This is a genomic window from Micromonospora sp. NPDC005220, from assembly GCF_040607895.1.
Classification (GTDB): Bacteria; Actinomycetota; Actinomycetes; order Mycobacteriales; family Micromonosporaceae; genus Micromonospora.
The window spans coordinates 1-45,394 of record NZ_JBEXHP010000046.1; the positions used below are offsets into that span (position 1 = coordinate 1).

At 70.1% G+C, this 45,394-nt stretch carries 44 protein-coding genes; 28 read left to right on the plus strand and 16 right to left on the minus strand.

All coding sequences use genetic code 11. The annotated features are described in order from the left end of the window. Positions 1–12 precede the first annotated feature (12 nt). The gene (locus tag ABZU52_RS18330; RefSeq protein ID WP_354972202.1) at positions 13–990 is read right to left on the minus strand and encodes an aldo/keto reductase; all 978 of its coding nucleotides are present in this window, start codon (positions 988–990) and stop codon (positions 13–15) included. Positions 991–1,141: 151 nt separating this feature from the next. Here ABZU52_RS18330 and ABZU52_RS18335 point away from each other — a divergent pair, with 151 nt between their 5' ends. Both ABZU52_RS18335 and ABZU52_RS18340 read left to right on the plus strand, forming a co-directional pair. Next, positions 1,142–1,486, plus strand: coding sequence for a metalloregulator ArsR/SmtB family transcription factor (locus ABZU52_RS18335; protein ID WP_354972203.1), 345 nt, complete (start codon positions 1,142–1,144; stop codon positions 1,484–1,486). Further along, positions 1,483–1,965 carry an SRPBCC family protein gene (locus ABZU52_RS18340; protein WP_354972204.1) on the plus strand — a complete coding sequence of 161 codons (483 nt, stop codon included), beginning with the start codon at positions 1,483–1,485 and terminating at the stop codon, positions 1,963–1,965. The genes ABZU52_RS18335 and ABZU52_RS18340 overlap by 4 nt, the downstream gene beginning before the upstream one ends. Positions 1,966–2,028: 63 nt before the next feature. Here the strand turns inward: ABZU52_RS18340 and ABZU52_RS18345 are convergent, their stop codons facing one another. Then, positions 2,029–2,973: a DJ-1/PfpI family protein gene (locus tag ABZU52_RS18345; protein WP_354972205.1), complete on the minus strand. Its 945-nt coding sequence runs from the start codon at positions 2,971–2,973 to the stop codon at positions 2,029–2,031. Positions 2,974–3,026: 53 nt separating this feature from the next. Here ABZU52_RS18345 and ABZU52_RS18350 point away from each other — a divergent pair, with 53 nt between their 5' ends. The 6 genes from ABZU52_RS18350 to ABZU52_RS18375 all read left to right on the plus strand — a co-directional run bounded on the left by ABZU52_RS18350 (position 3,027) and on the right by ABZU52_RS18375 (position 11,369). Further along, positions 3,027–3,599: a DJ-1/PfpI family protein gene (locus ABZU52_RS18350; protein WP_354972206.1), complete on the plus strand. Its 573-nt coding sequence runs from the start codon at positions 3,027–3,029 to the stop codon at positions 3,597–3,599. A gap of 163 nt (positions 3,600–3,762) precedes the next feature. After that, positions 3,763–6,432, plus strand: a complete 2,670-nt coding sequence (locus tag ABZU52_RS18355; protein ID WP_354972207.1) for a carboxylate--amine ligase/circularly permuted type 2 ATP-grasp protein — start codon at positions 3,763–3,765, stop codon at positions 6,430–6,432. Between the two features lie 98 nt (positions 6,433–6,530). After that, positions 6,531–8,309 (plus strand): N-acetylglutaminylglutamine amidotransferase, encoded by a 1,779-nt coding sequence (locus tag ABZU52_RS18360; protein WP_354972208.1) that lies wholly within the window; start codon positions 6,531–6,533, stop codon positions 8,307–8,309. Then, entirely contained in the window at positions 8,310–10,157 is a 1,848-nt protein-coding gene (locus ABZU52_RS18365; RefSeq protein ID WP_354972209.1) for a prolyl oligopeptidase family serine peptidase, read from the plus strand. Positions 10,158–10,174: 17 nt separating this feature from the next. Continuing rightward, positions 10,175–10,741, plus strand: a complete 567-nt coding sequence (locus ABZU52_RS18370) for a hypothetical protein (protein ID WP_354972210.1) — start codon at positions 10,175–10,177, stop codon at positions 10,739–10,741. Between the two features lie 73 nt (positions 10,742–10,814). After that, complete coding sequence (locus ABZU52_RS18375; RefSeq protein ID WP_354972211.1) at positions 10,815–11,369, plus strand: dihydrofolate reductase family protein; 555 nt, start codon at positions 10,815–10,817, stop codon at positions 11,367–11,369. Between the two features lie 8 nt (positions 11,370–11,377). Here the strand turns inward: ABZU52_RS18375 and ABZU52_RS18380 are convergent, their stop codons facing one another. Next, positions 11,378–14,416: a BTAD domain-containing putative transcriptional regulator gene (locus tag ABZU52_RS18380; protein ID WP_354972212.1), complete on the minus strand. Its 3,039-nt coding sequence runs from the start codon at positions 14,414–14,416 to the stop codon at positions 11,378–11,380. A gap of 59 nt (positions 14,417–14,475) precedes the next feature. Here ABZU52_RS18380 and ABZU52_RS18385 point away from each other — a divergent pair, with 59 nt between their 5' ends. Further along, on the plus strand, positions 14,476–15,243 hold the full coding sequence (locus ABZU52_RS18385; RefSeq protein WP_354972213.1) for an alpha/beta fold hydrolase: 768 nt from the start codon (positions 14,476–14,478) through the stop codon (positions 15,241–15,243). Between the two features lie 58 nt (positions 15,244–15,301). Here ABZU52_RS18385 and ABZU52_RS18390 read toward each other — a convergent pair whose 3' ends face one another. After that, positions 15,302–15,490 (minus strand): hypothetical protein, encoded by a 189-nt coding sequence (locus ABZU52_RS18390; protein ID WP_354972214.1) that lies wholly within the window; start codon positions 15,488–15,490, stop codon positions 15,302–15,304. Positions 15,491–15,625: 135 nt separating this feature from the next. After that, positions 15,626–16,078: a hypothetical protein gene (locus ABZU52_RS18395; RefSeq protein ID WP_354972215.1), complete on the minus strand. Its 453-nt coding sequence runs from the start codon at positions 16,076–16,078 to the stop codon at positions 15,626–15,628. Between the two features lie 160 nt (positions 16,079–16,238). Between ABZU52_RS18395 and ABZU52_RS18400 the strand changes: the two genes are divergently transcribed. The 9 genes from ABZU52_RS18400 (at position 16,239) to ABZU52_RS18440 (ending at position 29,641) form a co-directional block, all read left to right on the plus strand. After that, a complete protein-coding gene (locus ABZU52_RS18400) occupies positions 16,239–18,092 on the plus strand; it encodes an adenylyl cyclase (protein WP_354972216.1) in 1,854 nt (617 codons plus the stop codon). Between the two features lie 277 nt (positions 18,093–18,369). Continuing rightward, a complete protein-coding gene (locus ABZU52_RS18405; protein ID WP_354972217.1) occupies positions 18,370–18,747 on the plus strand; it encodes a putative sulfate exporter family transporter in 378 nt (125 codons plus the stop codon). A gap of 223 nt (positions 18,748–18,970) precedes the next feature. After that, positions 18,971–20,011, plus strand: coding sequence for a GDP-mannose 4,6-dehydratase (locus ABZU52_RS18410; RefSeq protein WP_354972218.1), 1,041 nt, complete (start codon positions 18,971–18,973; stop codon positions 20,009–20,011). Positions 20,012–20,135: 124 nt separating this feature from the next. Next, positions 20,136–22,514, plus strand: coding sequence for a discoidin domain-containing protein (locus ABZU52_RS18415; RefSeq protein WP_354972219.1), 2,379 nt, complete (start codon positions 20,136–20,138; stop codon positions 22,512–22,514). A 1,220-nt stretch (positions 22,515–23,734) separates the two neighbouring features. After that, a complete protein-coding gene (locus ABZU52_RS18420; protein ID WP_354972220.1) occupies positions 23,735–24,418 on the plus strand; it encodes a hypothetical protein in 684 nt (227 codons plus the stop codon). A 566-nt stretch (positions 24,419–24,984) separates the two neighbouring features. Beyond that, complete coding sequence (locus ABZU52_RS18425; protein WP_354972221.1) at positions 24,985–26,376, plus strand: hypothetical protein; 1,392 nt, start codon at positions 24,985–24,987, stop codon at positions 26,374–26,376. Next, on the plus strand, positions 26,373–26,948 hold the full coding sequence (locus tag ABZU52_RS18430) for a hypothetical protein (protein WP_354972222.1): 576 nt from the start codon (positions 26,373–26,375) through the stop codon (positions 26,946–26,948). The genes ABZU52_RS18425 and ABZU52_RS18430 overlap by 4 nt, the downstream gene beginning before the upstream one ends. Then, complete coding sequence (locus ABZU52_RS18435; RefSeq protein WP_354972223.1) at positions 26,945–28,873, plus strand: AAA family ATPase; 1,929 nt, start codon at positions 26,945–26,947, stop codon at positions 28,871–28,873. The genes ABZU52_RS18430 and ABZU52_RS18435 overlap by 4 nt, the downstream gene beginning before the upstream one ends. A 288-nt stretch (positions 28,874–29,161) precedes the next feature. Beyond that, on the plus strand, positions 29,162–29,641 hold the full coding sequence (locus ABZU52_RS18440) for an HDIG domain-containing metalloprotein (RefSeq protein WP_354972243.1): 480 nt from the start codon (positions 29,162–29,164) through the stop codon (positions 29,639–29,641). Here the strand turns inward: ABZU52_RS18440 and ABZU52_RS18445 are convergent. After that, entirely contained in the window at positions 29,629–30,099 is a 471-nt protein-coding gene (locus ABZU52_RS18445) for an NUDIX domain-containing protein (RefSeq protein WP_354972224.1), read from the minus strand. The two genes, ABZU52_RS18440 and ABZU52_RS18445, sit on opposite strands and share 13 nt — an antisense overlap. Positions 30,100–30,125: 26 nt before the next feature. After that, the gene (locus ABZU52_RS18450; protein ID WP_354972225.1) at positions 30,126–30,875 is read right to left on the minus strand and encodes a helix-turn-helix transcriptional regulator; all 750 of its coding nucleotides are present in this window, start codon (positions 30,873–30,875) and stop codon (positions 30,126–30,128) included. A gap of 204 nt (positions 30,876–31,079) precedes the next feature. Between ABZU52_RS18450 and ABZU52_RS18455 the strand changes: the two genes are divergently transcribed. After that, complete coding sequence (locus ABZU52_RS18455; RefSeq protein ID WP_354972226.1) at positions 31,080–31,241, plus strand: hypothetical protein; 162 nt, start codon at positions 31,080–31,082, stop codon at positions 31,239–31,241. Next, on the plus strand, positions 31,228–32,472 hold the full coding sequence (locus tag ABZU52_RS18460) for a helix-turn-helix domain-containing protein (protein WP_354972227.1): 1,245 nt from the start codon (positions 31,228–31,230) through the stop codon (positions 32,470–32,472). The genes ABZU52_RS18455 and ABZU52_RS18460 overlap by 14 nt, the downstream gene beginning before the upstream one ends. 135 nt (positions 32,473–32,607) lie before the next feature. Here the strand turns inward: ABZU52_RS18460 and ABZU52_RS18465 are convergent, their stop codons facing one another. The 3 genes from ABZU52_RS18465 to ABZU52_RS18475 form a co-directional block, all read right to left on the minus strand. Continuing rightward, on the minus strand, positions 32,608–32,829 hold the full coding sequence (locus tag ABZU52_RS18465; protein WP_354972228.1) for a hypothetical protein: 222 nt from the start codon (positions 32,827–32,829) through the stop codon (positions 32,608–32,610). Between the two features lie 102 nt (positions 32,830–32,931). Further along, the gene (locus ABZU52_RS18470; RefSeq protein ID WP_354972229.1) at positions 32,932–33,381 is read right to left on the minus strand and encodes a hypothetical protein; all 450 of its coding nucleotides are present in this window, start codon (positions 33,379–33,381) and stop codon (positions 32,932–32,934) included. 54 nt (positions 33,382–33,435) lie between these two features. Continuing rightward, a complete protein-coding gene (locus tag ABZU52_RS18475) occupies positions 33,436–34,302 on the minus strand; it encodes a metallophosphoesterase (RefSeq protein WP_354972230.1) in 867 nt (288 codons plus the stop codon). 140 nt (positions 34,303–34,442) lie between these two features. On the opposite strand from ABZU52_RS18475, the gene ABZU52_RS18480 reads away from it, so the two are divergent. Next, entirely contained in the window at positions 34,443–35,294 is an 852-nt protein-coding gene (locus ABZU52_RS18480; RefSeq protein ID WP_354972231.1) for an alpha/beta hydrolase, read from the plus strand. 79 nt (positions 35,295–35,373) lie between these two features. Here ABZU52_RS18480 and ABZU52_RS18485 read toward each other — a convergent pair whose 3' ends face one another. Genes ABZU52_RS18485 through ABZU52_RS18505 form a run of 5 tightly spaced genes read right to left on the minus strand, consistent with a single transcriptional unit; the run spans position 35,374 to position 39,771 of the window. Next, positions 35,374–36,390 (minus strand): methyltransferase, encoded by a 1,017-nt coding sequence (locus ABZU52_RS18485; RefSeq protein ID WP_354972232.1) that lies wholly within the window; start codon positions 36,388–36,390, stop codon positions 35,374–35,376. A 42-nt stretch (positions 36,391–36,432) separates the two neighbouring features. Further along, on the minus strand, positions 36,433–37,062 hold the full coding sequence (locus ABZU52_RS18490; protein ID WP_354972233.1) for a hypothetical protein: 630 nt from the start codon (positions 37,060–37,062) through the stop codon (positions 36,433–36,435). After that, on the minus strand, positions 37,059–38,465 hold the full coding sequence (locus ABZU52_RS18495; RefSeq protein ID WP_354972234.1) for a selenium-binding family protein: 1,407 nt from the start codon (positions 38,463–38,465) through the stop codon (positions 37,059–37,061). Before ABZU52_RS18495 ends, ABZU52_RS18490 begins: the two co-directional genes overlap by 4 nt. A 14-nt stretch (positions 38,466–38,479) precedes the next feature. Then, positions 38,480–39,154: an ABC transporter ATP-binding protein gene (locus ABZU52_RS18500; protein ID WP_354972235.1), complete on the minus strand. Its 675-nt coding sequence runs from the start codon at positions 39,152–39,154 to the stop codon at positions 38,480–38,482. Beyond that, positions 39,127–39,771 (minus strand): ABC transporter permease subunit, encoded by a 645-nt coding sequence (locus ABZU52_RS18505; protein WP_354972244.1) that lies wholly within the window; start codon positions 39,769–39,771, stop codon positions 39,127–39,129. The genes ABZU52_RS18500 and ABZU52_RS18505 overlap by 28 nt, the downstream gene beginning before the upstream one ends. On the opposite strand from ABZU52_RS18505, the gene ABZU52_RS18510 reads away from it, so the two are divergent. Continuing rightward, complete coding sequence (locus ABZU52_RS18510; RefSeq protein WP_354972236.1) at positions 39,728–39,901, plus strand: hypothetical protein; 174 nt, start codon at positions 39,728–39,730, stop codon at positions 39,899–39,901. The two genes, ABZU52_RS18505 and ABZU52_RS18510, sit on opposite strands and share 44 nt — an antisense overlap. A 32-nt stretch (positions 39,902–39,933) precedes the next feature. On the opposite strand, the gene ABZU52_RS18515 is transcribed toward ABZU52_RS18510, so the two are convergent. After that, positions 39,934–40,338, minus strand: a complete 405-nt coding sequence (locus tag ABZU52_RS18515) for a hypothetical protein (RefSeq protein WP_354972237.1) — start codon at positions 40,336–40,338, stop codon at positions 39,934–39,936. A gap of 334 nt (positions 40,339–40,672) precedes the next feature. On the opposite strand from ABZU52_RS18515, the gene ABZU52_RS18520 reads away from it, so the two are divergent. The 6 genes from ABZU52_RS18520 to ABZU52_RS18545 are packed head-to-tail and all read left to right on the plus strand — an operon-like array spanning position 40,673 to position 45,232. Next, the gene (locus tag ABZU52_RS18520; protein ID WP_030335444.1) at positions 40,673–40,975 is read left to right on the plus strand and encodes an urease subunit gamma; all 303 of its coding nucleotides are present in this window, start codon (positions 40,673–40,675) and stop codon (positions 40,973–40,975) included. Next, positions 40,972–41,319, plus strand: a complete 348-nt coding sequence (locus tag ABZU52_RS18525) for an urease subunit beta (protein WP_354972238.1) — start codon at positions 40,972–40,974, stop codon at positions 41,317–41,319. The genes ABZU52_RS18520 and ABZU52_RS18525 overlap by 4 nt, the downstream gene beginning before the upstream one ends. Further along, entirely contained in the window at positions 41,316–43,019 is a 1,704-nt protein-coding gene (locus ABZU52_RS18530) for an urease subunit alpha (RefSeq protein ID WP_354972239.1), read from the plus strand. Before ABZU52_RS18525 ends, ABZU52_RS18530 begins: the two co-directional genes overlap by 4 nt. After that, positions 43,019–43,741, plus strand: coding sequence for an urease accessory UreF family protein (locus ABZU52_RS18535; RefSeq protein WP_354972240.1), 723 nt, complete (start codon positions 43,019–43,021; stop codon positions 43,739–43,741). The genes ABZU52_RS18530 and ABZU52_RS18535 overlap by 1 nt, the downstream gene beginning before the upstream one ends. Continuing rightward, positions 43,731–44,516, plus strand: a complete 786-nt coding sequence (ureG, locus tag ABZU52_RS18540; RefSeq protein ID WP_354972241.1) for an urease accessory protein UreG — start codon at positions 43,731–43,733, stop codon at positions 44,514–44,516. The genes ABZU52_RS18535 and ureG overlap by 11 nt, the downstream gene beginning before the upstream one ends. Next, complete coding sequence (locus ABZU52_RS18545; protein ID WP_354972242.1) at positions 44,516–45,232, plus strand: urease accessory protein UreD; 717 nt, start codon at positions 44,516–44,518, stop codon at positions 45,230–45,232. Before ureG ends, ABZU52_RS18545 begins: the two co-directional genes overlap by 1 nt. Positions 45,233–45,394: the final 162 nt, after the last annotated feature.

Consider the following 45,394-nt stretch of genomic DNA (forward strand, 5'->3'; position numbering starts at 1 on the left):
GCCGCCGGACGCTCAGTAGCGGCCACCCTCGGGCGCCGGCAGCGCGTCCAAGTCGGCCAGGTCCTCGGCGCTGAGTCGCACGTCAGCGGCCGCGCAGTTGTCCACCAGGTACTTCGGGGTCTTGGTGCCAGGGATCGGGATCACCTGGTCGCCCTGGGCGACCACCCAGGCGAGGGCGACCTGCGCGGGGCTGACGCCCGCCCGGTCGGCGATCTCCCGGACCCGGGCGACGATGGCCAGGTTGGCGCGTAGCGCGTCCTGCTGGAAGCGCGGCAGGCCGCGCCGGAAGTCGTCGGCGGGCAGGTCGTCGAACGAGGTGAACCGGCCGGCGAGGAAACCGCGACCGAGCGGGGAGAACGGCAGGAAGGCGATGCCCTGCTCGGCGCAGTACGGCAGCACCTCGGTCAACGGGTCGCGCGTCCACAGTGACAGCTCGGACTGCACCGATGCCACCGGGTGCACCGCCTGGGCCCGCACGATCTGCGTGACCGTCACCTCGGACAGCCCGATCTGCCGGGCCTTGCCCGCCGCCACGACCTCGGCCATCGCGCCCCAGGACTCCTCGATCGGGACCTCCGGGTCGACCCGGTGCAGCTGGTAGAGGTCGACGTGGTCGGTGCCGAGCCGGCGCAGGCTCTCGTCGATCGCCGCGCGGATGTGTTCCGGGCGGCCGTTGTTGCCGATTTTCGGCGAGTTGCCGGGGCCGCCGGTGGGGGAGGTGGCCACCAGGCCGACCTTCGTCGCCAGCACGGCCCGCTCCCGGTGACCGCCGGCCAGCGCCCGCCCGACCAGTTCCTCGTTGGTGTACGGCCCGTACACGTCCGACGTGTCGATCAGCGTCGCGCCCAGGTCCAGTGCCTGGTGGATGACCGAGATCGAGGTGTCGTCGTCGCGGGGGCCGGTGATGTCGTAGCCGTGGCTCATGCCCATGCAGCCGAGGCCGATGACGCCGACCTCGGGACCGGTGCTGCCCAGCGTGGTGGTTCGCATGCGCCCCACGCTACGACCGGACGGGCAGACCCGCACACGCCGAGCCGGGCACGGATGTTCCCGGGCAGGTGACGACAGCGACCCCGACCCGAACGCCGGGCAAACACTTAGGACTTGACCTAAGTGTTTGCCCGGTGGCACAGTTAGGCACATGGCTAAGCATGTGGGGGGCGACGCGCTCGACGGCGTGCTCCACGCGCTGTCCGACCCCACCCGCCGCCAGGTCGTGGAGCGCCTCGCGCGGGGGCCGGCCACGACCAGTGAGCTGGCTCGTCCGTTCGACATGGCGCTGCCGTCGTTCACCCAGCACCTGCACGTCCTTGAGCGCTCCGGCCTGGTGACATCGGAGAAGCGGGGCCGGGTGCGCACCTACCGGCTCGCACCCCAGTCGCTCGAACGCCTCGACACCTGGCTCGCCGCGCAACGCGCACGGTGGAGCCGACGCCTCGACCAACTCGACTCGGTTCTCTACGACCTGAAGGAGCAACAGCGATGACCGCCTACACCGTCAACCCCGAACTCGACCTCGTCCTGGAACGCCGCGTCGACGTGGCCCCCGAACTGGTCTGGCGAGCCTGGACAACGCCCGAGCTGCTGATGCGGTGGTTCAGCCCGAAACCCTGGTCGACCGTCGCCTGCGAGATCGACCTGCGGCCCGGCGGCCGGTTCGACACCACCATGCGCTCGCCCGAGGGTCAGGAGTTCCCGAGCAGCGGCTGCATCCTGGTGGCCGACGAGGGCTCGACGCTGGTCTTCACCTCCGCGATGGGCGCCGGGTTCCGCCCGCTCGTCACCGAGGACGGCTTCCCGTTCACCGCGGTGATCCGGATCGAGCCGGACGGCGCCGGCACGAAGTACACCGCCATCGCGATCCACGCCGACGCGTCGGCGAAGAAGTCGCACGAGGAGATGGGCTTCCACGAGGGCTGGGGCGCGGCGCTGGACCAGCTCGTCGACCTCGCCAGGACCCTCTGAGATCTCGCCAGAGCCCGCTGACCAGAGGGTGGATCAATCCCGCCGAGGCCACCGTCGGAGGGGTCAGGGGGTGAAGGCCCGCCGGTACGCGGTGGGGGTGGTGGCGAAGGCCCGCTGGAAATGCGCACGCAGGTTGGTCGCCGTGCCCAGGCCGGTCCGCCGTGCGACCTCGTCGACGGTGATTCCGCCGTTTTCGAGCAGGGCGCAGGCGGCGCGCAGCCGTTGCTGGATCAGCCAGGCTCGTGGGCTCATCCGGAACCGGTTCTGAAAGCTGCGGTGCAGCGTACGGCTGGACATCACACCCTGCCGGGCAAGGTCCGCGACGGTGATCGGACGATGCAGGTTGCTGCTCGCCCAAGCGGTGACCGCGGCCAACTCGTCGCCCTCACCTCCGACGCCGACCGGGATGAACTGGGCCTGGCCGCCGGCTCGGTGCAGTGGTGTGACCATGTGACGGGCCCGCTGGATGGCGACATCCTGCCCGTGGTCGCGGCCGACCAGGTAGAGGCACAGATCGAGGCCGGCGGCGAGTCCAGCGCTGGTGAGCACCTCACCCTCGTCGATGTAGAGCGCATTCGCGTCCACCAGCACCCGGGGGTGCTCATTCGCGAGCGCGTCGGCGTGCGCCCAGTGGGTGGTCGCGCGGCGGCCGTCGAGCAGACCGGCCTGGGCCAGCGCGAAGGCGCCGGTGCAGATCGACGCGATGCGGGCGCCTCGACGGTGGGCCAGCCGCAGCGCTTGGAGGGCGCGCGTCGGTGCCGGGCCGCGGCGGAATCCGGGCACGATCACCGTGTCGGCGTCGTCGAGGGCGTCAAGGGTCGCGGCGACGGTCAGCTCCAGGCCGGCGGTGGTGGTGGAGACCGGACCACCGTCGAGTGCGCACACCGTCGTCGCGTACCGGCCGTGGCCCTCGTGGCCGAAGACCTGCGTCGCGATGGTCAGGTCGAAGGCGACGACCCTGGGTAGGGCGAGGACGGCGACCCGATGCGTGGCGGAACTCTTACGCATGATGGCAAGGATGCCACTCGCCGCCGTCCGGTCGGCGGGCGATCCTGGGCGGTATGCGAATCGAGATCGTGGTGTTCGACGGCTTCGACGAACTGGACGTCTTCGGGCCGTTCGAGGTGCTGTCGATGGCCGGGTTCGACGTGCGGCTGGTCGCCGTCGAACGGCCGGGGATGGTCACCAGCATGCGGGGTGTCCAACTCCAGGCCCCCGAGGTGCTGGGTCAGGCCGACGGCGTGATCGTCCCCGGTGGAGGGTGGTTGAACCGGGCCACCGAGGGTGCCTGGGCCCAGGCGCAACGCGGCGTGCTCCCGGGCAGGCTGGCCGCGCTGGCGCCATCGGCACGTTGGATGGCGTCGGTGTGCACCGGTGCGCTGCTACTCGCAACCGCCGGTCTGCTGAGTGGCCGACGGGCGACCACCAACCGCAACGCGTACGACGAGTTGCGCGCGCATGACGTCACCGTTCTCGACGAGCGGGTGGTCGACGACGGCGACCGGGTCACCGCCGGCGCGCTCTCGGCCGGGCTCGATCTGGGCCTGTGGCTCACCGAACGCGAACTCGGCGCCGCCACCGCCAACCGGGTCGCCACGACCATCGAGTACCGGCCGCAGACCCTGACCCGCTAGCGGGCGCGGCCGGTCCGCGACCCCACCCGCTGGTTGATCACCCGCCCTGAGCAGCCCGGACAGAACGGGCGCGTCACCTTAACGCGCCGGAAACACCCCCGGTACCAACCCTGGGAACGCTCGTCGGACAGTCGACACCACCGACACGCGAACCGGGGTGACCATGGCCGACAACACCACGAACGCGCCCACGTACGACGGGCCGGTGGGCCGGTCCGGCAACGGCCGGACACTGCCCACGCCGCGCACCACCACGGCCCTGTCGCTGAACGACGGCGACCCGGCTGACCTGGCCACGATCGGTGTGGAGGAGGAGTTCCACGTCGTCGACCTGCACACCCGGGAGCTGGTGCCCCGCGCCGGCGAGTTGCTCGACCGGTTGCCGGCGGCCTCGTTCACCGCCGAGCTGCACCGCAGCGTGGTGGAGACCAACACCGCCGTCTGCCGCACCCTGGACGAGATCCGCGCCGAGCTGACCGGGCTGCGGCAGGCTGCCGTCCAGGTCGCCGACCGGGCCGGGCTGGGCATCGTGGCCGCCGGTACGGTCCCGCTGCGCGCCGACGGCGACCCCAGCGTCACACCCACCTCCCGCTACCGGCGGATGCTCGCCGAGTACCAGCTGCTCGCCCGGGAGCAGCTGATCTGCGGAGCGCAGGTGCACGTCGGCGTCTCCGACCGGGACCTGGCGGTGGCGGTCACCCGTCGGGTCCAGCCGTGGCTGCCGGTGCTGCTCGCGCTCTCCACCAGCTCGCCGTACTGGATGGGCCAGGACAGCGGCTATGCCAGCGTCCGGTCGCTGGTCTGGCAGCGCTGGCCCACCGCTGGCGACCCGGGCGAGGTGACCAGCGCCGCCGACCACGAGGCCCTGGTCGCCGAGCTGATCTCCTCCGAGACCATCACCGACCCCGCCATGATCTATTTCGACGTCCGGCCGTCGGCGCATGTGCCCACCGTGGAGCTGCGGATCACCGACGCCAACGCCGACGTGGAGACCATCGTCCTGCTCACCGGCCTGTTCCGGGCGCTCGTCCGGCGGGAGGTCGCCGCCCTGCGCGCCGGGGTGGAGCGCACCGCCGTACGGCCACCGGTGCTGCGCGCCGCCGTGTGGCGGGCGGCCCGCTCCGGGCTGGAAGGTGACCTGCTCGACCTGCCCCGGTCGGCCCGACCGGTGCCGGCCGCCCAGACGGTCCGCCGCCTGGTGACCGACCTGCGCCCGCAGCTGGAGGCGACCGGGGACTGGGAGCAGGTCAGCGAGCTGACCCGGTACGCGCTGGAACGCGGCAGCTCCGCGGCGCGACAGCGGCGGGCGTACCAGCGGCGTGGCCGGTTGGCCGACGTGGTCGACCTGCTGCTCGACGAGACCCGGGGCCGGGTCCGGGGGCCGCTGCCGGGGTTGTCGACACCGCCGGCGCTGCCCACCTACGCCGACGCCGGCGACGAGGTCTTCGGACCGGCCGGGCCGCAACCGGCGTACGCCCCGATGCTCGCGGCCCTGCGCCAGCTCGGCGCCGGCGTCCTCCGGCAACGCGAGCACGACCGGGACGAGGAGCAGCGGGCCCGGGGGGTGACGTTCAGCGTGGCCGGCGAGGCGAGCACCCGACTCTTCCCGGTGGACCTGGTGCCCCGGGTGGTGCCCGCCGCCGACTGGCGGACCCTGCGGACCGGCCTGGTGCAACGCGCCCGCGCCCTCGACGCGTTCCTGCGCGACGTCTACGCCGACCGGGCCGTGGTGGCCGACGGCGTGGTGCCGGCGTGGGTGGTGGAGTCCTCACCCGGGCTGCGCCCGACCGGGGCGCTGATGGGCCGGCGGGGCACCCGCGCCCAGGTGTCCGGCACCGACCTCGTCCGGGACCCGGACGGTGGCTGGTACGTGCTGGAGGACAACCTTCGGGTGCCCTCCGGGATCGGCTACGCGGTGCAGAACCGCCGGCTCACCCGGGCGGTGCTGCCGGAGCTGCCGGTGCCGCAGGATCTGCTGCCGGCCGACGAGACGCCGGCGATGCTGTACCGGGCGCTGCTCGCCGCCGCGCCGGCCGCGGCCGACGACCCCGCCGTGGTGGTGCTCAGCAGCGGCAGGGGTGATCCGGCGTGGTTCGAGCACCGGCTGCTCGCCGACGAGATGGGGGTGCCGCTGACCGAGACCAGCGACCTGCTGGTGGAGGAGGGCCGGGTCCGGCTGGTCCGGGAGGGCTGCCGCCGCGAGGTGGACGTGATCTACCTGCGGATGGACGAGGAGGCGCTGCTGCACGCGCCGGGCGCGGACGGGGTGCCGTTGGGATGGCCGCTGCTCGCCGCGGTGCACGCCGGGCGGCTCACGCTGGCCAACGCACTGGGCAACGGTGTCGCCGACGACAAGGCGCTGTACGCGTACGTGCCCCGGCTGATCGAGTACTACCTGGGCGAGAAGCCGCTGCTGGGGGATGTGCCGACGTACCTGTGTGGGTTGCCCGAGCAGCGGGCCGAGGTGCTGGGCCGGCTCGACGAGCTGGTGCTCAAGCCGGTCGACGGGTACGGCGGTGACCGGGTGGTGATCGGCCCTCGGGCCGAGGCGGAGGAGTTGGACGCCGTCCGGGAGCAGATCCTCGCGGCCCCGCACCGGTGGATCGCCCAGGAGATGATCGCGCTGACCACCCACCCGGTCTTCGACGGTACGGCGCTCGCTCCCCGCCACGTCGACCTGCGGGCGTTCGTGTTCCTCGGTGACACCGCCGAGGTGGCGCCGGTGGCGCTGACCCGGGTGGCCCCGGCCGGCAGCATGATCGTCAACTCGTCGCGAGGTGGCGGGTCGAAGGACACCTGGCTGCTCGGTGGAGCCGACGAACCGCCGGCGTAACCCACGCTTGACCCACCCGTCATCGGGACGCAACCCGGCCCGCCAAGCCTGGACCGGTCAGCGGCCCCAGCGGGTCCAGCCGATGAGAGGTGCGTGCGATGTGCGGTATCGGAGGCGAGTTCCGCCTCGACGGAGCACCACCGGACGTGGCCGCCGTCGAGCGGATGCTTCCCGCCCTGGCCTCCCGGGGCCCGGACGGCGAGGGCCGGTGGCAGCACGGGCCGGTGGCCCTGGTGCACCGCCGGTTGCGCATCATCGACCTGTCCGACGCGGGCGCCCAGCCGATGGTCGACAGCGAGCTGGGCCTGGCCATGGTCTTCAACGGCTGCATCTACAACTACCGGGAGCTGCGCGACGAGCTGACCGCCGCCGGTTACTCCTTCCGATCCACCTCGGACACGGAAGTGATCCTCAAGGCGTACCACCGGTGGGGGACGGCCTGCGTCGAGCGGTTCTACGGGATGTTCGCGTTCGCCCTGGTCGAGCTGGCCACGCACACGGTGGTGCTGGCCCGGGATCGGCTCGGCATCAAGCCGCTCTACCTGGCCGAGGGGCCGGGCCGGGTGCGCTTCGCCTCGACCCTGCCGGCGTTGCTCGCCGCCGGTGACGTGAACACCGACCTGGACCCGGTGGCGCTGCACCACTACATGAGTTTCCACTCCGTGGTGCCACCGCCGCGCACGATCCTCGCCGGGGTCCGCAAGCTGCCACCGGCCACCGTGCGGGTGATCACCACGGACGGCCGCAGCACCGACACCACGTACTGGCGGCCGGAGTTCAACCGGGCCGCCGCCCCGGCCATGTCCGCCGAGGAGTGGCAGGAACGGCTCATGGCGGCGTTGCGCACCGCCGTACGCCGACGGATGGTCGCCGACGTGCCGGTCGGCGTGCTGCTCTCCGGCGGTCTGGACTCCAGCCTGATTGTCGCCCTGCTCGCCGAGCAGGGTCAGACCGGTCTGGCCACCTTCAGCATCGGCTTCGAGGCGGCGGCGGGGGAGAGCGGCGACGAGTTCCACTACTCCGACCTGATGGCCCGCCACTTCGACACCGACCACCAGCAGATCCGCATCGGCGCGGAGCGGTTCGTCCCGGCCGTGCACCAGGCCATCGCGGCCATGAGCGAGCCGATGGTCAGCCACGACTGCGTCGCGTTCCACCTGCTCTCCGAGGAGGTCTCGCAGCGCATCACTGTGGTGCAGTCCGGGCAGGGCGCCGACGAGATCCTGGCCGGCTACGACTGGTACCCGCCGTTGGCCAACGTGGCCCGCGCGGACGCCGTCGAGGCGTACGCCCGGGTGTTCTTCGATCGTCGCCACGACGCGCTCGGCGGGCACCTGGCGCCCGAGTGGATGCTCGACCACGACGCGAGCCTGGAGTTCGTCGCCGCGCACTTCGGCGCGCCCGGCGCGGACACCGCGCTGGACGCGGCGCTGCGCCTGGACAGCCTGGTGATGCTGGTGGACGACCCGGTCAAGCGGGTCGACAACATGACGATGGCCTGGGGGCTGGAGGCCCGGGTGCCGTTCCTCGACCACGAGGTGGTCGAGCTGGCCGCCGCCTGCCCACCCGCGATGAAGCTGGCGCAGGGCGGCAAGGGTGTGCTGAAGGCGGCGAGCCGGGGCATCGTCCCGGACGAGGTGATCGACCGTCCGAAGGGTTACTTCCCGGTGCCCGCCATCAGGCACCTCTCCGGCCCGCTGCTCGACGACGTGCGGGAGGCGCTGACCGCCCGGCCGGCGCGCGAGCGGGGCCTGTTCCGCAAGGACTACCTGGAGGAGTTGCTGGACGCGCCGAACGCCCGGCGGACCACGTTGGGCTCCAACGCGCTCTGGCAGCTCGGGCTGCTGGAGCTCTGGTTGCAGCGGATCGGGGTTTAGATGAGCGTAGGGACCGAGGCGCCGCGCACCACCCGCCGGGCCCGACCCGCGAGCCACCGGCCGCTGTCAACGCCGGTGCCCATCAGCGAGGACTTCGCCCCCGCGCCGTCCCCCGACGGCCGCCGGGTGGCTTTCCTCTCCGACCGGGCTGGCACACCCGGCGTCTGGGTCGGCGAGGTCGACGCCGGTGCGCCCGTCGCACTGACGGTGGGTGACGAACCGGTTCTGGCGGTGAGCTGGTCCCCGGACGGGCAGTGGCTGGCCTGCGTCGTCGCGCCCGGTGGCGCGCCGCGCACCGAGCTGTGGGTGCTGCGCCCGGACGGCACGCGCCGCCACCAGGTCGCCGGGTTCGGCCGCCGCAGCGCGGCCCTGGCCGGTTGGCTGCCCGGCGGCGCGCTGATGGTGGTCACCGAGACCGCCGAGCGGGGTGCCGCCGTGCTGGTCGACGCGGGCACCGGGCAGCGGCGGGTGCTCGCCGAGGACGACCTGCTCACCCTCCTGGACGTCACTCCGGACGTCCGCACCGCGCTGCTGCGTCGCGGCCCGCGCAACGCCCGCTGGCTGGAGCTGCTCGACGTGGCGACCGGCGTACGACGGCGGCTGTTCCCGGACACCGGGCGGGGCAGCACCGACCAGGGCTGGTTCGGCCCCGACGGGACGAGCGTGCTGGCGCGTACCGACGCGTTCTCGGAGCTGGCCGCGCTGGTGCGGGTCGACCTGACCCGACCGGAACAGCCACCGACCCGGCTCGCGGCGCGGCCGGACGCCGAGCTGGAGCAGGTGGCGCTCACCGCCGACCGGGGGCGTGCCGCGCTGCTGTGGAACACCTACGGCGGGCGCAGCGAGCTGAGCCTGCTCGACCTCGCCGGCGGGGTGCAACGGGTGGTGGCCGCCCCGGGGGAGGTGCTCGACGACGCCGTCTTCGCCGCCGACGGTGACCTGCTCTGCCTCACCGCCCAGGGGCCGGTGCAGCCCCGCGAGGTGTGGCTGGTCGACCCGTCGACCGGGGCGCCGCGCACGCTGCGGCCGGACACCGGCGCCGCGCGTACCGGCGGCAGCGGTGTCGCCCCGCAGCTGGTCGACCTGCGTGCCCGCGACGGGTTGCCGTTGTCCGGCTGGCTCTACCGGCCGGCCGGTCCGGGCCCCTGGCCGACCGCGATCAGCCTGCACGGCGGTCCCGAGGCGCAGGAGCGTCCCGGCTACAACCCGCTGTTCCAGGCCCTCGTCGCGCAGGGCGTCGCGGTGTTCGCGCCGAACGTCCGCGGGTCGTCCGGGTTCGGCCGTTCCTTCGTCGCCGCCGACAACCTCGCCGGCCGGTACGGGGCGATCGCCGACGTGGCGGCGTGCGCCGAGCACCTGCTCGACAGCGGCGTCGCTCGTCCCGGCCAGCTCGGCTGCCTGGGCCGCTCCTACGGCGGCTACCTGGTGCTCGCGGTGCTGGTGAACTTCCCCGGCCTGTTCGCCGCCGGGGTGGCCGAGTGCGGCATCTCCGACTTCCACACCTTCTACGCCGGCACCGAGCCGTGGATCGCCGCCGCCGCCGTCAGCAAGTACGGCGATCCGGTGCGCGACGCCGAGCTGCTGCGCGACCTGTCGCCGATGACCCACATCGACCGACTCGACGTGCCGGTGCTGCTCATCCACGGCGCGAACGACACGAATGTGCCGGCCGGTGAGTCGGCACAGGTGGCGCGCGCGCTCGCCGCCCGGGACGTACCGCACGGGCACCTCGTGCTCACCGGCGAGGGGCACGACTTTCTCACCCTCGACAACGCCGAGACGGCGCGTACGGCCACCACCGCCTGGCTGACCCGGCACCTCGCCGCGACGGCGGCCACCCGCTGCTGAGGCGTTATCCTGCGCCGGTGGACGTCACGGCGCAGGGCGAGCGGCTGGCCGCCGACCTGGGCCGGTGGCTGGCCGAGCTGACCTTCGTCGACCTGGACACCGACGAGGTCACGGCGCGGGTGATCGACGCGGTGGCGCGGTGGGCGCAGGCCCAGGGCTGGCGGGTGTACCGGCGCGCGCCCAGCGTGCTGCCGCTGCCGCCGCCCCTGGAGCAGCGGCACTCGGTGCTCGACGTGGCGTGTGCCCGCCCGGACGGCCCGCCGGTGGTGGTGGAGGTCGACCACACCGACCGGACCCGTACGGTGCAGAAGCTGATCGCGGAGGCGGACGCCGGCCGGATCCCGATCTGGGTGCGGTGGGGCGTCGGCCGTTTCACCGCGCCGCCACCGCCGGTGCGGATGGTGACCGTCGAGGTGACCCGGCGGGCCGGCCCGGCCGGGCGCGGACGGCTGCACAGCCGCACCGGCGACCGCCCCGCGCCGAAGCACTCCACCGGCGGCGGCACGGTGGCCACGCAGGCGTTGCCGATCCCACTGACCGACCCGGCGCCGGGCCCGGTGGACGGCGCGGGTAAGGGCACCTGAAGCGAATCGTAAGCGGGGCTCGGCAGAGTTCTGGGTGTCACCGGAGCACACGACAAACACCCAGGAGATTCCGATGCGCAAGCTCATCAACTCGACCTACATCACCCTCGACGGCGTCATCGAGAACCCAATGTGGACCGGGCCGTACTTCGACGAGGAGGCCATCAGCCTCGCCGGAGCGCAGACCGACGAGGCGGACGCGTTGCTGATGGGCCGGGCCACCTACGACGGCATGTCCGTCGCCTGGCCGCAGCAGGACGAGAGCGACCCGACCACCGGCGCGGCGTACTTCAACAACGTCAAGAAGTACGTCGCCTCGACCACCCTCACCAACCCCACCTGGAACAACACGGAGGTGCTCCAGGGCGACCTGGTCGAGGCGGTCACCGCGCTCAAGGCCCAGGAGGGCAAGAACATCATCCAGTACGGCTTCGGCTCGGTCACCGCGCAGCTGATCCGGGCGGGCCTGGTGGACGAGGTCCGGTTCTGGATCCACCCGGTGCTGGAGGGCGCGGCCAGCGTGACGGTGCCCCTGACGGACTTCAAGGCGTCGTTCGACCTGGTCGACACCCGGGTGCACAAGAGCGGCGTGATCGTCGCCTCGTACCGCCCGAAGACGGTCGCCTGACCCGTCGATCAGAGCTGGGCCCGGGCCTCGCCCGGGCTCAGCTTCGCGCCCTCGCCGACCAGCGCGTCGAACCGGTCCGGCCCGAGGGTGCCCCGCACCCGCTCGGTCACCCGGTCGGTCTCGTCGCGTTCGGCCGGCGAGGACGGCGCCCGGGTGGCGAGCCGGGCGGTGGCCGCCGCGCCGAGCAGCCGGGCCGCGACCTCCGGTACGCGCACCGCCGACGCCATCCCCTCCAGGGCGTAGATCGCGTCGCGGGGCGCGGCCATCGCCTCGGCGACCTCGAACGCCTCGACGTGCAGGGCCAGCGCGCCGTCCGGGTCACCGCCCTGCTCGACCGCGTGGCCCAGCTCGACCAGGACCGGCGGCAGGTAGAGCGCCGGTTGGGCCTCGGCACGCCCCCGCTCGGCGAGGCGGGTCAGGTGGGTGACGGCCAGGTCGAGCTTGCCGTCGCGGCGGGCAGCCAGCCCGAGGCTCATCTCGGCGAAGACCAGCGCGCTGGGAGGGCCCTGCTCCTGCGCCAGCCGGTAAGCGCGTTCGGCCAGTTCCCGGGCCTGCGGGTAGTCCCGGGTCTGTACCGCCAGCCACGCCAGCCAGGACAGCTCGGTGCCGACCTGCGGCCACAGACCCAGCTCCTCGGCCCAGCGCAGCCCTTCCCGGTGCAGGTCGGCGGCGCGTTCGTGCTCGCCGCGCAGCTCGGCCAGCCCACCGGTCCACTCGGCGGCCTGGAGCCGGCCCCACCGGTCACCGACCTGCGCGAACAGCGCGGCACTGCGGGTCGCGGCGCGTTCCAGGGTCGCCTGGTCGCCCGCCACGTGTGCGATCTTGGCTTGGGAGGCGAGCACCGCGGCCTCGGTCCACGGATCGGCGGCGACGGGCAGCAGTTCCGCCGAGAGGGTCAGGTCACTGTGGTCGATCAGCGCGTTCGCCGCGAACCAGGCGCCGCGGCCGTCCGGGTCGGCGGCCACCGCCGCGCGTACGTCGGCCGGTGCCACCGCCTCGCCCTGCAGCAGCGCGAAACCGATCCGCCACGCCGCGGCGCGGGCCTCCTCCGCCGCGTCACCGGGTACGGCGAGCGCACGTCGTGCCTCGGTGAGCCGGCCGCGCAGGTACCAGTACCAGCTGAGCGCGACGGCCAACCGCAGTCCGCCGCCGTGCACCAGCGCGGTGCGCAGGTTCGCCGTCTCGGCGTCCAGCAGCGCCAGCCACCGCTGCTGGTCGGCGCCGCGCAGCTCCGGATCGGCCTGCTCGGCCAACTCGGTGTAGTAGGTGGCGTGGCGTGCCCGCACGTCGTCGACGTCGGCCAGCTGGTCCAGGCAGAACGCGGCGACCGATTCGAGCAGCCGGTAGCGGGGGGCCGCCCCGGAGTCGTCCAGCACCACCAGTGACCGGTCCACCAGCCGGGCGAGGGCGTCCAGGTCGGTCCGGCAGACCCGCTCGGCGGCCTCCGGGGCGCAGCCGTCGGGGAACACCGCCAGCCGGGCGAGCACCGTCCGGTCGGGTTCGTCCAGCAGATCCCAACTCCAGGCGATCACCGCGGTCAACGTCCGCTGTCGCGGTGGCACGTCCCGCTGGGCGGTGGTGAGCAGCCGGAACCGGTCGTCCAGCCGGTCCACCACACCCCGTACGCCCAGCGCGCGGACCCGGGTCGCGGCCAGCTCCAGCGCCAGCGGCAGGCCGTCGAGGCGACGGCAGAGCTGGGCCACCGCCGGCGCCGTGCGCTCGTCCAGCCGGAAGCCCCGCTGCTGGGCGGCGGCGCGGGCGGCGAACAGGCGGGCCGCCGCCGAGCGCCGGACCGCGTCCAGGTCACCGTCCTCGGGCAGAGACAGCGGGGGTACCTCCCAGAGCAGCTCCCCGGTCAGGCCGAGCGGCTCCCGACTGGTGGCGAGGACGCTCACCTCGGGCGCGTCGCGCAGCAGTCGGGCGACCAGCGCGGCCACCGGCTCGACGACGTGTTCGCAGTTGTCCAGCACGAGCAGCAAATGCCGGTGCCGTAGGGCCGCGACGAGGCGGTCGGTCGCGGACACTGTCGTGCCCGCGGCCTCCCGGACGTCCAGCACGCCGAGGACCTGCTCGGCGATGCGCGGGTCACCGGCCGGCAGCGGAGCCAGCTCCACCAGGTGGACGCCGTCCGGGCAGGACCGGGTCCGGGCCGCCTCGGTGGCCAGCCGGGTCTTGCCGACACCGCCCGGCCCGACCAGCGTCACCAGGCGTTGCCGGGGCAGCAGCCCGCGCAGGTCGATCACCGCCTCGCCGCGCCCGACCAGCTCGTCGAGCTGGGCCGGCAGGCTGTTGCGGATGATCGCGGCCTTCGGCGGCGCGCTCAGGCCGGCGTCCTGTTCGAGGATCCTGCGGTGCAGCGCGACCAGTTCGGGGCCGGGGTCGAGGCCCAACTCTTCGGCGAGCCGGTCGCGCAGGTCGGCGTAGCTGTCCAGCGCCTCGGACTGGCGTCCGGCCGCGTACAACGCGCGCAGCTGCACCGCCCGCAGGCCCTCCCGCAGCGGGTGCCGGGCGACCAGCTCGGCCAGGTCGGCGGCGACCAGGTCGTGCTCACCCCGGGCCACCCGCGCCTCGGCCAGCCGTTCGTGCGCGGCGAGGCGCTGCTCGGCCAGCCGGGTCGCCTCGGCGCGGACGAACTCGGCGTCGGCCAGATCGGCGTACGCGTCGCCGCGCCACAGCGCGAGAGCCGCGGTGAGCCGGTCGGCGTCGGTGCTGCGGGTCAGCTCGACGAAGCGGTCCGCGTCGACGCTGTCGGCCCGCAGCAGGTAGCCGGGCGGCCGGGACTCGACCAGCTCGCGGGCGCCCGGCTCGGCGTCGTTGAGCGCCTTGCGGAGCTGCGACACCCGCACCTGGAGGGCACCGGCGGGGTTGGCGGGAGGGTCGTCACCCCACAGGTCGTCGATGAGGCGGTCCGCCGAGACCACCTGGTTGCGGTTGGTCAGCAGGTCGGCCAGCAGCGCGCGGACCTTGGTGCCGGGCACCACCACCGGCTCGCCGGCGTCCGTGGTCACGGCGAGCGGCCCGAGCACCCCGAACTGCACGGCGGTCATCCTAGCGCCGGTAAGGCGACCTGAAGCGGACCGTAAGCGCGCTGGCGCACCGTGTGGGCATGGACATCTACCACGAGACGCACGGCAATGGTGAGGGTCGCCCGCTGGTGCTGATCCACGGCGCGCTCTCCGGCATCGGTACGTCGTTCGGCACGATCCTGCCGTCGCTGGCGAAGCACCGGAGGGTGATCGCTGTGGAGTTGCAGGCGCACGGACGTACGCCCGACGTGGACCGTCCACTGACGGTGGAGCACTTCGCCGCCGACGTGGTCGAGCTGCTCGACCGGCTGGGCGTCGTGCGGGCGGACGTGTACGGCTGGAGCATGGGCGCGGCGGTCGCGCTGCGCCTCGGCACCCACCACGCCGACCGGGTGGGCCGGCTGGTGCTCGCCTCGGTGAGCTTCGACGAGGACGGCCTGCACCCCGGGCTGCTCGACGGGATCCAGGACCTGCAACCGGAGCACCTGCACGGTTCGGAGTTCCACGAGGAGTACCTGCGGACCGCGCCGGACCCGGCGGGCTGGGCAACCCTGGTCACCAAGATGAAGGTCCTCGACGGGAACCTGCCGCGCTGGACACCCGAACAGATCCGCGCGTTGGCCGCACCCACCATGATCGTGCTGGCCGACGCGGACATCGTCCAACCCGAACACGCGGTGCGGATGTTCCGGCTGCTCGGCGGGGCGGTGCCCGGCGACCTGACCGGCCTGCCGGCGTGCCGGCTGGCCATCCTGCCCGGCACCACGCACACCACCATCCCGCAGCGCGCCGACTGGCTGGCCCCGATGATCGACGAGTTCCTGACCGAGCCGGCGCCAAGCCGGTGACCCGCGCTCCCCGCAACCCGGTCTGCGCGTCGATCGAGCGGGAGGTGAAGCGGGTGGGTTACCGCTGTTCGGGGGAGCGTCGGAGCCACAGCCAGACGCCACCGAGGCCGCACGCCACGCCGAGAACCACGATCGCCGCTCGGGCCGCCAGCGGGGCGTCATCCAGGAACGGCGCGGCCTTCGACGCGGCCAGGCTGAGCAGTGCGACAACCAACAACAGTCCGGCGACGATCCGATCACGCGTCATGGTTGCTCTGTATAGCAGCAACACGCCCAAGCCCATCGATGAGCTCCCCACGGCGATCTTGCACTTCTGCGGGTGATATAAGGCGGCCGCACAACGCCGCGATCAACGAGTGGCTATGACCGACTTCGACACAGACTAGGGGGTGGCGTGGCGGCGGACTGTCGCCAGCATTCGGCGTACGCCGAGCACGTGGCCTCCCGACCGGAGTAGCAACTGCCGGTAGAGGCCGCCGGCCAGGCCGGGGAAGACCGCTCGCGTCTCCGCTCGCAGGCGGGTCCGTCCCGGCTCGACCGGTTCGAGGCGGAAACGCAGCGCGTACGTCGAGAACCGGTGGCTGCCCCGCAGCGTCAGCTCCCGGGCGGGGTGCGCGGTGGTCACGTGGAAGCCGGGGAGGGTCGAGCCCTCGGTGAGGGGCCGTGGCCCGGACGCGACGGGGTCGGCGGCGCGCACCAGACGGGCGTACGTGCTCACGGCAGTTCGGTCGAACGTCTCCTGCACCACGTGGAGGAGGTGGGGCCAGACGTCGTGCGGTTCGGCCGCGATCACGGTGGTGTGTTCGTCCACCTCGGGCAACGAGTCGATCCGCATGGGCGCCTCCCCGCGTCGTCGTCCATTCTCGCCTCCACCGTGGACATCGTCGACGGTGGGCATGGCGTACGAGGCGTTGACCGGGTAGAAACAGGTCAGAGAGCGCTCTCACCGCCCAGCTGCCGGGAGCACTGTCCCGCCAGCGGATAGGACGAACCACATGACGAGCCCGTCCCGACGTACCCTCACCCTTGCTCTGCTGGTGACCGCCGCGGTCACCATGACCAGCACCGCCGCCAGCGCCGGTCGCCCCACGCCCGGCGCACCCGACTTCGGCCCGAACGTGACGATCTTCGACTCGTCCATGCCGGTCAGTCAGATCCAGCAGACCCTCGACGCCGCGCACGCCCGGCAGGTCAACGACGAAATGGGCACCGAGCGGCACGCCTACCTGTTCAAGCCGGGCACGTACGGCACGACCGCGCAGCCGTTGCAGGCCAAGGTCGGCTACTACACCGAGGTCGCCGGCCTCGGCGCGTCGCCCACCGACGTCACCATCAACGGCAAGCTCGAGGTCTACAACCGCTGTCTCGCCGACGGCGGCACCGGCAACTGCCTCGCGCTGGTCAACTTCTGGCGCACCCTGTCCAACCTTTCGCTCACCATCAACGCGGCCGGCCAGGACGGGTGCCGCTCGACGGCGAACTTCTGGGCGGTCTCGCAGGCGGTGTCGATGCGCCGGCTGAACATCGGCGGCGGCGGTCTGTCGCTGATGGACTACTGCACCGCCGGCCCGCAGTACGCCAGCGGCGGCTTCATCGCCGACTCGCGGCTGCCGGCCACCACCAACGGCTCACAGCAGCAGTGGCTCACCCGCAACAGCGAGGTCGCCGGGTGGTCCAACGCCGTGTGGAACCAGGTGTTCGCGGGCGTCGAGGGTGCGCCGGACGACGCCACCTTCCCCGACCCGCCGTACACCACCCTCGACACCACCCCGGTGAGCCGCGAGAAGCCGTACCTGTTCGTGGACGGCAAGGGCCGCTACAACGTGCGGGTGCCGGCGGCGCAGCGCGACACTCGGGGCGTTTCGTGGGCGAACGGCATCACCCCGGGGCGGACGATCGGCATCGACGACTTCTTCATCGCGAAGCCGTCCGATCCGGTCCGCGTGATCAACGCTCAGCTCGCGCGCGGTAAGCACCTGCTGCTCACCCCCGGCGTCTACGACATCGCGCGCAGCATCGAGATCCGGCGTGCCAACACGGTCGTCCTCGGCATCGGTCACGCCACGCTCACCGCCGTGAACGGCGCGATCCCGCTGGACGTGGCCGGTGTGCCCGGGGTGATCGTCGCCGGTGTCACGATCGACGCCGGCACCGTCGAATCGCCGGTGCTGCTGCGGGTCGGACGCCAGCACGGCCACAACGTGAGCAGCCCGCACAACCCGACGACGCTCTCCGACGTGTACTTCCGGGTCGGCGGCCCGCACATCGGACGGACGAACACCGCGCTGGAGGTCAACAGCGACAACGTGCTCATCGACCACACCTGGGTGTGGCGCGGCGATCACGGCGTCGAGGGCTTCACCCAGGGCGTCAACGGCGACACCGACCGCTGGCGGACCAACACCGGTCGGTACGGCGCGGTCATCAACGGCGACCACGTGACCGCGACCGGCCTGTTCGTCGAGCACTTCCAGCGTTACAACACCGTCTGGAACGGCGAGCACGGCACCACGATCCTCTACCAGAACGAGCTGCCGTACGACCCGCCGACGCAGGCCGACTGGATGAACGGCCCGGTCGAGGGCTGGGCCGGATACAAGGTCGGTGACCGGGTGCGTCACCACACCCTGCACGGCGGCGGGGTGTACGTCTTCAACCAGAACAACCCGTCGATCCACACCGAGAACGGCTTCGAGGTCCCGAACCGGCCGGGGGTGCGGCTGCACCACATCATGACCGTCAACCTCAGCGCCGGCACGATCGACCACGTGGTCAACGGTGTCGGCGAGGCGGCCGACATGACCAAGGTCGGCGCTCCGGTCTACCTGAGCCAGTACCCGACTTCATAGCGATTCCGCGCGTACCGACGGGGCCGGAGCCGGCGATGGCTCCGGCCCCGTCGTCGGTGGTGCCACCCGTGGAGAATCCGCGTCAACGGACTCGAATTCCTATCGTCCCGATACCCGGCCGGCCCCGCCGGCGTGACCCGGGACGGGGCGTTCTGGGCCTGGACGGCGATCGGCCTGCTGATCGTGGTCGGTCTCGCCGCGCTGACCCGCTACCTGGCTCGCCGGTGAGGAGGCGCTCCAGATCGCCAGCATCGTCAAGGTCACCCAGAATGCCCTGATGGGCGTGGTCGCGGTCGCGCTCACCGCGTACTTCACACTGCGGGTGCAACGACGGCCCGGCGCGGCCCGACCGGGCCTGGGCGAGTTGTGGACGCGCTTCCCGAAGTTCGTTCTGGGCTTCATCGCGGCCTCGGTCATCGCCACCTGGTACCTCGACGCGGCCGGTGCGGACGGCAAGGCCACCATCGCCATCGTCAACGACCTGCGCGTGTGGTTCCTGATCCTGGCCTTCGTCAGCATCGGTCTGGAGGTCCGGGTCGCGTCGCTGCGGGAGGCGGGTTGGCGACCGGTGGCGGTGTTCGCCAGCGCCACCGTGTTCAACCTGGCCCTGGCGCTCGGCCTGGCGTCCCTGCTGTTCCGCAACTTCTCGGCCTGAGGCGGGTGTGCCGGGCGAACCCCTCCGGGAGCACGTTACTGGCGACAAAGGGTTGAATGGTGCTGAATAGCCAGATACGGGATGTTTCGGCGTGAATTCCGCACATCCATACCGGGCATTGGGCTAAATGTCTGTTTGGTGGCTCTTGGGTGGGTTACCGTCGTGCCCGGCCGTCTGGTTGCCGCAGCGGGCCGACCGTAGCGTCGTTGCAAGGAGTTCCAGAATGGATCTGCCCGTTACCGCCGTCGGTGCCGAGCCGCCGACGGACCTGATGCCCCGGCGTGTTCTGGTGACCGGAGGTGCCGGCTTCATCGGCAGTCACGTCGTCGCCCGCCTGATGCTGATGGGCAGCGAGGTCCGGGTGCTCGACAACTTCTCCACCGGCCGGATGGAGAATCTGGCCGACGCCGCGTGCGGCGGGTTGACCGAGGAGGACATCGTCTCGGCGGACATCCGTACGCCGGAGGGTGTCGAGGTCATCCACCAGTGGCAGCCGGACGTGGTGGTGCACCTCGCCGCGCAGCCGAGCGTTCCCACGGCCCGTCATGCACCCCTGTACGACGCCGACGTGAACGTGTTCGGCACCGTCAACGTGCTGGACGCCTGCGCCCGCGGCGGCGTACGGCTGCTCGTCAACGCGGCCAGCAGCGACATCTTCGGCAGCGTCGCCGCCGACGAGTTGCCGGTCCGTGAGGACCATCCGATCACACCGGTGAGCCCGTACGGCGTCAGCAAGGCCGTGGGGGTGCACTACCTCGACTGGTACGGGCGTCAGCACGGCCTGTCGTACACCTCAATGGTGTTGGGGAATGTCTACGGGCCCCGGCAGGCGGGCGGCGACTGCGGGGTGGTGTCCCTGATGGTCGATGCGCTGCTCGGCGGCCGGCCGGCGGTCATCCACGGCGATGGTACGCAGACCAGGGACTTCGTCTACGTCAGCGATGTCGCCGAGGCGATCGCACTCGCCTGTCACCACCACGGGGTGGGGACGGTCAACATCGCCTCGGGTCGGCAGACGAGCGTCAACGAGGTGTACGAGGCGGTCCGGGAGGCGTCCGGCGTCGGTGGTGCGGCCCGGTACGAGCCGCCGCCCTGGCCGGACGAGGTGCGGAACATGGCGCTGGACACCCGCAAGGCGCGCGAGCTGCTCGGGTGGTACCCCAGGGTCGGGTTCGTCGAGGGTGTGCGGCTGACGGTGCGCGACGCCCGCCGCCGACAGTCCGGCAGCCAGCACCTGTCCCCGATGTGGGCGCTCAGCCGATAACGACCCACCGCATAATTCCCGTCGTCTGACCGGGAATTTCATCGATCAGTCTAACTCTTGCGGGTCGGCATCCACTGCTGCCACGATGGCCGTCAATGCCTTCCGTCCCGAAGGAGTGGTCGTCATGGCGGTGTCCCGCCGCAGGTTCGTCACATCGGTGCTGGCCGGGTCCGCCCTCGCCGCCGCCTCCACCACCGAACTGTTCGCCCGCCCGGCGCACGCCGCCAGTCCTCCCGGGGACGTGGTCGGCAAGGTGACGGTCGGCTACCAGGGCTGGTTCAGCGCCCCCGGCGACGGCGCGCCGATCGGCGGGTGGTGGCACTGGAGCCGCGACCGCTTCCAGCCGCCCTCGCCCGCCAACACCACGATCGTGTCCTGGCCGGACATGCGCGAGTACACCCGCAGCTACCCCACCGCGTACCCCAACCTGGGCAACGGCCAACCGGCCACCCTCTTCTCCTCGTACGACCAGCAGACGGTGGACACCCACTTCCGGTGGATGCAGGAGTACGGCTGCGACACCGCCGCGCTGCAACGGTTCAACCCGATGGGCGACGAGGGCCCGACCCGCGACGCGATGGCACAGAAGGTCCGCTCGGCCGCCGAGCGGTACAGCCGCAAGTTCTACATCATGTACGACGTCACCGACTGGTTGAGCTTCCAGTCGGAGATCAAGACCGACTGGACGACGAAGATGGCGGCGCACACCGCGTCCTCCGCGTACGCCCGGCAGAACGGCAAACCGGTCGTCTGCATCTGGGGGTTCGGGTTCAGCGAGCCCAGCCGACCCTTCACCCCCGGGCCGTGCCTGGAGGTCATCAACTGGTTCAAGGCGCAGGGCTGCTACGTCATCGGCGGCGTACCCACCTGGTGGCGGCAGGGCATCGAGGACTCCCGCCCCGGCTTCCTCGACGTCTACCACGCGTTCCACGCGATCTCACCATGGATGGTCTACCGGGCCAGGACCGTGGAGGAGCTGGACTCGTACTACAACAACGTCAACGTCGGCGACATGGCCGACTGTGCGGCACGCGGCATCGACTACCTGCCCTGCGTGATGCCCGGCGACCTCGCCGGAGGGCACCGCAAGCACGGCGACTTCTACTGGCGGCACATCTACAACATGGTCCGGCTCGGCTCCCAGGGCCTCTACGTGTCCATGTACGACGAGTACAACGAGGGCAACCAGATCGCCAAGACGTCCGAAACCCAGGCCACCACCCCGGCCGGCGCCAACATCCGGGCCCTGGACGAGGACGGCGTGGCCTGCTCCTCCGACTACTACCTGCGGATCACCGCCGACGGCGGCCGGATGCTCAAGGGCCAACTCGCCCTCACCCCGACCCGTCCCACGCCACCGATGGTCGGCACCCCGCCCCCGACCGGCGGTGACCTCGCAGCCGGCCGGTCCACAGCGGCCAGCAGCCAGAACGGCCCGTTCGTGGCCTCGAACGCTGTCGACTCCGACGCCGGCAGCTACTGGGAGAGCGGCGGCGGCGCGTTCCCGCACTGGTGGCAGGTCGACCTCGGCGCCAGCCACCAGGTCAACAAGCTCGTCGTGCGGCTCCCCACCGGCTGGGGCGCGCGCACCCAGACCATCACCGTGCAGGGCAGCGTCGACGGCAGCTCCTTCTCGACCATCGCCGGGGCCTCGGCGTTCGCCTTCGACCCGGCGACCGGCAACACCGTCAGCCGCACGCTGACGACCACCACGGCCCGCCACATCCGGTTGAGCATCGCCGGTAACACCGGCTGGCCGGCGGGCCAGCTCGCCAAGGTCGAGGTGTACGCGGGCAGCACCGTCCCGGACAACCCACCGACCGCCCCGAGCGGCCTTACGGTGACCGGCAAGACGTCGAGCAGCGTGTCCCTGGCCTGGACGGCGTCCACCGACGACAACGGCGTGACCGGTTACCAGGTACGCCAGGGCGGCACGGTGGTCGCCACCGTCACCGGCACCACGGCGACGGTGAGTGGGCTCAGCCCGTCCACCGCGTACACGTTCACGGTCACCGCCCGCGACGCCGCCGGTAACACGTCCAGCGCGTCCAACGCGGTCACCGTGACCACGGACGCCGCGGCCAACTCGGACCTCGCCCGAGGTCGGTCCACCAGCGAGAGCAGCCACGTCCAGAGCTACGGGTCGGGCAACGTGGTCGACGGCGACGCGAACAGCTACTGGGAGAGCGCCAACAACGCGTTCCCGCAGTGGGTTCAGGTCGACCTGGGGTCGGCGCGCACGGTCGGGCGGGTGGTGCTGAAGCTGCCGCCGTCGTCGGCGTGGGGGAGTCGGACGCAGACCCTTTCCGTGCAGGGGAGCGTGGACGGGGGGAGCTTCGGCACGCTCGTCGGATCGGCGGGGCGGACCTTCGACCCGGGCAGCGGTAATCAGGTGACGTTGACGTTCAGCGCCGCGCAGACACGTTACGTGCGGATCACCCTCACCGGCAACACCGGCTGGCCGGCTGGGCAACTGTCGGCGCTGGAGGTCTACGCCAGCTGACCGAGGCGTGGGCGGCCGCCCGGGTGAGCGGCGGCCGCCCATCGGGCGGGCAGCACACTCTTCAGATCAGAACTGAACTCTCGGCCAGGATGAAATCCTCGCGTCGACGCAAGTCGCCCCTGAGGCCACTGCATTCGACAACTCCCCGAACGGCCTCCTGGCATGTGTCGAGATCGGCCGATCGAGCTGATGAGACCCCTTGACCCCCAGAGATCGGCAATGCGGTGTGGTTCGGCTCGCACGACTGGTCGACAGCCTGATGGTGGTTACCGTGGTCCCGCTCGGTGTCGTCCGTTGCTGTACTTCGCTGCTGTACCGACGCTCCCGGGACCTCAGCCGCTTGGAGCCACAATTCCTTCCGGTCCAACTACCATCTGCAGCCTGGGAAGTACGGGGAGAGACTCCAGCGACGTCCTGAACGGTTCTGACCGAAGCTCGATAGATAAGCCATAGAAAGAGACACTTTCGCGGAACGCGTGGTTCAACCGGGCCAAGCTCCGCTGGTGCTCAGGCCGGATCGGGCTTGCTAGACGGAACCGACCTCCGGTACCCGCCACGATCCAGACGACGACATCAGCCGAAGACTCCGACGCGTACGTCATTACTTTCGCAAAATGGTCGTGGTCACTAGGGCCGAGCTGAAGCTCAATCACAACAGATCGCCCATGATCATCTTGAACGACAAGATCCGCACGGAAGGATCCGAGCCGTACTTCACGACGGAGGGTTTGCGCCTGCAGCCGGAGCCCCAGCGCTTGCCCCACCTCCTCGAGATGTTCGATCACCCACGGAGTGAGGTCCCGGACTTCATCTGGCCAAAGCGTCCTCGCGTCTGGCTGAAGGGTCGACACCTCAAGGTCGGCCCAGTCGAACGGTTCGGCCGGCTTTGAGCTCGTCATACGAACAGGATGACATGGTCAACATCGTCGAACCAGAGCTGCCGTCGGGGGATCTAAACTCCTTACACCTCCGGCCTTGATAGATCATCTGGTATCGGACGGATCGTCGGGCCCGCCTGCGGAACCGTCGCCAATGCCTCTCGACTTGACACGGCCTCTCGGTCTGGGTTGTGCCCGATCTGTGCCCGCTGATCTAGCCGTGGCACCCCAGCGACACAGGTTGCCTACCGAGCCGGCCTCATAGGTAGCGCCAGCCCTGCGGAACGTTTGGACGGACAGGTAGTGAGCAACTTCTTGCCCTGATGAGCTAGAACGACACCTATGAGCAGAGGCGAAGAAGTCCAGCGAGTTGCCGTCCGCACGGCCATTGAGATCGCAACTGCCGGGCTTGGCTTGGCCGGACCCGTTGGCGCCCTGGTCGCCGCTTCCATCAAACCTGCACTTGAGCTGGTTGCAGTCCGCGAAGGGCGCGGCATGCAGAACATCGCGGATGTCGTCACCGGAGTTCGAGAGGCAACCGGTCTATCACCTGAAGAGTTCGGGCAGTGGGCAGGCAGCAGCGACGGTCGGCTCATGCTCGCAACCAGCGCCTTCCAGGCAGCCAACAATACGATGCACGAGGGCAAAGTCAAAGCACTGGCGGCAGTGCTTGCAGAAGGGATTAACGACGATGCAAAGCTAGACCTCTCCCTCCTGATTGTTGCTGCATTGACGGACCTTGAAGCAGCACATATACGTGTACTCGACGCCATGGTGAATACAAACTCCGACGCCCACATCGCCTATCCTGATGTCGAAGGTAATCGATGGCCGAGCTCGATCCTTGAAGGCCGCTTTCCTGGACTCCGTTCGGGCATTGCTCCGATCATGGCTACCCTGGAGCGCCAAGGTCTCGCAACCCGGGGAGCACCTGTCGAAAACTTTCGGGGCAACCAGGCGACGACTTGGCTAGCGACACACTTCGGCTGGGAATGTCTGCGCTATCTCACTTCGACATCCGGATAGGTGTCGTCGTTCGATCTTGTCTTGCCCGGAACAGCGTCAACCTCTACCGCAACCCTTTAGCCATCCCGTCGGCCTTCGTCCGCACTTCGTGGAGTGGGTGGGGCCTGCTCGGTCAAGGTGGAGCACCCCACTGTCTGAACGACCTTGACCGGGCAGGCCCCACCTGCTCGGCTCTGCCCGGACGGAGGGTGTCGGGATGGCGCCAACCATCCTGGAGCGCCTGAGGGCCCCGCCGGAGGCACGCCCTGGTCGTCGCCTTCAACATCGAAGCCCCGGATCTGCCATCACCCTTGGCGGCCCGGGGCTTCTTCGTATGTCGCGCCGCCGGCGGGGCTGCAACCGTTCGGGGTGCGCCCGTGCGCTTGCGCTAAGGGCGCGGGGTCCCCGAGCGGCGGCCTGTTTGGGTCGGCGCCTGGTCGGCGGCGCGAGCGGCCTGCGAAGCGGGCCGCCTTGATCCTGTACAGAAAGTCTTCACAGCCACCCGGTATCCCGCCGATCCGTTTGACCAGTCCCGAGGCCGTAACGGGTGATCCCACGGAGGGTGTTGAGGTCGCTATCCTCCAGTGATGTTCACGAGCTCGCACGCAGATGATGGGACGGCTGCTGAGCTCCTGCTAACGCTTGAATCGCCGGAGGACTCGGGAGCTCAGACGGCAGATCGCTATGACTGGCAAGCGGCCATGGCTGCTGCTCACGGCCTGCGCCTGCTGCTGGATGCCCTTGACGCATCGGGAGGTTTGAGGGACGACGAGTCGCGGCGGATCGTATGCGAGCACCACGAGGACTGGGCTGTGGTACATGAGGGAGATGCCGAGCTAGTTTCCTGTAAGCACCGCGACCCATCGTTTGGCGCCTACACCACCATAAACAGCCTTCTCACTGACGGAGGGTTGGCACACCTATTCAGCAGGTGGTGCGCGCTGAAGGAAAAACCTACATGCCGTCTGGTCACCACCGCGGGCCTCGCTTCCAGCAAGCCGCCCCAAAAGCTGGAGCTTGTGACCGTGGCGCTGCGGAAGCAGCGGCTAGCCGGCGAGCCGCTCACCGTAGAGGGTAAGTACCAGTCCGTGGTGGACGACTTCGCAGAGGCTCTCCTGGGGCACGCAGACGCGCTACCGGAGGATTGGGGCAAGAGTGCCAAGGCTCGGCCACCGACCCTGACGACCGAGCAGCAGGAGCAGGTAGTTCGTTTCCTATCGATGCTGCTCCTTGACCACGGTCGTCCACAGCGAAGCGTTCTTCACTACGCGGCACCGTCGATGTACGTCAAGCCGGTACTCCACCGCATGGACGTGCCGGACGATGCCGCCGAGGCGATCTGGGAGGCTGTCCATGGTCTCTTCAGGACAAGGATGCGCGCGGCCGGCCCACTCCCCGAGGGTGGATTGCCGATAGTCCTGGCATACCGCATCGGCTCACCTCTGCCCGACGCGGCCGAGATGGATCGTCAGTTGGCCGCTCGAATCGTTACGGTTGAAGACATCCGTTTCGCCATAGAAGTGGCCGCCGCCACCCCTAGTGGATACCAGCCACTGCCCCGGATGATCTTGCTCAACCGGCTAGGCGTTAAGATGGCCGTCGGCAACTGCTCGGACAACTCAATTGAACGTGCCGAGCAACTGCGTCAAGACTATGAGGAGTTCTGGCGCATCCGCCTAGAGGTAGACCCAGCAGCTCGCAGCGAGCAGAGCCAGCTGCGCCGCGTCCTTCTTCGCATTAGCGACAATGCCACGCAAACGTCGGCCAAGGTCGACAGGGCTTGGGGTGCGAGTCTGTGGCTCGAACTTCAGACACAGGTCGACTCAATGGAGCCCGGCCATTGGACTGAGCTCCTAGACCCCGATCTCCGATTGGGCGGCATCTGTGACCTCACCAACCGCTGCAAGGTGTGGTTCAGTAACCGATTCGACATCGATGCAGAACTGGCTCGGCTTGCGGAACGGGGGACCGCTGCATGAGTACGGCTGCTTCTCACGCCCAAGACCTCACCCTGCTCCGCGAAGACCTGTACTACCACCAAGCACGAGTGCTCTTGCTTGTCGACGCGGTGTGTCGTGCGCCAGGGCATCAGAAGAAGCTCGACGGGCTTACGAAGCTGGCTAAGCTCGACTTTCTCCTACGCTATCCCGCACTGGCTCCTACGGTCATTCCTGGCCTCCGTCAAGACGACTCGCGCCTTCACCTGTCAAGCGAGGACCTGGCCGAGCCTACCGAGGTCGAAGCACCCATGATCCGCTACAAATACGGACCATGGGACGACCGCTACTACCCGGTTATCGGGGCTCTTGTTGCCCGAGGCTTGGTGAAGTATGCACTCGGGAGACGTAGCAGTGTCGCGCTTAAAGTCACACCCTCGGGCCAAAAACTAGCGCAGGAGCTAGCTGACGCAGCGGATTGGTCTGACGTAGGCCAGCGGTGCGAAGCCATAGCCGAAGCAACTGCGGGCATGACGGGAAATGCATTGAAGGAACTGATCTACCAAGCTTTGGCCAACCTCCTCGACCGTCCTCATAGGCAGGTAATCCGATGACGACGGCATTCCGCCTCATGGCGGTCGTCCTCAATACCACTGAAGGCGAGGTCCGCTACGAGTTCCCCTCGGACCTCACCGTGCTCGCAGGCCCGACCGGGGTCGGCAAGACTACGCTCCTAGAAATGATTAAGTACGGCTTCGGGGGTAACGGCTTGCTCGCAAAGGTCGTCGAGGAGCATGTCAAGGATGTGATCCTTGATGTCCGCATAGGCGATGACCGCCTACGATTGGCTCGAAGTGTCGACCCGAACAAGCGGAAGACAGTCCGTGTTTTCGATCTCGTCGCTCGGGATCGCCTGCCCGACCACTACACTGAGGGCAACACTCCGCTGCTCAACACGCGGCTGCTATCCGCCCTTGGGCTGCCCGACGAGATGCGTGCCGCAGCCCGTAGCGGGAACAGCAGCAGAGCAGGGAACCGAATCACATTCAGCGACATATTTTCCTTCCTCTATATTCCCCAAGCCGAGATAAACCGAGACATTGCGAGCAGTCAGGATTCCTACCTTGAGCCGAAACGCAAAGCAGTGTTCGAACTGCTCTTCGGCCTCACTGACGAGCACGTACTCGAACTACGGTCAAAGCGGAATCTGCTCAATGAGAAAATCACGGTGGCCGAGAGAGAAAACGTCGCCATCCGGACATTCCTCAGCGACAGCAACACCACCGCTCGCATTGATGCCGAAGCCGCAATTACGGCCGCCGTAAACGCACAACGCGAGGCGGAGGCCCAACTTACTTCACTGCGCGAAGAGCTCAACCCGGTTGCTGATCGGCAGACACAGGTCCTAAGGGATCTCCTCACCGACGCGGAACGCGCGCTTGCTGAAGTCCGAGCAACGATGGCGACGCTCAACCGCAGCCAGACAGACTATGCGAGGGAGCGGCGGAGACTTCAAGGCGATCTCGACCGGCTCCGTAGGATGCGAGATGCCGGCCACCGTTTGGCGAACTTCGAGTTCGCGATCTGCCCCCGCTGCATGCAGAGTCTGACAGATCGTCAGGTGACCGAGGGCAACTGCCGAGTGTGTCTACAACCTGATCCGGTTCATGCCGTTAGTGATGACACTGACCCCTACGAGGCACGCCAACTTCAGGACCAGCTCACCGAGGTGGATAGGCAACTTCAAACCGTTGCCAATCAAATGGCGGCTACGGCCAGGGCTGAAGTGCAGCGCGCGGAACTCGTACGCACTCTGAGCGCCCAGGTCGAGGACCGCACGCAACAACGCATCTCGCCGCGCCTGCAAGCCTTTACCGATGCTGCGGCAAAGATCGCCACGGCACAGGCACAGCAACAGCTCCTAGAGAATGTGCTCCGCCAGTGGGACCGAGTTAGCGACCTCCAGGACACAGAGACGGCATTGCGGGCAGAACGCGAGAACGTCAAGGCGGCGATAGCTCGGGCCGAGGATGCCCTAGCCGACCGCCGCAACGAGATCCTAGGCGAGATAAATAGAGAATTTCAGGAGACCGTTACTTCACTAGGAATTCCCGGCATACGGGAGGCCGCCCTCCATCCGTCCAATTACCTGCCCGTACTCGACGGAGAACCATTCGCCACCTTTAGCCCACCTGGCGGCGGCATCAGGACCGCGACGCAGATCGCGTACTGGACCTCCCTGCTATCAGTAGCATTGAGGCGGCGCGACACTTTGTATCCCGCATTCCTTTTGATCGACAGCCCGCGTCTCGCACTTAACACAGCAGAAAGATTGTCCGCGGCCCTCTATCGCAGGTTAGTCACCCAAGCAGACGCCAATCGCGGAAAGGTGCAGCTAATCATCGCCGACAACGAACTTCCGCGCGAGTATCGACGCGACTATGATCAAATCGACTTCCGTTACGAATCACCGACGGTGAAGACCATCCGCCATCCCGGCCCTGCCGCTGTACGAACGCTCGTGGATGCTCCCGGCTGAGTACGGCGAGCATAGCCGAGCCGCGACGGCGGCGTGACGGCCGTCCAATTATCCGGATGACTGTTGACCGACCGGGCCCGCTGCGGAATGCTCACCCTTGCCCGACCATGAAGAGATAGAGGATCAGGTAGATAAATAGCACGGGAACTGCCGCATTGAAGGCACATCTTGGCGCTGGTGCCCACACGTTCCGCGTCGTACCCTCGTCCTGTGGAGAGTGATGCGGAACGTGCAGTCCGAGTAGCGGAACAGCAACTGGCAGGGGTGCTGACTCGTCGGTGGTGTCATGTGCAGGCTGTAGCAACCAAGGCGCAGGACTTGGCACGGCTGGTAGTGCCAGCAGACTGCGAACTGTTGACTGCCGCTGCATGGCTGCATGACATTGGCTACGCACCAAGCATCCTCGACACAGGCTTCCATGCGCTGGACGGCGCCCGGTGGCTGCTTCGTCAAGGGTTTACGCCACGGCTCGCGGGTCTGGTTGCCCATCACTCCTGTGCGTCCTATGAGGCGGATGAGCGTGGATTGGGCGACGTTCTAGCGACTGAGTTCCCAAGGGAGGAATCGCCAACCTCGGACGCCCTTTGGTACACGGATATGACCACAGGCCCCGACGGCCAAAACCTGAGCGTCGAGGCGAGGCTAGACGAGATCCGCGAGCGGTATGGGCCCGACCACCTGGTCACACGGTTTTGGGCGAAGGCCGAAGGGCCGCTTCTCGAAGCAGTACGACGGACGCAGGCCCGCATGACGGCTCACCCGATGTAGGGCTGCTCCTGGCGCTCAAGACCGTGGTCGATGCGGAGCCGCATCGACGGGTGGATCTTCAGGTTCTCCAGATCGTCCCTTGCCACCCAACGGACGGCCAATGACTCGTCGCTGGTTGTCAAGCGTCCTCCGACGTTTCGACCTCGAAACAAGATCGAAAACTGCTGCCGCACCTCGCCGTCGCTGTACTCCACGACATGATTCGGATTGGTATATATCCCTACCACGCCGATCACCTCAACGTCGATGCCGGTTTCTTCGCGCGTCTCCCGGACTGCCGTCTCGGCGATGTACTCGCCGAAGTCCTGGGCACCCCCAGGTAGCGCCCAGAGACCGTTGTCGGTGCGCTGGATGAGCAGTACCAGGCCCTGGTCGTCCTGAACGAAAACGGTGACGGCTACGACGATGCTGTTCGGCTTCGGGGCGTTCGGGTTGTTGAAGTGCTCGATTCGGGGCATGCCCCTAGCCTCTCACCGCCAGCGGCTCAGTGTTCAGGCCAGACGGCCCGCTTCTTGCCGAGGACCCGGTTGAAGCTGGCGACGTAGCTGTCGAATAGGTCCCCACCGCCGAGCCGGCGCAGGTGCAGCACCGGGGCGTAGGCGGCCGGAGTGCCGTAGAGGTGGGTGTTGACGAGCATCTCGTCGTCAAAGCGGTAGATCGAGTTGTAGAGGATCGTGTCGTGGTAGTAGATCCCGACGTTGTCCAGGTCCCGTAGGTCTTTGTAGAACGCCAGCGCGTTCAGGATCTTGTTTGACATGGCTGGGCCGATGCCCTCGTCGCCCCCGCGATCGGCGATGTGCTCGCCCTCTGGGTCGCCGAAAAGCAGCTCCACCTGCGCCCCGGCCAACGCCTTTTCGCGGAGCGTCGCGATCCAGCGGTGGTTGAATTCGGGCAGGAACAGTCCTCCGTAGACCAAGACGCCGACCTGTCGGGTGGCCTGCTCCAGGAGCCGCTGCCAGAGGTCGGTGGGAACGGCTCCGCGGCGAGGGTAGATGTGGACGAGTTCCGACTGACTGATCTGCACGGCTCGCTGCGTTGGAAGCGCGTCCGGCCAGAGGTACGCCTCACTCTCGTTCAGCAAGTCGGCGATGGTGTGGCGATAGCGCGGGTACGGGTTGCGGGTCTGTGTCACCCACCGCTCGACAGTCTTCGGGTCGACACCGAGCTTTTCGGCCAGCGCCGATGCCGTCAGACCGTTCTTGAGCATGCCGTTGCGAAGACGGTCGTTCGGCATCGCGTCTCCTGCTCAGTGGGCTCGGGGACGGCATGGGGACGACTCAGCCTAACAAGGACATCCCCAGTCGTCCGTGACTCGCGGTGAAGTTGTCATTACCAATCGGCGGAGCCTGGTTCCACTGGAGAGGTCATCCAGACAGGACGCGAGAGGCACCGTCGAAGTTCGGCGAGTCCAAGCGTCCACCGGCTGACGGAGGTGGGCATGCACGATGACGAGCCGACGAGTAGGGGCGAGCAGTCCGAGGCGGCCGAGCAGGAGGCTGCCAAACAGCGTCTCCTGGCGCAGGCGGAGGCGGAGCGCGTACCGGTGGAGGACACGACCCGTGCGGTCCCGGACCGGCGGTGGCGGCGTGACCAGCGATGACCTGCCGATCGGTCGGCGGGTGGCGCGGTGGCGGGTGCGGCGGTCGATGACGCAGCAGATGCTCGCCGACCGGCTGCGCAGGTCGAAGAGTTGGGTGGACAAGGTGGAGCGGGGTGTGCGTTCCCTGGACCGGTACTCGGTGATCCAGGAGTTGGCCCACGTCCTGCGGGTGGAGCCGGAGGCGCTGCTCGGCCAGCAGCGCAGCACCCCGGCGGGCACGCCGGACGGGGTGGACGACATCCGGGCGGCGCTCGCCCGCTACGACACTCCGCAGGCCCCAGAGCAGACGGATGAGCTGAGACGGCAGGTCGGGTACGCCTGGTTGGCCTACCAGCACGCGCACTATGGCCAGTTGGTGCGAGTCCTGCCGGATCTGCTCGACGCCGTCCAGGGTGCGCAGACACCGGAGTTGCTGGTGCAGGCGTACCGGATCACCTCGTCGTTGCTGGTGAAGTTCGCCGAGGCCGACCTCGGTTGGCTGGCCGCCGACCGGGCGATGTCTGCCGCCGGCGACGACCCGATTCTGGCGGCAACGGCAACCATCGCGATAGCCCAGGCGCTGCGGTCGTCGGGCCGCGATCGCCTAGCCCTAACAGCGGCCCTAACCGCCGCGAACCGCATCCTCCCGGCCCTCTCCTACCCGGCTGATCATGGGGTTAGCGGGGTTCGTGGAGATCAAACCGCCGGTCAACCCCATGATCAACAAGGCGAGGGTGCGCCCGCGCGACAGCGGTCGGCGGGGGAGTGGGCCGTGGGTGGGACGCTGCTGCTTCAGGCCGCCCTGGCCGCCGCCGGCTGCGGCGAGCACCGCCGCGCCGACGAGCTGACCGGCCGGGCCGCGGGCGTCGCGGCCAGCCTGAGGGGGTACGACGATCCGCACCGCACCAGCTTCGGGCCGGTCGCCGTCGAGCTGGCACGGGTGCTGGTGGCGACGCAGCGGGGTGACGCCGACGAGGCGCTACAGAGGCACTCGACAATCGTGCGGCGGGATGGGTGGCGGCGGTTGCCGGCCGAATATCGGGGCGCTTACCTGGTGGACGTCGCGCGGGCGTACCTTCAGGTGGGTGATCTGCGCGGGGCTGCTCGCGCGCTTGTGGACGCGGACAGTGTCGCGCCGGCTGAGGTTCGGTGCCGGCCGTTGGCGCGTACGGTGATCGCCGATGTTGCCCGCGCGCAGCCGGCGCCGGCCGGCGTGGAGCGACTGGCCACGGTGGTCGGGCTTACCCGCTAACGGACGCGCGTTGGCGTCTGTCGTCGGTCGGGCGGATGGTGCGCACCCGGTCCGGCGCCGACCCTCGGGGCTGCCACTCGCCGGATGGCCGCAAACCGTCCCAGAGCGCCCGAGGCCCCGCCCGTGGTTTGTCTCTCAGTGAGCTTGACGGCCGCTGGCTGCTTGCCGGGAGGCCGCCTGCCGCAGGCACTTGGCGACGATGCCACTGCCGGCGGCCACGGTTGCCAAACCCACCAGGTAGAGCGTCGGCTTCCCCTGGAAGAGGGCGTAGAACATGAGCGGAGCGCCGATACCCCACATCGCCGCACCGCAGAAAAATTTCCGTTTGCTGGCCCGGATCAGTGCCATCAGCTTCACGCGGTCATGAGAGCACGTCGCCTCCCGCCTCCGCGTCGGCGCTACGGCCGATCCTGGTACGCACCGGGTCGCGTCGATGAGCCGGCACTGATCCCGGCAGTGTCAGTGCTCCCAGAGGCCCTCCGTCCGGAAGTACCGGGCGGTGAACTGCTCTTCCACGGGGTCGGTGTCCGTCTCGTCTGTCCACCAACCTGGCCAGACGTCGACACCGGAGGGTTCGCTGATGGCCGTCAGGACGGTGGAGCACCGGTGGCAGCGCCGAGGGGCCGAGTCCCGGAACCTCCCCCCGCAGTCGCATCGCCGTAGCCGCGCCTCAAGCGCCGCCATCAGTGTGGGATAGGTCTTGTCCAGGGGAGACAGCGCGTCCTCGATGGCCGCACACGTACTGTCGTAGAAACTGATATCCACCCGCATCGGGCAGCTGTCGCAGTAGAGGAAATAGCAGTCCAAGAGCGGCGAGTGGTCGAGGCGGTACAGGCGTTCGCGGCACTCCGGACAGGTGATTTCTTCGCCATTCAGCCAGTTGTCGTCGAGTTCGTCTGCCTGGTCCACCGGTTGATCATTCCATGGTGTGGTGCGGAGAGGCGACGGCGATTCGCGCTGGCCTCACCCGCTGACGGACGAGCGCCGCCGTACGTCGTCGGCCGGGTGGATGGTGCGGACCGGGTCGGGCACCGGCCCTCGGGGCTGCCACTCGCGGGGGTAGCCGAGGGAGACCTCTTCGAAGCGCACCCCGTCGTGGAAGGTGGTGCGGGGGATGTGCAGGTGCCCGTAGACGACGGTGGCCGCGTCGAAGCGCAGGTGCCAGTCAGTGGTGCGGACGGTGCCGCACCACTGGGCGAAGAGCGGGTAGCGCAGGACGTCGGTGGGTTCCCGGACCAGCGGGTAGTGGTTGACCAGCACCGTCGGGAGCGCCGGGTCGCGTTCGGCCAGCCGGCGTTCGGTCTCGGTGATCCGGGCCGCGCACCACGCCTCCCGGCTCGGGTACGGGTCGGGGTGCAGCAGGGCCTCGTCGGTGCACACCACGCCGGCCTTGTACGCCAGGTCCAGTGACTCCTGCTGGGTGCGCGCCTCCGGCACCCGGAACGTGTAGTCGTAGAGCACGAAGAGCGGGGCGATGGTGGCCGGGCCGCCGTCGCCGTCCCACACCGGGTACGGGTCCTCCGGGGTGACGACGCCCAGTCGCTGGCACATCCGGACCAGCTCGCGGTAGCGCTCCTCGCCGCGCAGGGTCACCGGGTCGCGGGGTGGCGTCCACAGCTCGTGGTTGCCGGGGGCCCAGACGACGCGCGCGAACCGGCTGCTCAGCAGCCCGAGCGCCCACTCGATGTCGGCGAACCGGTCGGCGACGTCACCGGCGACGAGCAGCCAGTCGCCGTCGTTGTCCGGGTGCAGCTCCTGGACGAACGCGCGGTTCAGTGGGTGCCCGACGTGCAGGTCGCTGACGGCCCGCAGCCGGGGCGGAAGATTCACGCTCCGAGGTTAGGACGGCGCGGGCGGGTCGGGAAACCCCTGTTCCTGCTGTTCGGGCCGATCTGTCGGCCCGCATATCCGGCGACCGGGCGGGAAAGCGCGGGGCGTCCGACAGCCCAAAACCGGAGCAGGAGTGAAACATGCCTTTCGTCACCGTGGGGACGGAGAACTCCGCGCCCATCGACCTGTACTACGAGGATCACGGTTCCGGTAAGCCGGTGGTGCTGATCCACGGCTTCCCGTTCAACGGCGCGACCTGGGAGAAGGAGACCACCGCGCTGCTCAACGCCGGATACCGGACGATCACGTACGACCGGCGCGGTAACGGTAACTCCGCCCAGCCGGCGTTCGGGTACGACTACAACACGTTCGCGGCGGACCTGGACGTGTTGATGAACGAACTGGACCTGAACGAGGTGACCCTGGTGGGTCACTCGATGGGCACCGGCGAGGTGGTCCGCTACCTGGGCAACTACGGCTCCCAGCGGGTGAGCCGGGCCGTGCTGCTCAGCCCGCTGCAACCGATGTTGGCCAAGGCAGACGACAACCCGGAGGGTGTTGACCGGAGCCTCTTCAAGGGTTTCCAGGACGCCATCATCAAGGACCGCTTCGCGTACCTGACGTCCTTCTGCGACGCGTTCTTCAACCCGGACCAGAACATGGGCAAGCGGGTCAGCGAGGAGGCGTACCGGGCGCACTGGCAGATCGGCGCGATGGCCTCCGGCAAGGCCACCCACGACAGTGTGGACGCCTGGCAGGAGGACTTCCGACAGGACCTACCGAAGATCAATATTCCGGTGTTGATCGTGCAGGGTGACCAGGACCGGGTGCTGCCCTACCCGGTGACCGGCCAGCGGCTCGGCCCGATGATGCCGACCGGCACGCTCGTCACGCTCAAGGGCGCGCCGCACGGCATTCCGTGGACGCACGCGGACGAGGTCAACAAGGCGGTCATGGACTTCATGAAGCAGCCAGCGAAGGCGCCCGCCTGATCCGTCCCGGTAGCCGATCGGACGCCAGCGCCGCGACACCCGGCCCACGGTTCGCACCGGGGCCGGGTGTCGTCGTCGGTCAGGCCCGGCGGGCGACCACCGCGCCGTTGGCCCCGGGGGCGTCGAACGGCACCGTCCGCACGTCGACGAAGCCGGCGTCGGTGAGCCAGGCCGCGTACTCGGCGCCCGAGTAGTTCCGGCCGCCCTCGGTCTCGACGAGCATGTTCATGCCCATCAGGGCCGCCTCGGGTGGCCCGGTGCGCTCGTCGTTGAGCAGCAGTTCACAGACGACGATCGCCCCGCCTGGCGGCAACGCCGCGTGACACCGGGCCAGCAACGCCCGGTTCGTCGGCTCGTCCCAGTCGTGCAGGATCATGCTGAGCAGGATGACGTCGTGGCCCGTCGGCAGCTCCGGGTCGGCGAGGAAGTCGCCGGCGACCGCGTCGATCCGCCCGGTCAGGCCGGCCTCCGCGATGCGCTCCCGGGCCCACACGCAGACGTGCGGCAGGTCCAGGACCGTCGCCCGCAGGTCGGGCAGGCGGCGGCAGAACTCGATCGGGAACGCGCCGGCACCGCCGCCCACGTCGAGCAGCCGGCGGTGCGCCGAAAAGTCGTACGCGTCGGCCAACGCGCTGGCGGTGAAGCTGGACGTGGAGAACATCGCGTCCCAGAACTGCGCCAGCATCTCCGGGTCGGCGGTGTCGAACATCGACTGTTGGGATTCCGGGTCCCAGGTCAACGGCCGATCCGTGCGCAGGGCCTCGCCGATGCGGTGCCAGGGCAGGTAGGTGCGCAGGTCCGAGTAGCGCACCTGCGCGCCGAAGTAGTACGGGCGACCCTCGACCAGGAACTGCTCGGCCAACTCGGTGTTGCGGTAACCATCGCCGGCCTTCTCCAGCAGGCCCAGCGAGGCGCTGGCGGCCAGCAACAGGTCCGCCGGGCGGTCGGGCAGCCCGAACTCGGCGGCGGTCTGCTCGACGGTCATCGTCCGCCCGCCGGCCAACCGGGTGAACAGGCCGAGTTCGACGCCGACCGCGAGGGTCTTGAACCCCCACACACCGGCCACCAGGCGCATGAGGGGAGTGGGAGTGATCATGCCGACATAAAAGCACAGTTCGGGCACTTCCACGATGGACTGTCACGCCCTGATCAACGTCACCAGCCCCGCGGCCACCAGCACCCCGGCCCAGAGTCGGTCCACGTTGAACCAGGCCCGACGTAGCACACCGACCCCGAAAACCTGATAGACCAGCAACGCGATGACCAGGGCAACACCGAGCATGGCCACGGTGTGTACCCCGGCCGCGGCGAGGCCGGACAGCGCGCCCACCGGCGCGGCGGCCAGGTGCCCGGAGTGACCCCCGGACACCGGCTCGGCCACCAGCACCGGCAACAGCATCAGCCCCGCGCCGTGCGCCGACGACATCAGGAACGACCAGGCGGCGAGCTGCGCCGCGGACAGTCGCATGCCGGCCCAGCGGAAGTGCCGCTCGGAGAGCAGCCGCCACAGCCCGAAGGCGACCAGCAGCACACCGCCGACCACCGCGAGGGCGCTGCTCGCCGTCACCGACCGGGTCGCGGCGACCAACGCGGCGACGATCGCCACCGAGGCGAGATGCCCCGCCGCGATCGGCGGCAGCGCCCGCAGCAGCACCAGCCGGCTGCGCTCCTGTAGGCCCCGGGCCACCGCGAACAGCCACCCCATCGCCGGGTTCAGACCATGGAACGCGCCGAGCGCGGCGAGCGTCGCCAGGGCGGTGACGGTCACGGAAAGCAGTACGAGTCGGAGGACGCGTCCCCGCCCTGCAACCGGGTCTGGTGCACCCGCAGGCCCCGGAACTCCTCCCCGTGCGGGAAGAACCGCGCATCCGGGGTGAGCCCACCGGTGTCCACGTCGACGTCGAGCTTGGCCAGCCAGGCGCCCACCCCGTCGGGGTAGAACTGGTCGTCCCACGCGCCGTAGAGCGAGTTGCTGACGTAGACCCGCCGGCCGTCCCGGCTCACCTCCACCATCTGCGGGCCACCCGCGAGGGCCTCGTCCGGTGCGGACGGGTGCGCGGTCCGGCGGACGATCCCGCCGAGGTGCACCGAGCCGGTCTGCACCGGGTGCAGCGGGTCGCTGACGTCGTACTGTCGCAGCTCACCGGTGCCCCAGCAGGAGACGTAGAGGAACCTGTCGTCCACCGAAAGGTCGATGTCGGTCACCAGCGGTGGCACCGCACCGAACGGCTTGAGCAGGTCGGGCAGGTCCGCCGGGTCGGCCGGCTCGGCCGGGATGTCGATCACCTTGGTGACCGCCCAGGCGTCCCCGTCGCGGTGCCACATCCAGATCGAGGCGGACAGGTCCTCGACGCTGATCACCACCCCGACGAACCCGTACGACTTCGTCGGGTCGTGCGCCGGCCGCAGCTCCAGCGGCATCTGATACTGGTCGCCGAGGTCGACCCGTTGCACGTGCCGGCGTTTCGCCAGGTCCCAGAAGTGGATGGCGTGCCCGTAGCGCCGGCCCAGCAGCAACTCACCGATGATGCCGTCCTCGATCATCGGCGGGGTGCCCCACTCGCTGGTGACCAGCACGTCCTGGGTCAGGTGCCACCACACGTCGTACGCCAGGAACTGCGGACCCCGGTCGGCCTCCCACGCCCCGCGGACCTCGAAGGTGGTGTGGTCGAGGATGGCGATGCCACCCGGGCCCTCCTCGCCGTCCGCGCCGCCGAGAGCGGAGACGTAGATGCCGTCCGGGCCGCAGTGCACGGTGTGCGGCCGCGAGTAGCCGGCCCGCTTCGCCAGCTCCTCCGGCCCGATCACCTTGACGATCTGCGGCTGGCGCGGGTCGGGCTGGGTGTCGAGCACGTGGATGCGCGACGACCGCAGGCCGGGCACGATCAGGTAGCGCCGCTCGACGTGCGGGTGCGGGGCGGTCGGGCAGAGCGCGCTGCTGCACGCGTTCCAGCCGAAGTGGTGCAGCTCGTCACCGACGTACGGCAGGTCGGTCCAGCCCACCACACGGCCGTAGTCGGGGGAGTCGGGGTCGGTGTCCAGCACCACGATGGCGTCCGGACGGGTGGCCGACCGGTCGAAGGCCGCCACGTAGGCGAGCTTCTCCGCCGGTGCGGTCACCGCCTCGCGGGGCGAGGGGTAGAACGTGGGATCGGGGGTCCAGCGGGTCATCACAGCTCCGCTCGTCAGGTGGTGGGGACGCCAAGTCGGTCGAGCAGATGGCGGCGCAGCGCGCCGAAGGCCGGGTCGTCCGGGGTACGGGTGGGGCCGAGGTCGACGGGCAGTTCCGCGGCGATGCGGCCCTCGTCGAGGAGCAGGATCCGGTCGGCGAGCAGCAGCGCCTCCTCGACGTCGTGGGTGACCAGCAGGGCGGCGAAGCCGTGCTCGGCGCGTAGCCGGCGCAGCAGGATCTGCATCCGCAGCCGGGTCAGCGCGTCCAGCGCACCGAACGGCTCGTCGAGCAGCAGCAGGTCCGGTTCGCGGACCAGGGCCCGCGCCACGGCCACCCGCTGCGCCTGCCCACCGGACAACTCGGCCGGCCAGGCGCGGTGCCGCTCGGCCAACCCGACCTCGGCCAGCGCCCGCCGGATCCGGCTCGGGCCGTCCACGCCGGACAGCCCGAGCCCCACGTTGTCCGCCACCCGTTTCCACGGCAGCAACCGGTGTTCCTGGAAGACCACGGCGGCGGTGCCGTGCACGACGCTCGTCCCGCTGCCACCCAGCAGGGCCACCACCTCACCGCGGGCGATGGTCAGGTCGACCCCGGCCAGCACGACAGCCGACCCGAACGCCCGGCGCACCGCGTGGGCGGTCAGCACCGGCTCGGCGCCGTTCAGGTGGCCCGCAGTCCCCGACGCCATGTCAACATCCTCCTCTCCAGGACGCGCAACGCAAGGTCGGATATCAGCCCGAGCAGGGCGTAGACGAGCAGTCCGAGCACCACCACGTCGGTCTGGCTGAACTCCCGCGCCTCCATCATCAGAAAGCCGATCCCGGTCTGGGCGTTGACCTGCTCGCCGACGACCAGGCTGAGCCAGGCCGCCCCGATCGCCAGCCGCAGGCCGAGGAAGAGCGACGGCAGCGTGCCGGGCAGCACCACGTGGCGCAGTCGGGCGGCCTGGCCCAGACCACAGGTGCGGGCCGCCTCCACCAGCCGTTCGTCGATGTCCCGGATGCCGGCGTAGGTGTTGAAGTAGATGGGGAAGAACGGGCCCAGTGCCACCAGGCTGATCTTCAGTGATTCGCCGATGCCGACCCAGATGATTAGCAACGGCACCAGCCCGAGGTGCGGCAGCATCCGGGCCATCTGCACCGGCGGGTCGACCAGGTCGTCACCGAGCCGCAGCAGCCCGGCCACGGTGCCCAGGGCCAGGGCCAGGAGACCGCCGATCAGCAGGCCCGCCCCGGCCCGGGTGAGGGAGTCCAGCAGGTGGATGCCGAGGGTTCCGTCCCGGCTCAGCCGTACGCCGGTGGCCAGGACATCGCTCGGCGCGGTCCTGCGCGACCGAGGACTGTGGCGGCACCCCGACGGCCCGCAGGGCGCGGCGGACCACGTCGACGTTCCGTTCGCCGGTTCGCCCGCGCCGCAGCCCGCCGGAGCCCGCTGACCGGGCCCGCCCGGCCCCGACGGCCGCTGCGGTCAGGCGGGTCGGCGGGCCATCCGTCGGCCGATCCGCCGCCCGGCGAGGCTCACCAGCGTGCTGCCGACCGCCATCCCGACCAGCACCAGAATCCCGCCAACCACCCACAGCCCGCTGTCGTCGGTCCCGGCGGCCCGCCACGACCAGGCCGCCGTGAACGCCACCGTCATCACCGGCGCCACCAGCCACGGGCTGAGCCGCGTCCCGGCCAGCGCGGCCAACAGCACCAGCGTCAACACGCACCCGATCACCTGCCACGGCTGGTACGGGCCGCTGCTCGCGCCGGTCTGCGCGTCGACGTCGTACTCGGTGTCCCAGCCCAGCCAGAGCAGCCACGCCCCGACCGTGGCCGCCGCCAGGAACAGAACACCGAGCAGTGCCCGCGTACCCCTCGTCGCCGTCATCCGGCGATCATGCCCTGCGAACCCCCCGCACCGGAACAGCGGTCCCGCGTCCCAACCTCGGGCGTGAACGGCACCCGCACCGACCGCGCCCGGACTGTTGCCTCGGTCGGTGACGATCCTCTACGGTCTGCTCAGCGGTGGGCGGTGCGGTCCGCATCCGACCCGACGCCGCCGGTTGCCCGTCGTGCGGGCCGGGATGGTGGAGTCCCGGGTCGCCCCGTCGGCGGTGCCCCGGCGGTCGTGTGACTCCCAGCTCGTCCCCGGGTCCGGCCCGGGGTGGCTCCGCGTGGAGCCGACGGCGAGCCGGGGCACGCCGACCCACCGGGAGAGCCCCGTGTTCCTCAGCCCGCATGAGCAGGACCGCCTGCTCGTCCACGTCGCGGCCGATGTCGCCCGCGCCCGCCGCGAACGCGGCCTGCGCCTCAACTACCCCGAAGCCGTCGCGGTGATCACCGCGTTCCTCCTCGAAGGAGCCCGCGACGGGCGGTCGGTCGTCGACCTGATGTCGGCCGGCCGGGCCGTGCTCGGCCGCGACGACGTCCAGGACGGCATCCCCGAGCTGCTGAGGGAGGTGCAGGTGGAGGCGACGTTCCCGGACGGCACCAAGCTGGTGACGGTGCACCACCCGATCCCGTGATCCCCGGGGAGATTCTGCCGGCGGCCGACCCGGTGGAGATCAACGTGGGTCGCCCAGTGACCACAGTGCTCGTGGTCAACACCGCCGACCGCCCGGTGCAGGTCGGCTCGCACTACCACTTCGCCGAAGCCAACCCGGCACTGTCGTTCGACCGGGGCGCGGCCTGGGGGCAGCGGCTCGCCGTTCCGGCGGGCACCTCGGTCCGGTTCGAGCCGGGCATCAGCCGCACCGTCGACCTCGTACCCCTCGGTGGCGCACGCGTCGTGCCGGGCCTGCGCGAAGAATGCGCGGGACCGTTGGACGCGTCGCCGCACGCACCCACGGCCGCCGGGTCGCCGCGGTGAGCGCCGTGCGGCGGGACCGCTACATCGACCTGTACGGGCCGACGACCGGCGACCGGATCCGGCTGGCCGACACCAACCTGCTGATCGAGGTGGAGACCGACCACTGTGTGGGCGGCGACGAGGCGGTCTTCGGCGGCGGGAAGGTGATCCGTGAATCGATGGGGCAGTCCCGGGCCACCCGCGCCGAGGGGGCACTGGACACCGTCATCACCGGCGCTGTGGTGCTCGACCACTGGGGCGTGGTCAAGGCCGACGTGGGGCTGCGCGACGGACGCATCGTGGCGCTCGGCCGGGCCGGCAACCCGGACACCATGCCCGGTGTCCACCCCGACCTGGTGATCGGCCCGTCGACCGAGGTGATCGCGGGCAACGGGCGGATCCTCACCGCCGGCGCGGTGGACACCCACGTGCACTTCATCTGCCCGCAGATCGTCACCGAGGCGCTGGCCAGTGGCATCACCACGCTGGTCGGCGGCGGCACCGGGCCGGCGGAGGGGACCCGCGCGACGACTGTCACGCCGAATGCCTGGCACCTGGCCCGGATGCACGAGGCGCTGGACACCATGCCGGTCAACGTGCTGCTGCTCGGCAAGGGCAACACCGTCTCCAGCGACGCGCTGTGGGAACAGTTGCGGGCCGGCGCGGGCGGGTTCAAGCTGCACGAGGACTGGGGCACCACACCGGCGGCGATCGACGCCTGCCTGCGGGTGGCGGACGCGTCCGGCGTGCAGGTGTCGATCCACACCGACACGCTCAACGAGGCCGGATTCGTCGCCGACACCCTGCGGGCGATCGGTGGACGGGCGATCCACTCGTACCACACCGAGGGGGCCGGTGGCGGGCACGCGCCCGACATCATCACGGTGGCCAGCGAACCGAACGTGTTGCCGTCATCGACCAACCCGACCCGGCCGTACACCGCCAACACCCTGGCCGAACACCTGGACATGCTGATGGTCTGCCACCATCTCAACCCGTCCGTGCCGGAGGACCTGGCCTTCGCCGAGAGCCGGATCCGACCCTCCACGATGGCCGCCGAGGACCTCCTGCACGACCTCGGCGCGATCTCCATCATCGGTTCCGACGCGCAGGCGATGGGCCGCGTCGGCGAGGTCATCACGCGGACCTGGCAGAGCGCGCACGTGATGAAGGACCGGGTCGGCGCGCTGCCGGGCGACGGGGCCGCCGACAACCACCGGGCCCGGCGGTACGTGGCGAAGTACACCATCTGCGCGGCGATGGCCAACGGGCTGGAACGGGAGATCGGCTCGGTCGAGCCGGGCAAGCTCGCCGACCTGGTGCTGTGGGACCCGGCGTTCTTCGGCGTCCGACCGCATCTCGTGCTCAAGGGCGGCATGATCGCGTACGCCCAGATGGGCGACGCCAACGCCTCGATCCCGACACCGCAGCCGATGCTGCCGCGGCCGATGTTCGGGGCGTACGGCGCGGCGGCGGCAGCGACCAGCCTGGCCTTCGTGGCCCCGGCGGCCCTGGACGCCGGGCTCCGCCTGGACGTGCGACGCCGGGTGGTGCCGGTGAGCGACGTACGGTCACGGGGCAAGGCCGACCTGCCGGAGAACAACGCGATGCCGCGCATTGAGGTGGACCCGGACACCTTCACCGTGCGGATCGACGGGCAGGTGGTGGAGCCGGACCCGGTGACCCGGCTGCCGATGGCCCAGCGGTACTTCCTGTTCTGATGGCGACGCCGAGCCTGCTGTTGCTGTTGGCCGACGGGCGCTTCCCGGCCGGGGCGCACGCGCACTCCGGTGGCCTGGAGGCGGCCGTCGCCGCCGGCCGGGTCACCGACCTGGCCACGTTGGAGGCCTTCCTGGTCGGACGGCTGGCCACCGCCGGACTGGTAGGCGCGGCGTTCGCGGCGGCCGCACACCGGGCGGGGGCGTTGGCTGAGCCGGCCGTCCGGTCGGCGGCGCTGGGTGCGCGGGCCGTCGGGTTGGCGGCGCGGGCCCGGCTCGACGCGGAGCTGGACGCGCGTACCGCCTCCCCGGCGTTGCGGGCGGTCTCGCGCCGGCAGGGCCGGGCGTTGCTGCGTGCGGGCCGGGCCATCTGGCCGGACGCCCCGTTCGCCGACCTGCCGGCGACGCCCGGTGGCGCACACCAACCGCTGGTGCTCGGGCTGCTCTGCGCCGCGGCCGGGCTGTCCCGCGTCGAGACCGCCACGATCGCCGCGTACGGAACGGTGACCGGGGCGGCCAGCGCCGGCGTACGTCTGCTCGGCCTCGACCCGTACCGGGTCCAGGCCCTGCTGGTCGGCCTGGCCGACGCCTGCGACGGCACGGCTGCCGACGCGGCGCGGGCCGCCGACGACCCACCGGAGCGGCTGCCGGCCGCCGCCGCTCCACTCGCCGACATCCATGCCGAAATCCATGCCACCTGGGAGGTGCGTCTCTTTGCGTCCTGACACCGTTGTGCCGAGCGCTGTGCCCGCCGTCGAACCGACCACGCCGCCGCCGGCCGCCCCACCTCACGACGAGACCGTCCCGCACACCCATCCGGAGCCGGGGGTGGACCCTCATCCGCCGCTGGCGCGCGCCGGCCGTGCGCTGCGGATCGGCATCGGCGGCCCGGTAGGCTCCGGCAAGACGGCCCTGGTGGCGGCGCTCTGCCGGGCCTTCGCCGACGAGCTGCGGCTCGGCGTGGTCACCAACGACATCTACACCACGGAGGACGCCGACTTCCTCCGCCGGGCCGGAGTGCTGGACCCGGCCCGGATCCGCGCGGTGGAGACCGGTTGCTGCCCGCACACCGCGATCCGCGACGACATCGGGGCCAACCTGGACGCGGTCGACGAGCTGGCCGAGACGGTCGGCCCGCTGGACCTGGTCCTGGTGGAGAGCGGTGGGGACAACCTGACCGCGACCTTCAGCCGGGGGCTGGTCGACCGGCAGATCTTCGTGGTCGACGTGGCGGGAGGCGACAAGGTGCCCCGCAAGGGCGGTCCGGGGGTCACCGCCGCCGACCTCCTCGTGATCAACAAGACCGACCTGGCGTCGATGGTGGGTGCCGATCTCGCCGTGATGGACCGTGACGCGCGGGCCCGCCGCGGCGACCTCCCGACCCTCTTCCTGTCCATCGTGGGAGACCCCACGGCGACGCCGGTAGCGGACTGGATCCGGCACGAGTTGGCTCACCACGCCGCCCTGCACCCGCTCACCGCGCCGGTCGGCCCGGCCTGATGCGGGCGCGGGCCCGGCTGGTCGCCCGGTCCGACGATCGGGGCGGCACGGCCCTGGTCGAGCTGCGCGGCGAGACGCCGTTGCTGCTGCGCCAGACCCCCGCCGACGGTGGTGTCGCCACGGTGCACCTCGTCGGCGGGGCGGCCGGCCCGCTCGCCGGGGACGATCTGCGCCTGGAGATCGAGGTGGGCCCGGGCGCGGCGGTGCGGGTGCACAGCGTCGCCGCGTCGATCGCCCTGCCGGGCCGGGCAGGTGCCGTGTCCCGGATGGCGGTACGGGCGGTGGTGCACGCCGGGGCCACGCTGCACTGGCTTCCGGAGCAGTTGGTCGCGGCGGCCGGCTGCGCCCACCTGGCCGAGTCCCGGATCGAGCTGGCCGACGGGGCGAGCCTGCGGTGGCGCGACGAGCTGATCTGCGGCCGGTACGACGAGACGCCCGGCGCAGCTGTCGTGCACACCCAGGTCGACTACGCGGGTCGACCACTGCTGCGCCAGTCCCTGGCGGTGGGGCCGCAGGCGCCGGGCTGGGCCGGCCCCGCGGTGCTCGGCGGCGCCCCAGCCACCGGATCGCTGCTGGTGGTCGACCCGTCGCGGCCCGCCGAACCTCCGACGGCCGAGGGCAGTGTCGCCCGGCTGCCGTTGGCCGGCGGTCCGGCGACACTGTGGACCGCCAACGCTCCCGACGCGCACACCCTGCGCGCCCACCTCACGGGCTAGGAAGCCCTCTCGGTCCGCCTGGGCCCCCCGGGGCCGTTCTGGACGCGGACACTGCGGAGAGCGTGATGTCTGTGAGTCATCGTGATGACTCACAGACATCAGGCCCTCGGGCGGGTGTCGTTCGCGGTCGAGTGGCGCGTGCGGATGGGGGGCGTTCGCGGC

What these genes read in the sequence shown, in the direction of transcription:
- ABZU52_RS18485 (WP_354972232.1), bottom strand. Translation starts at nt 36,390, where the DNA reads ATGATCACTCCCACTCCCCTCATGCGCCTGGTGGCCGGTGTGTGGGGG.
- ABZU52_RS18335 (WP_354972203.1), top strand. Translation starts at nt 1,142, where the DNA reads ATGGCTAAGCATGTGGGGGGCGACGCGCTCGACGGCGTGCTCCACGCG.
- ABZU52_RS18405 (WP_354972217.1), top strand. Translation starts at nt 18,370, where the DNA reads ATGGGCGTGGTCGCGGTCGCGCTCACCGCGTACTTCACACTGCGGGTG.
- ABZU52_RS18545 (WP_354972242.1), top strand. Translation starts at nt 44,516, where the DNA reads ATGCGGGCGCGGGCCCGGCTGGTCGCCCGGTCCGACGATCGGGGCGGC.
- ABZU52_RS18355 (WP_354972207.1), top strand. Translation starts at nt 3,763, where the DNA reads ATGGCCGACAACACCACGAACGCGCCCACGTACGACGGGCCGGTGGGC.
- ABZU52_RS18420 (WP_354972220.1), top strand. Translation starts at nt 23,735, where the DNA reads ATGAGCAGAGGCGAAGAAGTCCAGCGAGTTGCCGTCCGCACGGCCATT.
- ABZU52_RS18480 (WP_354972231.1), top strand. Translation starts at nt 34,443, where the DNA reads ATGCCTTTCGTCACCGTGGGGACGGAGAACTCCGCGCCCATCGACCTG.
- ABZU52_RS18510 (WP_354972236.1), top strand. Translation starts at nt 39,728, where the DNA reads ATGCCGAGGGTTCCGTCCCGGCTCAGCCGTACGCCGGTGGCCAGGACA.
- ABZU52_RS18425 (WP_354972221.1), top strand. Translation starts at nt 24,985, where the DNA reads ATGTTCACGAGCTCGCACGCAGATGATGGGACGGCTGCTGAGCTCCTG.
- ABZU52_RS18395 (WP_354972215.1), bottom strand. Translation starts at nt 16,078, where the DNA reads ATGCGGATCGACTCGTTGCCCGAGGTGGACGAACACACCACCGTGATC.
- ABZU52_RS18345 (WP_354972205.1), bottom strand. Translation starts at nt 2,973, where the DNA reads ATGCGTAAGAGTTCCGCCACGCATCGGGTCGCCGTCCTCGCCCTACCC.
- ABZU52_RS18535 (WP_354972240.1), top strand. Translation starts at nt 43,019, where the DNA reads ATGGCGACGCCGAGCCTGCTGTTGCTGTTGGCCGACGGGCGCTTCCCG.
- ABZU52_RS18450 (WP_354972225.1), bottom strand. Translation starts at nt 30,875, where the DNA reads ATGCCGAACGACCGTCTTCGCAACGGCATGCTCAAGAACGGTCTGACG.
- ABZU52_RS18435 (WP_354972223.1), top strand. Translation starts at nt 26,945, where the DNA reads ATGACGACGGCATTCCGCCTCATGGCGGTCGTCCTCAATACCACTGAA.
- ABZU52_RS18365 (WP_354972209.1), top strand. Translation starts at nt 8,310, where the DNA reads ATGAGCGTAGGGACCGAGGCGCCGCGCACCACCCGCCGGGCCCGACCC.
- ABZU52_RS18330 (WP_354972202.1), bottom strand. Translation starts at nt 990, where the DNA reads ATGCGAACCACCACGCTGGGCAGCACCGGTCCCGAGGTCGGCGTCATC.
- ABZU52_RS18515 (WP_354972237.1), bottom strand. Translation starts at nt 40,338, where the DNA reads ATGACGGCGACGAGGGGTACGCGGGCACTGCTCGGTGTTCTGTTCCTG.
- ABZU52_RS18430 (WP_354972222.1), top strand. Translation starts at nt 26,373, where the DNA reads ATGAGTACGGCTGCTTCTCACGCCCAAGACCTCACCCTGCTCCGCGAA.
- ABZU52_RS18455 (WP_354972226.1), top strand. Translation starts at nt 31,080, where the DNA reads ATGCACGATGACGAGCCGACGAGTAGGGGCGAGCAGTCCGAGGCGGCC.
- ABZU52_RS18500 (WP_354972235.1), bottom strand. Translation starts at nt 39,154, where the DNA reads ATGGCGTCGGGGACTGCGGGCCACCTGAACGGCGCCGAGCCGGTGCTG.
- ABZU52_RS18400 (WP_354972216.1), top strand. Translation starts at nt 16,239, where the DNA reads ATGACGAGCCCGTCCCGACGTACCCTCACCCTTGCTCTGCTGGTGACC.
- ABZU52_RS18385 (WP_354972213.1), top strand. Translation starts at nt 14,476, where the DNA reads ATGGACATCTACCACGAGACGCACGGCAATGGTGAGGGTCGCCCGCTG.
- ABZU52_RS18495 (WP_354972234.1), bottom strand. Translation starts at nt 38,465, where the DNA reads ATGACCCGCTGGACCCCCGATCCCACGTTCTACCCCTCGCCCCGCGAG.
- ABZU52_RS18340 (WP_354972204.1), top strand. Translation starts at nt 1,483, where the DNA reads ATGACCGCCTACACCGTCAACCCCGAACTCGACCTCGTCCTGGAACGC.
- ABZU52_RS18375 (WP_354972211.1), top strand. Translation starts at nt 10,815, where the DNA reads ATGCGCAAGCTCATCAACTCGACCTACATCACCCTCGACGGCGTCATC.
- ABZU52_RS18410 (WP_354972218.1), top strand. Translation starts at nt 18,971, where the DNA reads ATGGATCTGCCCGTTACCGCCGTCGGTGCCGAGCCGCCGACGGACCTG.
- ABZU52_RS18415 (WP_354972219.1), top strand. Translation starts at nt 20,136, where the DNA reads ATGGCGGTGTCCCGCCGCAGGTTCGTCACATCGGTGCTGGCCGGGTCC.
- ABZU52_RS18380 (WP_354972212.1), bottom strand. Translation starts at nt 14,416, where the DNA reads ATGACCGCCGTGCAGTTCGGGGTGCTCGGGCCGCTCGCCGTGACCACG.
- ABZU52_RS18360 (WP_354972208.1), top strand. Translation starts at nt 6,531, where the DNA reads ATGTGCGGTATCGGAGGCGAGTTCCGCCTCGACGGAGCACCACCGGAC.
- ABZU52_RS18445 (WP_354972224.1), bottom strand. Translation starts at nt 30,099, where the DNA reads ATGCCCCGAATCGAGCACTTCAACAACCCGAACGCCCCGAAGCCGAAC.
- ABZU52_RS18350 (WP_354972206.1), top strand. Translation starts at nt 3,027, where the DNA reads ATGCGAATCGAGATCGTGGTGTTCGACGGCTTCGACGAACTGGACGTC.
- ABZU52_RS18390 (WP_354972214.1), bottom strand. Translation starts at nt 15,490, where the DNA reads ATGACGCGTGATCGGATCGTCGCCGGACTGTTGTTGGTTGTCGCACTG.